Genomic DNA, 55,624 nt, shown 5'->3' on the forward strand with positions numbered 1-55,624 from the left:
AAAGCCAATCAGGGCGCCGTGTCCAAAGCAACACGTTTCAAATTGTCTGTGGCCGCATTTAACCGCATTGCCCAATACGATGCCGCCATCAGCAACTACTTGTCCGCCATTGACTTCACCGAAACCGAAGCGGCAGGCAAGCCAGTCCTGAGCCAGTTCCCAGGCCAGATGAACAGCAATTTTGTCAAAGTACAAGACCTGCGTTATGGTGAAAACAGCCATCAGCAAGCCGCCTTCTACCGTGACCTCTACCCTGCCCCAGGCAGCCTGGCCACCGCGCAACAATTGCAGGGCAAAGAACTGAGCTACAACAACATCGCCGATGCAGATGCGGCCTGGGAAGCAGTAAAATCTTTCACCGGCCCGGCCTGCGTAATTGTCAAACACGCCAACCCTTGCGGTGTAGCCCTGGGCGTGAACGCACTGGAAGCCTACAGCAAAGCCTTCAAAACCGATCCGACCTCGGCTTTTGGTGGCATCATTGCCTTCAACTGCACGCTTGATGGCGCAGCTGCCGAAGCCGTTTCCAAACAATTTGTCGAAGTGCTGATTGCCCCCGATTTTACGCCAGAAGCCCTAGCCATTTTTACCGCCAAAGCCAATGTCCGCGTGTTGAAAATTGCCTTGCCCCAAGGTGGCAATACGGCTTGGGAACAAGGCCGCAATGCCGTCGACTCCAAACGTGTGGGTTCAGGCATTTTGCTGCAATCTGCCGACAACCATGAGATGCACATGGCAGACCTGAAAGTGGTCACCAAACTGCAACCAACGCCACAACAAATGCAAGACCTGCTGTTTGCCTGGAACGTGGCTAAATACGTCAAGTCCAATGCCATCGTATTCTGTGGCAATGGCATGACCTTAGGCGTGGGTGCAGGCCAGATGAGCCGTGTCGACAGTACCAAAATCGCCGCCATCAAGGCGCAAAATGCCGGCTTGAGCCTGCAAGGCTCAGTGGTCGCTTCTGACGCATTTTTCCCGTTCCGGGACGGCGTAGACGTACTGGCCGATGCAGGCGCGAGTTGCGTGATCCATCCCGGTGGTAGCATGCGCGATGAGGAAGTGATTGCCGCGGCTGATGAACGCGGCCTGGCCATGGTCGTGACCGGCATTCGCCACTTTAGACATTAATTCTATTTGCCACAGAGAACACAAAAAACATCTTCAAAGCATTCCGCTATTGATTGCTACTCTGTGTCTTCTGAGTTCTCTGTGGCTCAAACTTAATCAGGTAATAAAAGATGAAAATTTTAGTGATTGGTTCTGGCGGTCGTGAGCACGCACTGGCCTGGAAAGCCGCACAAAACAAAGCAGTGAGCCGCGTTTATGTTGCTCCCGGTAATGCAGGCACCGCGACAAATCCTGACATGATCAATGTGCCGATAACCAAAATCGATGAGTTGGTGAAATTTGCCGAAGATGAGCAGATTGCCCTGACCATTGTTGGCCCGGAAGCCCCGTTATCGCAAGGCGTGGTCGATGCATTCCGCGCCGCTGACCTGAAGATTTTTGGCCCGACTAAAGCAGCGGCACAATTGGAAAGTTCCAAGGATTTTGCCAAAGCATTTATGGTCCGCCACAACATCCCTACCGCCAAATACCAGACCTTCAGCGAGGTCGCACCAGCGCATGCCTACATTGATGCCAATGGCGCACCCATCGTTATCAAGGCGGACGGCCTGGCGGCCGGCAAAGGCGTGGTGGTTGCCATGACACTGGAAGAAGCGCATGCCGCCGTCGATGCAATGCTGGCTGACAATAAGCTTGGCGATGCCGGTGCACGCGTAGTCATTGAAGAATTTTTGACTGGCGAAGAAGCCAGCTTCATGGTCATGGTCGATGGCAAAAACATCTTGCCACTCGCCACCAGCCAGGACCACAAACGCCTGCTTGATGCCGACCAAGGCCCCAACACCGGCGGCATGGGCGCTTACTCGCCTGCGCCAGTGGTGACGCCAGAGATCCACGCCAAAGCCATGCGCGAGATTATTGTGCCTACCGTTGAAGGCATGGCCAAAGATGGCATCCCGTATACCGGCTTTCTATACGCCGGGTTGATGATTACCCCGGCAGGCGATGTGAAAACACTGGAGTTCAACTGCCGCATGGGTGATCCCGAAACGCAGCCCATCATGATGCGCCTGAAATCAGATCTGGTCGAACTGGCTGAACACGCAGTCAATGGCACGCTGGACCAGGCACAAGCAGAATGGGACAGACGTTTTGCCTTGGGTGTGGTGATGGCAAGCGCCAATTACCCGGAGACCCCCAGATTAGGCGATGAAATTCATGGCTTGCCAAAAGACGTACAGGATGGTCATGTGTTCCACGCTGGCACCACCCTCAAGGACGGCAAGGTAGTCACCAGTGGCGGTCGCGTCTTGTGTGTGACGGCCTTGGGCGAAACGGTCAAGTTTGCGCAACAGCAAGCTTATAAAGTACTGGAACAAATCCAGTTCGACGGTGCTCAGTACCGTAAAGATATCGGTTATCGCGCCATCAAAAACTAAGCTGTCATGACAAACCAGATCCAACCCCAGGCCGTCTTTGATTACCTGCAAGGCTTGCAGGCCCGTATTGTCGAAGCCATTGAACTCGTCGATGGCAAAACCTTTTTGCAGGATAGCTGGCAGCGCCCTGAAGGTGGGGGCGGAAACTCTTGCCTGCTCGAAGGCGGCAACGTGTTTGAGCGGGCTGGGGTTGGCTTTTCACATGTGCTCGGCAACAAGCTGCCGCCTGCGGCCAGCATCGCGCACCCCGAAGCAGCGGGCCGCCCCTGGGAGGCCATGGGCGTCTCCCTGGTGTTTCACCCGCACAACCCCTATGTGCCGACCGTACACATGAATGTGCGTTTTTTTGTCGCCCGGGCGCAACAGGCGGGTGAAGAGGATATCTGGTGGTTTGGCGGCGGCATGGATCTGACGCCTTACTATGGCTTTGAAGACGATTGCATCCACTTTCACCGCGTTAATAAAGAAGCGCTGGCTGCCTTTGGTGCCGATTACTACCCAAAATTCAAAAAAGACTGTGATGCTTACTTTTTCCTCAAGCATCGCAAGGAGCCGCGCGGAATCGGCGGTGTCTTTTTTGATGACTTTAGTGAATTGGGCTTTGAAAAAAGCTTTGCCTTGCAACGTGCAGTGGGTGATGCCTTTATCAACGCCTACTTGCCTATTGTGCAACGGCGTAAAGAGACGCCTTATGGCGAACGCGAACGCGATTTCCAGGCTTATCGCAGAGGCCGTTATGTCGAGTTCAACCTGATTTTTGATCGCGGCACGATCTTTGGGTTACAGTCCAATGGCCGTACAGAGTCCATCTTGCTCTCTATGCCACCCATCGTTAAATGGCGCTATGACTGGAAACCTGAAGCCCGTAGCGCAGAGGCCAAACTGTATACTGACTTTTTGATTGAAAAGGACTGGGTTTAATATGCAAGTTTCAGTAGAAGCCAGACAACACGCGCAAGCCCTGCTGGATTTTATTGATCAAAGCCCCAGCCCTTGGCACGCGGTAGACACGGTCGCAAGCCGACTCAAGGCGCATGGCTTTAAAAACCTGCGTGAAAACGAACCTTGGCAATTCAAGGCAGGGGGTAAATATTTCGTAGTGCGTGATGGCGGCTCCATCATTGCCTTTGTACTTGGTCAACAAGCCCTTGCCGACAGCGGTCTGCGCATTGTCGGCGCGCATACCGACTCACCCGGCCTGCGCCTGAAACCGCATGCAGCTTACAGCACAGAAGGTCTGGCGCAACTAGGGGTAGAAGTCTATGGCGGCCCCATTCTGGCGACTTTTACCGACCGCGACTTGAGTCTGGCCGGTCGTGTGGTGCTCCGCACCCCTGAGGGCCTGCAAACGCGCCTGGTCAAATTGGAGCAGCCGATGGCGCGCCTGCCCAATCTGGCCATACACATGAACCGCGAAGTGAATGAAAAAGGCCTGGTACTCAACAAGCAAACCGGTCTGCCCCTGATTTTTGGTCACGCAGCCAACAGCTCCGAAGCCAAACAATTGCTGATTGATACACTCGCCGGCAAACTGGCCGTGCCCGCAGACGTCATTGCTGGCTGGGACCTCACGTTTTATGACACCCAGCGCGGCAGTTTCTGGGGCATGGAACAAGAATTCATTGCCAACAGCCAACTGGACAACCTGGCTTCGTGCCATGCCGCGTTGGAAGCCCTGTTAGGCACCGAAACGCCGCAGGCGACCTCTATTTGTGCACTGTTTGACCACGAAGAGGTGGGCTCTGAAAGCGCCACGGGGGCGGGTGGCAGCTTTTTTCTGGATGTGATTGAGCGGATTTGTCATAGCACTCATCTCACGCCAGAAGACAAACTGCGCAGCTTTGCCAACAGTTTTTTTATCAGTGCCGATATGGCACATGCCTTTCACCCCAATCATGCCGGCAGCTATGAACCGTGTCACCATGTGCAAGTCAACCGGGGCCCGGTCATTAAAACCAATGCCAACCAGCGCTACAGCACCAATGCCGTCACGGCTGCGCGCTTTATCCACTTGTGTGAACAAGCGGAGGTCCCCTATCAACAATATGCGCACCGCACCGATTTAGGCTGCGGCAGCACCATAGGGCCCATCATGGCAGCGCAATTAGGCATCGCCACCGTCGATGTCGGTAACCCGATGTGGGCCATGCACAGCCTGCGCGAAAGTGCGGGTGTGCTCGATCATGGCTACATGATTGCCACACTCAGCCGGCATTACGCGAGCTAATCCATCAGCAGCATTGACGCTGGTACAACGATTGCTTTACCCTAGGCAGACATGGGGAGAAACAATCAATGCTAGAACAATTATTGCGCAAAAAACCTATCCAACCACATGCGCATACCGGCCTGAAAAAATGTTTAACCGCCTTTGACCTGGCCTTGCTAGGCATCGGTGGCGCCATCGGTACCGGCATTTTTGTCCTGACCGGTATCGCGGCCGCGACCCAATCTGGCCCTGCCGTCGTCCTTTCATTTATTATTGCGGCCATCGCTGCAGGATTTGCGGCGTTATCTTATGCCGAACTCTCGTCTTCAGTTGGCGGCTCTGGCAGCGCCTATGGTTACAGCTATGTCGCGTTTGGCGAGTTTGCTGCATGGATGATGGGATGGATGCTATTACTGGAGTATGGCGTTGGCGCTGCAGCGGTTGCCAATGGCTGGGCAGGTTACTTTGTAAACACCTTGAGCAACCTCGGGCTACACTTGCCAGCGCACCTGACCAAGGCACCGGTGTTAGGCGGCACCATCAACCTGCCAGCCTTTGCCATTATCTGGGTACTGACCCTGCTACTCATGGTCGGCGTCAAGGAAAGTGCGCGAGCCAATAACCTGATGGTGATTATCAAACTGTCCACGATTGCGATTTTTCTCGCCTTGTCCGTGGGTCATATTCACACCGAAAACTGGCTGCCATTTATGCCGTTTGGCTGGTTTGAAACGCTGGACAATGGCAAAAATATTGGCGTACTGGCTGGCGCCTCGCTGGTCTTTTTTGCCTATTTTGGCTTTGATGCTGTGTCAACCGCGGCCGAAGAATGCAAACTGCCACAACGCGACTTACCGATTGGGCTGATCGCTTCACTATCATTTTGTACCATTATTTATATCATCGTCTCTGGCACGCTGACCGGTGTGATTCCTTATCACGAGCTGAATACCTCGTCACCCGTGGCTTATGCATTGACCAAACTGGGTTATACCTGGTCATCCACACTGGTGGCGACTGGCGTGCTGGCTGGCTTGATTACTGTGCTGCTGGTGCTGCTCTACGGCCTGACACGTATTTTATTTGCCATGAGCCGCGACGGCCTGATTTCCCCGGTATTTTCAGCAGTGAATCCTGACCGCCAAACACCCAGTAAAATTATCTTGCTTTGCGGAACGGTGGTTTCCATCGTGGCCGGTTTTATCCCGCTCGGCGAATTGGCAGAAACGGTCAATATCGGGACGCTAGCCAGTTTCATTATGGTCTGCATTGGCGTGATCCGCTTGCGTCAGACCCATCCAGACTTACCGCGGCCGTTCAAAAATCCTTTTAATCCGCTGATCCCACTCGGAGGTGTCATCACCTGCGGTGCGCTGATGTCGTTTTTACCCGCCTCAACCTGGCATCGCTTTGGCTTGTGGGCGGTGGTGGGCGTGGTGTTCTATTTTGTTTACTCACTCAGACACAGCCGCTTGCGCTAATCATTTAGCCCGCGCGAGCAGCAATAAAAAAGCCGACGTTTGAGTCGGCTTTTTTGATTCACAGCAACGCTGGAATTACAGAGACAATACCCATTCAACAATGGTTTTGATGTCTTCGTCTTTCACTTGTGGGCTGTTTGCTGGCATTGGAATATTGCCCCAAACACCGCTACCACCCGCTTTAACTTTAGCGATCAATTTAGCTTCAGCACCTTTGTCGCCTTTGTATTTAGCAGCAACATCTTTGTAAGCTGGGCCCAATACTTTAGCATCCACACTGTGGCAAGCCAAACAGCCGCTTTTTTGTGCCAATGCTTTAGCAGCGGCAGCGTCAACAGCGTGAGCAGAACCAGCCATCAACATGGTCGCTGCTGCGATTGCGGATAATAAAACTTTCATGCGATCTCCTTGAATATCCTCTAAATAAATAGAACCCCGAAATGCAATTTTCGTGCATGTGGCATCTTACCTGACCAGCCAAAATCTACAATAGTAAAACCGCTAAAATACGAGGCCGTATTGATAATTTGAACCAGTTTGGCGTTTTGCCAACACCCTAAAAACGCACGTGAAACAAGATGGTTGACACGTGTCACAACAAGGTTACAGGGTCTCGATCGAATACTCGGCGCTCAGGACATGTTTGCGGCCAGGATTAATCACCACCATATTATCCAGCGCGTTGGTTGTTTCCACACAAATGGTCTTGCGCCACTCTTCGCCCACGCCCATATCGCCCATGGTCGCAGCCTTATCGGCACCAGGATTCCAGACAACCGTGGTATCACTGCCGGATTTGGACACATGGATGATGCGATTATAGCCGCTGTCATGGATAGAACAATCAGAGCTGTGATCGACATAAACACGGTCATATTCGTGGCCGTCAAAGCTCAATGGGTTGTGCTCGACGTTGCGCTCGTATTTGAGTAGCTTATCCAGATAAACCAAATCTTGCATGCCGGTAATTTTGATATTGGATAAATCACTGACATTAAAATAGGTGTGAAAGGCTTCACTAATCACAAATGGATGCTCAGCCAGATTGGTGGTCGCCAGATCAATCCGCAAGCGGCGGCCAATAGTAATGGTCAGCGTCAGCTCATAAGGATAGGACAACTGACGTTGTGCTTCTGGCGTTTGCTGCATTTCGAGAATGATGCGGGTGGCACCGGTTGGCGTCGCGTCAATATCCATGACTCGCCAGGGAATCACGCGCGCAAAGCCATGCGGACACAAAGTGCTGTCGGTAGGGTGCGCGCCAAACCACGGCCAGCAAATGGGGACGCCACCACGGATAGAACGCCCTTTGACATAACGCGCATTGCTGGACAACCATAAAACCGGGTGTGAAAGGAACTTGGGTTGCCAGTGCATGACATGTGCGCCCTGCAAGGCAATCTTGCCGGTCGCCAGCGGATTATCAATTTCGAGATATTGCAGACCGTTTTCGTCTTGCCATTGATTGACATGCGCATGCAACTTCATGCGCTTGGTCATTTCCATGCTTTTGGCGAGGATGCTACATTCGTCGTTCATTATCTTCCCCTTTCGATCTGGGTCACATCACGCACGGCGCCTTTGGCGGCACTGGTGCTCATGGCGGCATAAGCGCGCAAGGCAGGCGATACCAGACGCTCACGGTTCAGCGGTTTCCATGCCTGGGCGCCTTTGGCCTCCATATTGGCTCGGCGGTGCGCCATTTCTTCATCAGTCACCGCCAGGTGTATGGTGCGATTCGGAATATCAATTTCTATGGTGTCGCCTTCCTGCACTAGGCCGATCGCACCGCCTTCAGCAGCTTCTGGCGAGGCATGCCCAATACTCAGGCCGGATGTACCACCTGAGAAACGGCCATCAGTCAGCAAGGCACAAGCTTTACCCAACCCTTTGGACTTGAGGTAGGAGGTCGGATAAAGCATTTCTTGCATGCCCGGCCCGCCACGCGGCCCTTCATAGCGAATCACCACGACATCCCCGGCCACAATCTTGTCGTTGAGAATGGCTTCCACGGCAGAGTCCTGGCTTTCAAATACACGGGCACGCCCGGTGAATTTAAGAATACTGTCATCCACGCCTGCTGTTTTCACAATACAGCCGTCTTGCGCAATATTGCCATAGAGCACGGCCAGCCCCCCATCCAGCGAGTAAGCATGCGCCTTGTCGCGAATACAACCGTTTTCACGGTCATTATCCAGCTCTGGCCACAGCATGCTCTGGCTAAACGCGATGGTGGTTGAAATGCCACCAGGCGCAGCACGATAAAACTTTTTCACGTCCTCATCCTGCGTGGTCATAATGTCCCACTTGGCCAGTGCTTCGTCCATGGTTGCACTATGAACGGTTGGCACGGCCGTATGGATGACACCGGCACGGTTCAGTTCGGCCAGAATGCCCATCACACCGCCAGCACGATGCACATCTTCCATGTGATATTTGCTGGTTGCTGGCGCCACTTTGGAAACGCACGGCACCTGACGTGAGATGCGGTCGATGTCTTTCATGGTGAAATCGACACCGGCTTCATGTGCAGCCGCCAGCAAATGCAAGACGGTATTGGTAGAGCCGCCCATGGCCACATCCAGACTCATGGCGTTCTCAAACGCTTGCATGGTCGCGATATTGCGTGGCAACACACTGTAATCATCCTGCTCGTAGTGGCGTTTTGCCAGCTCAACAATCAGTCGCCCCGCTTGCAAGAACAACTGCTTGCGCGCAGCATGGGTGGCGAGCGTAGAACCATTGCCTGGCAAACTCAAGCCCAGGGCCTCAGTCAGACAGTTCATCGAGTTGGCGGTAAACATGCCCGAACAGGAGCCGCAGGTTGGGCACGCAGAACGTTCTACTTCTGCCACCTCTTCATCACTGACATGACTATCCGCGGCTTCCACCATGGCATCAACCAAATCCAGCTTGCGTACCTGGCCTTGCCAATTCACTTTACCGGCTTCCATCGGCCCACCAGAGACAAATACGACCGGGATATTCAAGCGTAATGCCGCCATCAACATGCCCGGCGTGATCTTGTCACAGTTGGAGATACACACCAGCGCATCCGCACAGTGCGCATTCACCATATACTCAACACTGTCAGCAATCAAATCACGGCTAGGCAGGCTGTAGAGCATGCCTCCATGCCCCATGGCGATACCGTCATCGACAGCAATCGTGTTAAATTCCTTGGCTACACCACCCGCTTTTTCAATTTCACGGGCAACCAGTTGGCCCATATCTTTTAAATGCACGTGACCAGGGACGAACTGCGTAAACGAGTTAGCCACCGCGATAATCGGCTTGGAAAAATCTTCATCTTTCATACCAGTGGCACGCCACAAGGCGCGGGCACCAGCCATGTTACGACCTTGGGTAGTCGTGTGAGAACGGTATTTAGGCATGGGAAACACTAGGATTGACGTTAAAATCCTATTTTAACTGAATCCGTAGCCGCATGTGCGGCTGAAACAGCTTTGTTACATTCGCGGCACGCAATAAAAAATGCTAAGGGCGGTATTGCTTGTGTTGATAGGACGAGCAATGCCGGCTCACCGCCGGGCTGCGTAGCGCCTGATGCTTGGTATGCTGGCCACGCGTGCGTTTACGCCAGGCAATAAATGCAGCCGAACTTAATTGCTGCCGCATGAGGATAATCACGTCTGCCTGCCTGAGCCCAAACTGGCTGGCAATCGCCTCAAACGGCGTACGATCCTCCCACGCCATCTCAATAATGCGCGAAATATCCCCTGGATCCATTTCAGTCAGCAACACCGTTTGACGCCTGTCCATTTCTGATCCTGCCATTGTTTGAAAAATGCTGCCCGCCCTAGCGGAGGCGGCGCATCAGGCAAATGCGCATGATGCTCGGCATAATGTGCCAGATAGCGTTCATAGGCATCATCGCCAGAAAGCTGTCTGACGCGCTGCCATATTTGCTTGAGCAATCGCATGATGTTCCTCCTCTAGCCCAGTTTAGTCGCCACGTACGCCGTTTCATGACTTGCACTCACGGGCAAACCGGCCAGGCTACGTCTACTCATCCTGACCATATCCACTACCACCACCCACAGCATGGTCACAAAAAACAAGGTGAGCCAGGCATCTAACTGCTGGTTAAAAATCAGTTGCGGCGCAACAGCCGCCTTTTCTGGCGGCAATACCCCTGTAGACAGCTTCTGCGCCAAATCATTCGCAGCCGCAAAAAAACCGACCCGGATATCCTGACTAAAAATCTTCTCGTAAGCCGCACTGGTGGTCACCACCAGCAACCAGACCAAGGGCAACGCAGTGATCCAGGCTTTGTTCGCGCGGCCAGACTTGATCAAGATCCCGGTGGCAACCGACAGGGCAATCGCGGCCAGCATCTGGTTGGCTATCCCAAACAGCGGCCATAAAATATTGACCCCGCCATTCGGGTCAATCACCCCGATATAGAGGAAATAACCCCAGCCAGAGACGATCAACGCGCTGGTTAACACCACTGACGGCGTATAGGAGGTTTCCCCTAATTTGGGATGCAAGTTACCCAACACATCTTGCAGCATAAAGCGACCCACGCGTGTGCCTGCATCGAGCGTGGTGAGAATGAAGATCGCCTCAAACATGATGGCGAAGTGATACCACAAGGCCAGCAAATGCTCCCCGAATACCGTGCCCAGAATACTGGCCATGCCCACCGCCAGGCTAGGTGCGCCCCCGGTGCGGGCAAACAAGGTCGTTTCCCCCATCGCACTTGCCAGATGCTGCATCTGTTCCACCGTGACTGGATAGCCCCAACTGCTGATGGTATTCACAGCATCCAGCGCCTCTTTACCGACCACGCCTGCCGGGCTGTTAATCGCAAAATAGACGCCAGGCTCCAACACCGTTGCCGCGATCATGGCCATGATGGCAACAAAACTCTCGAGCAACATGGCGCCATAACCGATCATGCGGATATCGCCCTCACTGGAAATCAGCTTGGGCGTGGTACCGCTGGCAATCAAGGCATGAAAGCCAGAAATCGCGCCGCAGGCAATCGTAATAAACACAAACGGAAACAACTTGCCGCCAAAAATCGGTCCCGTACCATCAATAAACGGTGTGATCGCGGGCATGTGTATCTCGGGCCGTAACCATAAAATCGCCACAGCCAGCATCATGACCGTGCCCAGCTTCATATAAGTCGATAAATAATCGCGGGGGGCCAGCAACAACCACACCGGCAACACAGCCGCGGCAAAGCCATAGGCAATCACGCTAAACGCCAATGGCAAGCCTTCATGGTCAAACAGCGCCGCCAGGGTCGGATGATGATCAACCCAGCCACCCAACACCACTGAACCAAGCAGCAAAGCGACGCCCAACAACGACGCCTCAAGCACACGGCCCGGACGCAGATAACGCATATAGACACCGACGACCATGGCAATAGGAATGGTCGCGGCAACCGTCGACGTGCCCCAGGGGCTGTGTTTCATGGCGTTGACCACGACCAGACCCAGCACTGCGATCAAAATAATCATGATGACCAACGTTGCAATCATGGCGGCGGTTCCACCAATAGCGCCGATTTCATCTCGCGCCATTTGCCCCAGACTGCGGCCATCGCGGCGGGTAGATAAAAACAGCGTGACCATATCCTGCACTGCGCCGCCCAGCACAGCCCCGATCAGTATCCATAAGGTGCCTGGCAAAAATCCGAATTGTGCAGCCAGGGTAGGCCCAACCAAAGGACCTGGCCCGGCAATGGCCGCAAAGTGATGACCGAAGACCACCCAGCGATGCGTGGGCACATAATCGCGGCCATTATTCAACCGCTCGGCCGGCGTGGCCCGGGTGGCATCAATACTCAGCACTTTGACCGCAATCCAGGCCGCATAAAAACGATAGGCAATCAGGTAAACACACACTGCCGCCGTGATCAGCCACAGTGCATTCAATGTTTCTCCACGCCACCAGGCAATTTGTGCAAAAGCGGTAGCCCCCAAGAGCGCCAGCAATCCCCAAAACACCTGCCCCAACAACCCTTTTAACATGCCATTTCTTCCCTTTTTTAATCTCTGCACTGTAACAAAAAGCGCTCATCTGCGCAAAACTCTACACAGGCCCACTCCTCCTAGCGAACTGGTGCAACTGCACTGCGGTGGTGCAGACTAGTTAGAACAGCGCCGCCATGAAAAAAGAAAGGTCCCGCCTGTTTCCTGATTAGAATCATATTGTTATCAAAGCTTATCCAGCTGGCATACAGTTTGCTAAAACTCTAGCAGTAATAATCAGATTAAACGATCAATGAGACCACCCAATTCTGTTATGGCTTCTGGCATGCCTCCCGTTCCACGCGACATTCTGAGTCTTGAAGACCAGAAGTTGGTGGATAGCGCGCGTGACATTCTCATGCATCAGCGCGATCTCAGCGAAGACCAGGCTTATTCACTCCTGGCTGAAATGGCTTTTAAGCGTAAAACCGGCATCGCCGATATTTCGCTACAGTTAGTTAACATCACCAAACGACTCACCACCTAAAGCCACCATCCTTGCGCCTGAATCGTCCTTGACGGTTTCGGGTGATCCATCAGCCGCGTCAACATCTGCAGTCTTTCACATTTATTCCGGGCAACTGCTTGCACTAAAAAAGAGTTTCGGTATAATGCGCGCTTCGTTGCAAGGCACGGGTGCTTAGCTCAGTTGGTAGAGCGTCGCCCTTACAAGGCGAATGTCAGCGGTTCGACCCCGTTAGCACCCACCACTCCCAGCCTTCAGCAGATCAGCTTCAAATCATCCCCTGTTCGCTAAAAGAAAACGTCTCTTGCTTGGCGACGATAATGTGATCCAGCACTTTCACATCCACCAGCATCAACGCTTCTTTCAAACTGTGGGTTAATTGCTCATCGGCTCGACTCGGACTGGCGACCCCACCGGGATGATTATGGCTCAGGATCACCGCGGCCGCATTGAGCGCCAGCGCGCGTTTAACCACCTCACGCGGATAAACATTGGTTTGCATCAAACTGCCTTCGAATAAGGTTTCATAGGCGATCAGCCGATTTTGCGCATCTAAAAACAAAATACCAAACACTTCGCGCTGCAAGGCCGACAGTTGTAACTGCAAATAATCCTTCACCTGGCGTGGCGAGCGAAAACTGTCATTTTGCTGCAAGGTTTCGCCCAAGGCCCGCTTGCTCATTTCCAGCACCGCCTGCAACTGGCAATATTTACTCACCCCCATGCCAGACACCCGTGACATCTGTTTAAGATCTGCTGAAAACACGCCATTCAGGCTATGAAAATGTTGCAACAACTCTCTCGCCAAATCCACAGCGGTTTTACCAGCCACCCCAACACGCAAGAAAATGGCCAATAATTCTGCGTCCGATAATGAAACTGCGCCGGTACGCAGCAATTTTTCGCGTGGCCGCTCCTGCTCCGGCCAATCTGTAATTGCCATGTTGCCCCCCTCCTTTATCGCCTAATGCAGCCAACCGATCTCACGTGCTGTCGGTCGGCCAATCACCACTTCATCCAAACTTTTTGCCATGCGCGAGGTTTGCGCAGATTGAGGGATTTGGCCCGCCATCAGCTCGGCCATGGATTGCGGATACAGCGGCTGTGCATAGGGCTCTGCGTATCCTTGCGGAAACTGGGGCTGATGGGTGTTGAGGTCGTATTTATCTGTGGCACTCAGGGTATGCAGCAGCTCATGCGCCACAATGACAGCATTCACAGAATGCTGGCTATTTTCGGCAAACAAATTGACACGGCCGATGCGGCCTTTGTGCAAGGCGGTGGAGTGCCGTAAATGGCGCTGCCGGGCCGGATCGTGATAGAGCAAATACAACTTGATGTCTAGCGGAACACCAACCTCCGGCTGATGCCGCCAGCCAAACCAGCGGAATTGCAGACTCCACAAAATAATCTCATGCAACGGCGCACTCACTGCGGGTGGCGCAGGCGGCACCTGATGAATTTCCGGGCCCAGATAAAACGTGATCGGCCGCCTCAAGGGCAATTGATACTTGGCAGCCTCCCGCGAGAAAAAGGCCGCCAACTGTTCAAAATCCTCAGCCCGCAAACTGGCAATATACGCGGCTGAAGTCGCAGAGCCATCGGCATTGACCGGATATAAAGCCACCTTGAGCGGATGCCGCCATTGCAGGACTTCGTACTCTTGCCAAAGCTGCAATAAAGCCGCACTCACCACTACTACCCAAAAGAAAATTCGGACTGTCTTTATCATTCCTGCCACCCAAAGGATGGATAGATGTTAACATGTTTAAAGACAGCCGGCGGCGCTCAAAAATGCTTCGATGCGCGCTTTTGCAGTTAAAATACTTGCCATGAATGCGATCTACGCAAAACCTTTAAATATTCTGCTAGGCATCACTGGCGGCATCGCTGCTTACAAAACAGCAGAATTGGTGCGCTTGCTGGTTAAACAAGGCCACCGTGTACAAGTGGTGATGACTGAAGCAGCCACCCACTTTATCACCCCAACCACCTTGCAAGCCTTGTCCGGGCAACCCGTTTTTATCGATAGCTGGGATCAGCGTGTCGCCAATGGCATGCCGCACATTGAGCTCAGCCGTCAGGCAGATGCCATCCTGGTTGCACCAGCCAGTGCCGATTTTATGGCCAAACTGGCGCATGGCTTTGCCAACGACCTGCTCTCCACCTTATGCCTTGCACGTGAGTGCCCACTTCTGGTTGCACCCGCCATGAACAGACAAATGTGGGAGAATGCGGCGACCCAGCGCAACATGCAACACCTCATGCAAGATGGCGTCACCGTCCTGGGGCCGGACAGCGGTGAGCAGGCATGCGGCGAAGTCGGGCAAGGCAGAATGCTGGAGCCGGATCACCTGCTGGAGGCCCTCACCCGTTTTTTCACACCCAAGTTATTGGCTGGAAAAAACATCCTGATAACCGCAGGTGCGACCATGGAAATGCTGGATCCGGTGCGTGGCATCACCAATCTGAGCAGTGGCAAAATGGGCTTTGCTCTGGCGCAAGCCGCCACCCGCATGGGCGCAACGGTCACGCTAGTCTATGGTCACCATCAAGTCACGCCTCCCGAAGTCAGCCAAGCCTGCTTCGCGGGCAGCGCCGGTGAGATGTATCAAACCGTGATGCAGCATATAGCCAACCAAGATGTATTTATTGCCGTCGCCGCCGTGGCCGACTACCGGCCACAACAAATATCAGAACAGAAACTCAAAAAGAGTGAGTCTACACTCACCTTAGCGCTGATCAAAAACAAAGACATTCTGGCAGATGTCGCGTCCTTGCCTAATCCGCCTTACTGTGTCGGTTTTGCAGCAGAGTCAGAACAAATACTCGAACACGCCCGACAAAAACGGCTGGAGAAGCGGATTCCCATGATTGTGGCGAATCATGCCAATTCCGCCTTGGGCAGTGACCGTAACACAGTGACCATCATAGATGATCAAGCTGAAACGCCCCTGCAAGCCAATGAAAAAATTAATATCGCGTTCGAGATTCTCTGCCATCTGCATGCGAGACTTGATCCACATTAAATATCTTCAGGTCTCCTCAGTATTTTCATGAAAATACTGAGGAGCGAAAGCTTACGCACAGCTTACAATCGCGCGATTCGATTTTAAGTAGAAAGTTTGAACATGCGCGTATTCCGCCTCACGCCTTTATCGATGGCCATCGCCACCGCCTTCACCGCCCCAACCAGCGGATTGGCAGATGAAGAAAAAGCCGTCACCCTGTCTCCGATTGTGGTCACAGCCACCCGACAAGCACAAAACAGCTTTGACCTCCCGGTCGCGATTGACGTCGTAGAGCAAAAAAACATCAAAGATGGCCAACTGCAAATCAACCTCTCGGAAAGTCTGATTCGCGTACCTGGCATTACCGCGCAAAACCGCACGCAGCAGGCACAAGATCCACAAATTTCCAGCAGGGGTTTTGGTGCACGTTCATCGTTTGGGGTGCGTGGCATTCGTATTTATGTCGACGGCATTCCGCTGACCATGCCAGATGGCCAAGGCCAACCCGGCGTAGTTGACCTGTCAGCAATTAAAAGTATAGAAGTCATGCGCGGGCCATTCTCTTCGCTTTACGGCAACTCGTCCGGTGGCGTAATTCAAATGTTCACCCAAGATGCCCCTGCAACGCCAACACTAGGTGCAACCGCAATGTTTGGCAGCTATGACACCAAACGCAACATCTTGGAAGCCTCCGGCCAGCTTGAAGGGATGGAATACATGCTGAATGTTTCCAACTTTGAGTCTGATGGTTACCGTGACCATAGTAGAAGCAACAAGCAGATGGCCACTGCCAAATTCAAACTCAACCTCACAGAAGATACCAAAGTCACCACTTTAGTTAACTGGTTTGATCAAGATGCCCAAGATCCTGGTGGATTGACGAAAGCTGATGTTGCAACTGATCGAAAAGGGGTCGTTCCAGCTACTCTGAACGCGAACACAAGAGTATCTCGCAGCCACACGCAAGTTGGTTTTAATTTTGAACATACAATCAACCCAAACAATACAATCAACTTGATTACTTATGTTGGCACGCGCGAAAACAACCAGATTTTGGCAACAAATGCGACAGGCTCGAATGCTAGATCAAGTCAAATTTCCAGAGAGTTCTATGGTTCAGACTTACGCTGGGACAATAGAGGTGGGGTAGCAGGAAAACAATACAATATCAGCCTTGGACTGAATTATGGAAAATCGACTGATGCGCGCAAAGACACCAATATTCAGGGAACAGGCTTAGGCCCTAATAGAATCGAAGATAATATTGTCGATAACTTCGACCAATACATTCAAGGAAAACTTGCGTTAACCGATAATTTTGACGTGCATGCTGGTGTTCGTCATACAAAAGTCACTCTAAAAGTAAATGACCAGTTAACTCCACCTGATAATAGCGGCTCAGTTGACTACCAAAAGACTAACCCTGTTTTGGGAGCCACCTGGAAAGTTACACCAGCGCTCAATCTTTATGCAAATTTTGGCAAAGGATTTGAGACACCCACTTTTATTGAAGCTGCTTACAATAGTACGGCCGCCTCTGCGACACCAAATTTAACGCTCAAACCGAGTCAAAGTAACAATTATGAAGTAGGTGCCAAAGCATATATTACTGACTCCTCCTTACTTACACTAACTGCATTCAGGATTAACACCCAAGATGAACTCGTTGTTTCTGCAAACAGTAATGGGCGATCAGTTTACGCGAATGCGAACAATACTAAACGTTACGGTACCGAGATATCCCTTGATACCCGTTATGAAAACAATATAACCACTTACTTTTCATACTCATTTCTCAATGCGAAATATAGCTCGTCCTATGTTGGAAATAACGGACTGATTGAATCGGGTAATTACATCCCTGGTACATATCGAAATCAACTTTACGGCGAGGTGGCTTGGAAATATCAGCCTTTGGGATTTTATACAGCGTTAGAGGGAAGATATAACAGCAAAGTTTATGTTGATGATATTAACTCGCAAAGCGCACCTTCTTATACAATTTTTAACCTGCGCGCAGGCCTCGAACAAAATCTCAGTCATTGGAATTTTAAAGAATATATTAGATTAGAAAATATGTTTGATCGCGAGTACATAGGTGCTGTTCGCGTCAATGATACCAATGCACGTTTTTATGAGCCTGCTGCAGGTCGCAATTACCTCGTTGGAATAAATGCACAATACAAGTTCTAAAGAAGAATCTCATCTTAAAAGCCAGCATCCGCTGGCTTTTTTATTGAATAGCCTTGCCGCGATTAGTGATTTTCGACGCCATTTCGTGTTTAATAGCGCAATCAGTTTCTGGAGCCAGTCGCATGTCAATTACCGTAGACCTTAAAATCCTTGATCCTCGTTTGCATCATATGATGCCAAGTTACGCGACACCTGGGTCTGCAGGGCTGGATTTAAGAGCGTGTATTGAACATACGCAAACGATACAAGCGGGTGAAACCATCATGATCCCGACTGGTATGGCGATTCATATCGACAACACTTATTACGCCGCCATGATTCTGCCGCGCTCTGGCTTGGGCCATAAACATGGCATCGTATTGGGCAACCTGGTAGGCCTGATTGACTCTGACTACCAGGGGCAGCTGCTGGTCTCGTGCTGGAACCGCAGTAAAGAACCGTTTATTTTGAACCCGATGGAACGTATCGCGCAGATGGTGATTGTGCCGGTAGTGCAGGCAGATTTTCATATCGTGGATGAATTTACCAGCAGTGAACGCGGTGAAGGCGGCTTTGGCAGCACAGGCAAGCACTAATTATTTGAAAAGTTGCAATAATTGCTTGATTTGATCATAGATTTCAATCTATAATCTCGCTCTTTCTGAAAAGATAAAAGTATTTGGAGACAACCATGGCACGTGTATGTCAGGTAACCGGTAAAAAACCAATGGTGGGCAACAACGTTTCCCACGCACAAAACAAAACAAGACGTCGTTTCTTGCCTAACTTGCAAAACCGTAAGTTTTGGGTTGAGAGCGAAAACCGCTGGGTAAGCCTGCGCATTACTAACGCCGCTTTGCGTACCATCGACAAAAATGGTATCGATGCAGTATTGGCTGATTTGCGCGCTGCTGGCGAAAAAATCTAACTCGCAGCACTAGTGAGCAAAGGACAATATCATGCGTGAAAAAATCAAATTGGAATCCAGTGCTGGTACAGGTCATTTCTATACCACTACTAAAAACAAACGTACTATGCCAGAGAAAATGGAGATCAAAAAATTTGATCCAGTTGCTCGCAAGCATGTGATGTACAAAGAGACTAAATTGAAATAATTTCAGTTTCAAATGTTTAATAAAAAAGCCTGCATATGCAGGCTTTTTTATTGGCCGTGATTCATCGTTTATTCATCGCCATTAACAGCGTTTGAAGAGGAAATAATACGGACCTCCTGCTGTGGGTATGGAATACGAATATTATTCGCTTTAAAGCGCCGCCAAATCTCATAATAAATGTCACTTTGCAATTTGGCTGTACCTTCCTCGGGATTTGGAACCCAAACCGCTAATACTAAATCAATGCCGTTCTGACCAAATGACTTGATTGTCACATCTACCGCCGTATCATCCTGTATGGTGCGCTCATGTGTTCTGCCGATTTCTTTTAGTAATTGTATCGCCAGATCAAGATCGCTTTCATAGGAGATCTGAATAGGAATAGGCACCTTGGCTGTATGTACTGCAGAGGTATGATTGATTACCACATCCGTAATCATCTTCTCGTTAGGAATGATGATTTCTGTCGAATCGGGCTTCTGCAGGATCATGTAGCGAGAGCGCAACTCTTGCACAACACCATGATGCTCCCCAATGGTAATCAGGTCACCCATGTGCAGAGACTTATCCATCAAAATGATAAAGCCGCTCACGTAGTTACTGGCGATCTTTTGTAAGCCAAACCCCAACCCAACACCGAGCGCGCCCCCAAAGACGGACAACATGGTGACATCTATGCCCACCGCCGCCATGGACATCAGCAAGGCAATCACAATCGCCACCATGCGCACCAGCTTGACCATAATCACGCGCCAGTTGCCATTGATATTGGTAGCAGCCATCAAGCGCATCTCAATAATGCGGCTCAGCCACAATGCCACCAGCATGGTAATGACGATGGTCAGACTGCCTTGAAGCAGCAACAACAGGTTCAGCTTTTGCCTGCCGACAGTGAATTTCACGTCTTCGAGAATCTGCAATGCCGGATCGAGAAAACCGCTGATATGCAAAGCAACAATGACCCAGACACACCAGGCGATCACGCGCTCAAACGAATGCAGCCAGGCGCCAGGTGAAAAGACATAACGCAATACATAAACAAAACTGCGAATCACCACCATCGCCAGCAGCATGCGCACTGACAGCTTGATCAGCCCCACATGCATCCAATGCTCCAGGCTGAGCCGGGTAATCAGTAACATTAAAAATGCGACCAGAGGAAAAAACAGCCGCTCAATTCCGCCCAGCAGTATTTTGTACACGATGTTTACGCGCCCTGCCGCAATTTGCTTGCGTAAGTGCAGATTTAACAGCCCGCTGACAGCAAGCACGGCACCAATGATAAATAATTGCCATAACGCCGACACCGAGCTCAGGTCGTGCGCAATTTCTTTCCAGAGAATATCAATATCGCTATCCATGTATTACCGCTTATAACAAGAAGATGGTGGCCAGGCCGAGAAAAATCATAAAGCCGCCGCTGTCGGTGATTGCCGTAATGAGGACGCTGGATCCCACGGCGGGGTCACGATCCAGTTTATTCATCACCAAAGGAATGGTGACGCCAATAATGGCCGCCAACAACAAATTAAGTGTCATCGCCGACATCATGACCAGCCCCAAGGCCGCGCTATGATAGAGCCAAAAAGCGATCAGGCCGAGCACACTGCCCCAGATTAAGCCATTCAGCAAAGCCACGCCCATCTCTTTTTGCAACAGAGACTTCATGTGATAGCCAGAAATTTGCCCCAAAGCCAGACCGCGTACAATCATGGTGGTGGTTTGGTTACCGGAATTGCCGCCTATGCCGGCAACAATCGGCATCAGTGCAGCCAACGCTACAATTCGCTCAATACTACCCTCAAACAAGCCAATGACTCGGGAAGCAACCAGCGCCGTCACCAAGTTAATTGCCAACCACGCCCAACGGTTTTGCACCGACTTCCAGATAGAAGCAAAGAAGTCTTCTTCTTCGCGCAAACCAGCCAAAGACAGCATATCCGCCTCGGCCTCTTCACGAATGATATCCATCACCGTATCCACGGTAATCCTGCCGACCAACTTGCGATTATTATCTACCACCGGGGCAGTCACCAGGTCATAACGTTCAAACGCCATCGCCGCCTGGTCCGCCATATCCTCAGGGTGAAATACCACAGCATCGGTAGACATGATATCGCCGACTTTGGTCTCCGGATCATTCAGAATAATACGCTTGAGTGGCAACACCCCTTGCAGGATGTCATCGCGATTAATGACAAACAACTTGTCGGTATGGTCGGGAAACTTAGGTAACCTGCGGAGATAGCGCAAGACCACTTCCAGCGTGATATCGTCCCGAATGGTCACAATATCAAAATCCATAATCGAACCGACCGTATCATCGGGATAAGACAGCGCAGACTGCAAACGCTCACGATGCTGTGTATCCAGGCTATACAGCAAGTCCTGCAATACATCTTTAGGTAAATCAGGCGCAAGATCAGCCAACTCATCGGTATCAAGCTGCTCGGCGGCGGCGAGCAACTCTTCGCTATCCATGTCAGCAATCAGTGTCTGGCGCACCGCATCCGATACTTCAAGCAAAATCTCGCCATCACGTTCTGCTTTTACCAGATCCCAAACCATTAAACGATCGTCTAATGGCAGCGACTCCAGAATATAGGCAACGTCGGCCGGATGTAGCTGATCCAGTTTGTGCTGCAGCACATTCAAATTCTGCTTGTGTACCAGCGTCTCAACCAGATCATGATTCGGCATATCCTGCCTATGCACGACATGCTCAACCAGCTTGTGTTTACCCAATAAATGGATCACTTGCTGCAAAGTCTCACTGAGGCTCTCTTTGCCTTCAATTACTTTTTCATCATGTTCGTGAATTTCTGTCATGCAGGATCCAATGTTGAGCAGCCGTTATTTTTTGCAGGTATTATTGTACAAAGCGTTGATGACACTACCTAGACTTTTATGCAAAAGCCATTGATATTATTTGGCACCGTTGGGTGCCATCTCTGTGAGGATGCAGAGCGTATTTTGCAGGCCTTAAAACTGCCTTACCAATACGTAGACATTATTGAAGATGAAAAATTGCTAGAACGCTATCAAATCAGCATTCCAGTATTGTTAGAAAACACGTCAGATCAGGAGAATATACTGGCTTGGCCTTTTAATAGCGAACAAGTCAGTCAATGGCTGTTATCGCATCGTACCAAATAAAAAAGCCAGCGATTGCTGGCTTTTTTATTGATGCGTCAGAACTTACTCTGCAGCTGGTGCTTCTGCAACTTCTGGACGGTCTACCAACTCAACAAACGCCATAGGCGCATTGTCACCGTTGCGGAAACCACATTTCAGAATACGCAGATAACCACCATTGCGTGCATTGTAACGTGGACCCAGTTCACCGAACAGTTTACCAACGATGTCACGATCACGCAGACGGCTGAACGCCAAACGACGATTTGCCAGTGTAGGTGTTTTACCTAAAGTGATCAGAGGCTCAGCGTACTTACGCAGCTCTTTTGCTTTTGGCAAAGTTGTTTTGATCACTTCGTGACGCAGCAAAGAGGTCACCATGTTGCGGAACATGGCAGCACGGTGGCTGCTGGTTCTGTTCAATTTACGATTGCTATTACCGTGACGCATAGTAATTTCCTTAAGTATTTATCTTATTAGAAATTAAGCTTTTTCCAAGCCAACAGGTGGCCAGTTTTCCAGCTTCATTCCCAGTGTTAAGCCTTTGGAGGCCAACACATCTTTAATTTCATTCAATGATTTTCTACCCAGGTTAGGCGCCTTCAGCAATTCGTTTTCAGTACGCTGAATCAGATCACCAATGTAGAAAATGTTTTCTGCTTTGAGGCAGTTGGCAGAACGTACTGTCAATTCCAGATCATCTACTGGACGCAACAGGATAGGATCTACCTGTGGAGCTGCTTTCACTTCAACGTCAGCAGAAGCACCTTCCAGGTTCGCAAATACTGACAACTGACCAATCAGGATACGTGCAGCATCACGAATCGCCTGCTCAGGCTCGATGATACCGTTGGTTTCCACATCCATAATCAGCTTGTCGAGGTCAGTACGCTGCTCAACACGGGCACTTTCAACATGATAGCTGACTTTGTTGATCGGGCTGAAAGATGCATCCACCATCATGAAGCCCAACACACGGTCTTCATCGTTGGCTTTTTGACGCGCTGGAACAGGTTGATAACCACGCCCCATTTCAACTTTCACTTCCAGGTTCAACTTACCGCCTTTAGTGATGTTAGCAAGGATATGATTTGGGTTCACAATCTCAGCATCATGACCCACTTCAAAATCACCCGCTGTCACAATCCCTTCACCGCTTTTGCTCAAAACCAGAATGGTTTCAGTTTTGTTGTGCAGTTTTAAAGCAACACCTTTGAGGTTAAGCAAGATATCAACAACATCTTCTTGCACACCTTCGATAGTGGAGTACTCATGTACGACACCATCGATTTTTACTTCAGTAATGGCAAAACCCGGAATGGAAGAGAGCAAGACTCTTCTTAACGCATTACCCAAGGTATAGCCAAAGCCACGTTCCATTGGCTCCAAAGTCACACGTGCGCGGAGTGGCGTTATCACTTCAACGTCAACAACACGTGGCTTCAAATAATCTGTAGGGTTATTTTGCATACAATTCCTTGAAGTAATTGGGTATTAAAAAATAAACCTTAGCCTAGACTAAGCGATTACTTAGAATACAATTCAACGATCAATGATTCATTGATGGTAGCAGGCAACTCATCACGCTGAGGTTTAGCCTTAAACTTACCAGACAATGCTTTGACGTCGACTTCCAACCACTCAGGGAAACCACGCTGCTCAGCTGCTTCAACAGCTGCTTTAATACGCAATTGTGTTTTTGCTTTATCAGCCACAGAAATCACATCACCAGCCTTCACTTGATAGGAAGGAACGTTTACGCGCTTGCCGTTAACCAAAATAGCGTTATGACGGACCACTTGACGTGCTTCTGAGCGAGAACCAGCCAAACCCATGCGGTATGCAACGTTGTCCAAACGGGACTCCAGCAACTGCAACAGGCTCTCACCAGTAATGCCTTTTTGACGGTCAGCTTCCGCGTAGTAAGTACGGAATTGACCTTCCAATACGCCGTAGATACGACGTACTTTTTGTTTCTCACGCAGTTGGACACCATAGTCTGACAAACGTGAGTTACGGCGTTGACCATGCTGACCTGGTGCGAAGTTGCGCTTTTCGATCGCGCATTTGTCTGTAAAGCATTTTTCTGCTTTCAGAAACAGCTTTTCACCTTCACGACGGCATTGACGGCATTTAGGGTCTAAATTTCTAGCCAAAATAGTTCTCCAGTAATCGATTCGCTAATCTGTGACAGCGAAATGAATTAAATTCTGCGTTTTTTCGGTGGACGGCAACCGTTATGAGGTACCGGGGTCACATCCGTAATGCTAGTGATTTTGAAACCAGCAGCATTCAACGCACGCACAGCAGATTCACGACCTGGACCTGGCCCTTTAATACGCACTTCCAGATTCTTCACACCAGACTCCTGAGCGGCTTTACCAGCCACCTCAGAAGCTACCTGAGCAGCAAATGGAGTACTCTTACGTGAACCTTTAAAACCTTGACCACCGGAAGTAGCCCATGACAATGCATTGCCTTGACGATCGGTAATCGTGATAATCGTGTTGTTAAAAGAAGCGTGCACGTGGGCAATACCCTCGGCAATATTCTTTTTAACTTTTTTTCTAACGCGTACATTAGCTTTTGCCATGTTGTACTGTCCTTAATATTTACTTTTGTTCAATAAAGATTATTTAGCTTGTTTGATCGCTTTAACCGGACCTTTGCGTGTACGCGCATTGGTTTTGGTACGCTGACCGCGCACTGGCAAACCACGACGATGGCGAATACCGCGGTAGCAACCCAAGTCCATCAAACGTTTGATATTCATGGTCACTTCACGACGCAAATCACCTTCTACAGTGTATTTAGCCACTTCGTCACGCAGCTTCTCTACTTCTGCATCGCTCAAGTCTTTAACCTTTACAGTAGTTAAAACACCAGCTGCAGCACAGATCTTCTGCGCAGTATCGCGACCAATACCATAAATAGAGGTCAACGCAATTTCTGCATGTTTGTGGTTTGGGATATTTACCCCGGCAATACGAGCCATACTTAAACTCCAATAATCAATCGTTTTTCACGATCAAACTTGTGCGTAGAAAAGAAAAGCCGCATATTATATCAGCTTCACCATGCTCTCACAAGCAATTGTTTACCATTAACCTTGACGTTGTTTATGACGTGGGTCAGTACAAATAATGCGAACAACACCGCGACGTCTTACGACTTTACAGTTACGGCATAATGTTTTAACTGATGCGCGAACTCTCATCTTACTTTCCTTTAATTAATTCACTTACTTTGCGCGGAATGTAATTCGCGCACGGGTTAAATCATAAGGGGTCATCTCAACCGTGACTTTGTCACCTGGCAGAATACGGATGTAATGCATACGCATTTTGCCTGAAATGTAACCAAGTACTGTATGACCATTTTCCAGTTTCACTTTAAAAGTTGCATTCGGGAGATTTTCAACAATCTCCCCCTGCATCTCAATGCGATCCTCTTTTGCCATCTTCTACTTACCCGTCCCCTTAAAGTTTGCCTTTTTCAGCAAGCCTTCATACTGTTGCGACATCAGATGAGATTGCACCTGCGTCATAAAGTCCATCGTCACAACAACGATAATCAACAATGAAGTTCCACCAAAATAGAACGGGGTATTAAATTTCAACACTAAAAACTCTGGCAATAAACAAACCAGCGTAATGTACAGAGCACCAATCAATGTCAAACGACCCATGATGCGGTCAATATATTTTGCGGTTTGCTCACCTGGGCGAATACCTGGCACAAATGCGCCACTCTTCTTCAGGTTATCTGCAGTTTCCTTGGGATTGAACACCAATGCCGTGTAGAAAAAAGCAAAAAACAAAATCGCTGCAGCAAACAACAAGATATATAAGGGCTGACCAGGCGACAGTTTTGCACTGACGTCCTTGAGCCAATACATGTGCTCACTGCTACCAAACCAACCAGCTAAAGTAGCCGGGAATAAAATAATACTTGAAGCAAAAATCGGTGGAATCACACCAGACATATTTAGCTTCAAAGGCAAATGCGTCGATTGACCGCCGTAAATGCGGTTACCAACCTGACGCTTTGCGTAATTCACTGTGATTTTGCGTTGACCGCGCTCAACAAAAACCACCAGCGCTGTCACTAAAATCACCGCCACAAACAGGAACATCACTAATGGAATAGAGAATGCGCCTGTTTTAGCCAAATCCAAGGTACTACCAATTGCATGCGGCAAGCCCGCTACAATCCCGGCAAAAATAATGATAGAGATACCATTACCAATGCCACGCTCGGTAATCTGCTCACCCAACCACATCAGAAACATCGTCCCGGCCACCAGTGTGGTAACTGCAGTGATGCGGAAAGCAAAGCCAGGATCCAATACCAGACCAGCCTGACCTTCAAGCGCGATCGCAATACCCAGCGCCTGGAAAGTTGCTAACAATACCGTGCCGTAACGCGTGTACTTCGTGATCTGGCGTCTACCAGCTTCACCTTCTTTTTTCAGCTGCTCCAACTGTGGTGAAACCACCGTGAGCAACTGCATAATAATCGACGCAGAAATGTAGGGCATGATCCCCAAGGCAAATACGGTAAAACGCGACAGCGCCCCACCGGAGAACATGTTAAACATGCCCAAAATGCCATCCTTCTGCGTGTCAAACAACTGCTTCAACACCGTAGGATCAATGCCTGGCACTGGAATATGTGCACCGAGGCGGTAAACCACCAATGCACCCAACAAGAACCACAAACGGCTTTTTAATTCGCCAAGTTTGCCAACGGAACTTAAGATATTATCCTGTGCCAAGCTGATACTCTCTTTTGACTACGTTTATACTTCCAGCACTTTGCCGCCAGCTGCTTCAATGGCTGCCTTAGCACCTTTGGTCAACAACAACCCTTGCACTTGCACTTTGGCTGAAACTTCACCAGACAGGTAAACTTTCACTGCCTTCACAGCAGCTGGAACCAATTTCGCTGCTTTCAATGCCAAGATATCAACCACCTCAGCATCAACCAGAGCCAACTCGCTAGTACGAATACGTGCGGTGTCTGCATGAGTCAGGGAGTTAAAACCACGTTTAGGCAAGCGACGTTGCAAAGGCATTTGACCGCCTTCAAAACCTACTTTATGGAAACCGCCAGCACGGGATTTTTGACCTTTGTGACCACGGCCACCAGTTTTACCCAAGCCAGAACCAATCCCACGACCTAAACGACGAGGTGCTTTTTTTGCGCCTGCAGCAGGCTTAATCGTGTTTAATTGCATGATTATTCAACCTTCAAAAGATAACTCACAGCGTTGATCATGCCGCGAATTTCAGGAGTGTCCTGCACTTCTACAGTGTGGTGCATACGACGCAAACCCAAGCCACGAACAGTAGCTTTGTGTGCTTCAATACGACCAATCAAACTTCTTACCAGCGTCACTTTCAAAGTAGCGCTTTCTTTTTTTGCTTTAGCCATGATTAACCTCTGATTTCTTCTACGGTCTTACCACGTTTAGCGGCGATTTCAGCCGGTGTATTCATGGATGCCAGACCATTCAAGGTCGCGCGAACTAGGTTATAAGGATTGGTTGAACCAATACTCTTTGCAACCACGTTAGTCACACCCATTACTTCGAAGATCGCACGCATTGCGCCACCAGCAATAATACCGGTACCTTCAGAAGCTGGCTGAATCAGCACTTTAGCGGCACCGTGAACACCGGTCACTGCATGGTGCAATGTGCCATTGTTCAGGTTCACTTTAACCATACTGCGACGGGCTTCGTCCATGGCTTTTTGTACAGCCACAGGCACTTCACGTGCTTTACCTTTACCCATACCAACGGCGCCATCACCATCACCAACCACGGTCAGCGCAGCGAAGCTCATGATACGACCACCTTTAACCGTTTTACTTACACGGTTAACGGTAATCATCTTTTCGCGCAAACCGTCAGTTTGCTGCTGTTGTTCAATATCTTTAGCCATTCTTTATCTCACCCTTAGAATTTGAGACCAGATTCACGGGCAGCGTCAGCCAAAGCCTTGATACGACCGTGATACTTGTAGCCTGAACGATCAAATGCAACAGTGGTAATACCTGCTTTTGCTGCTTTTTCAGCAATACGCTTACCAATCAGGGTTGCAGCTTCGACGTTGCCGCCATTTTTCAGTTGTTGACGCACTTCAGCCTCAACGGTGGATGCACTCGCCAATACGCGATCGCCAGTTTCAGCGATGATCTGTGCGTAGATATTAGTATTGGTGCGATGTACACTCAAACGTGTCACTTTCAACTCGGCGATTTTGGCACGGGTTTTACGTGCACGGCGCAAGCGGTTATTTACGTTCTTCATTGAATTTACCTTTAATGTTGAATCACTGTTCAGCTTAGTTTTAAGCTACAAGTGCCTTACTTATTTTTTCTTGGTCTCTTTGATGACCACCACTTCGTCAGCATAACGAACACCTTTACCTTTATAAGGCTCTGGTGCACGGTAAGCACGAATTTGAGCAGCCACTTGACCAACCACTTGCTTGTTGGCGCCTGTCAACACTACTTCAGTAGGAGTAGGTGTTTGTACAGTCACGCCTTCAGGCATTTTATGGTTGATTGGGTGGGAATAGCCCAACTCCAGGTTCAAGGTAGAACCCTGAGCATTGGCTTTGTAACCCACACCGATCAGTGACAGCTTACGGGTAAACCCGGCAGAAACACCTTGCACCATATTGGCCAGCAATGCGCGGGTTGTACCTGACATCGCTCTTGCATGCTGTGTTTCACCATTCGTTTGAACCAACAACTGCTCACCTTCGCGAACCACTGAAATATCAGCAGACAACGCTTGAGTCAACTTACCCAAAGGGCCGCTCACCGCGACTTCTGAGGCTGAGATTACAACTTCTACTTTCGCAGGAATTGCAATCGGATTTTTAGCAACACGTGACATATTGATTCTCCTTAGGCCACGATGCACAGAACTTCGCCACCAATACCGGCAGCTTGTGCTTTACGATCGGTCATCACGCCTTTGGATGTTGAAACAATCGTCACACCCAAACCGTTCATTACTTTAGGCAGATTTTCGCTACCTTTATAAACACGCAAACCTGGCTTGGATACGCGCTCGATCTTCTCAATCACTGGACGACCTGCGTAATATTTCAGGCTAATGTTCAAAACTGGCTTACCGTCATTGTTTTGAACGTTGAAATCGTCGATATAACCTTCATCTTTCAACACATTTGCAATTGCACCCTTCAACTTGGAAGCAGGCATTGAAACGGTTGTTTTATTCGTACGTTGCGCGTTACGAATACGGGTCAACATATCGGCAATCGGATCACTCATACTCATGTTCTATTCCTCCGTTACCAGCTGGCCTTGGTGACACCTGGTACGTGACCAGCCATCATCAATTTACGCAACTCGTTACGTGCGATACCAAATTTACTAAACACACCACGTGGACGACCAGTCAAAGCACAACGATTACGTGTGCGAACAGGACTGGAATTACGTGGCAAACTTTGCAATTTCAAACGTGCAGCCATGCGATCTTCAACACTGGCAGACTGGTCATTCACAGTAGCAACCAATTCAGCTCGTTTAGCTGCAAATTTTTTAACGGTTTCGCGACGCTTTTGCTCGCGCTCTGTCATACATACTTTTGCCATGACTTAACCTCTGAAAGGGAAACTAAACGCAGCCAAAAGAGCTTTCGCTTCTTCGTCTGTTTTTGCTGTTGTGGTAATTGTGATATTCATCCCGCGCAGCGCATCGATCTTGTCGTACTCGATTTCCGGGAAAATGATCTGCTCTTTTACACCCATGTTGTAGTTACCACGGCCATCAAATGATTTGCCGGAAATACCACGGAAGTCACGGATACGTGGAATAGCCACAGTGATCAGGCGATCCAGAAACTCATACATGCGCTCACGACGCAGAGTTACTTTACAACCAACAGGATAGTCATCACGGATTTTAAATGCAGCCACAGACTTTTTAGCCTTGGTCACAATAGGTTTCTGACCGGCAATTTTCTGCATATCAGACACCGCATTTTCCATGACTTTCTTGTCAGCAACGGCTTCGCCCACACCCATGTTCAGGGTAATTTTTTCGATACGAGGCACCTGCATTGGAGAGGTATAACCAAATTGTTCTGTCAATTTGGCCACTACTGTATCGTTATAATACTGTTTTAAACGTGCCATATTTATTCCTATGCGTCGATAGACTCGCCGCTAGATTTGAATACACGAATCTTGCGACCATCTTCCAGTACCTTAAAACCAACACGATCAGCTTTTTGTGTTGCAGCGTTGTAAATCGCCACATTGGAGCCGTCAACCGGCATTTCCTTGCTGATGATGCCACCAGTGATACCACGCATGGGGTTAGGACGAGTGTGTTTTTTCACTACATTCAAACCTTCAACCACTACATGGCCGCTTGGCAAGACGCTCAAAACAGTACCTGTTTTGCCTGCATCTTTACCTGTATTCAAAATGACCTGGTCACCTTTGCGAATTTTGCTCATTTGATTGTCTCCAAGCCTTACAACACTTCAGGCGCCAGTGAAACAATCTTCATGAAGCGCTCACTACGCAATTCACGTGTCACAGGGCCAAAAATACGTGTACCAATCGGCTCCAGCTTGTTGTTCAACAACACTGCAGCATTGGCATCAAATTTAACTAACGAACCATCTGGACGGCGAACACCTTTAGCAGTGCGCACAACCACAGCGTTGTAGATTTCACCTTTCTTGACGCGACCACGCGGCGCAGCATCTTTCACGCTGACCTTGATGATGTCGCCAATGCTGGCGTAACGACGCTTGGAACCACCCAAGACTTTGATACACTGAACGGAACGCGCACCAGTGTTATCGGCCACTTCCAGCCGAGATTGCATTTGAATCATGAGAAATAATCTCCAACTTAATCCGTTATAACCACTACCAGCCGCCCGCTTTTTGAACTTGCGCCCAAAAAACACGTTAAGGCCAATAGACCACGGTCAGTATTGGGGTGCCAGCTACATGCCAACTAAGGCGGGCACCGAAAAGTCCAACATTATACAACCAAAAAAACGCTTATGACAAGCGTTTTTCCGGTTTTATATATTTGAAGCCTTATTTAGCTTCGATTTTGCTTACGATCCAAGTTTTGGTCTTGGAGTATGGGCGGGTTTCTGTGATCGTCACAACATCGCCTTCGTTACATGCATTGTTTTCATCATGTGCATGGAACTTGTTCGATTTCACAACCACTTTACCAATCAAAGGGTGTTTCACTTTACGCTCGACAAGCACAGTCACGGTTTTATCCATCTTGTTGCTTACGACGCGGCCAGTCAAACTGCGTACAACTTTCGCTTTTTCAGTCATCATGCCTGTTTCGCCTTCTCAGCCAGCACGGTCTTGACGCGAGCAACATCTTTGCGCACTTTAGCCAGCTGATCCACTTTGTTCAATTGTTGAGTCGCCAATTGCATACGCAATGAAAACTGCGCACGACGCAACTCTACCAACTCGTTATTGAGCTCATCTGCCGATTTTGCTCTGAATTCTGAAGCTTTCATTTAACTACTCCTTAACTGCCAATTTGACGGGTCATGAATGTAGTTTCAATTGGCAACTTAGCAGCAGCCAATTTGAAAGCTTCGCGAGCCAACTCTTCGCTCACGCCATCCATCTCGTACAACATTTTGCCTGGCTGAATTTGAGCGATGTAGTAATCAACACTACCTTTACCATTACCCATACGCACTTCAGCTGGTTTTTTAGAGATTGGTTGGTCAGGAAACACACGGATCCAAACGCGACCACCACGTTTAATGTGACGAGTCATCACACGACGGGCAGCTTCAATCTGGCGTGCGGTCAAACGACCACGACCAATCGCTTTTAAACCAAATTCACCAAAGCTTACCTTGTTACCAGTAGTCGCAATGCCTTTATTACGACCCTTTTGCATCTTGCGGTATTTCTGTCTAGCTGGTTGCAGCATCTTTAGCCCTCGGCTTTCTTACTTTTTTCTCTGGCTCAGCATCGGCAACCGCAGCATTAGCAGCAGCGTTGTCACCGAAAATCTCGCCTTTGAATACCCAAACTTTAATCCCGATAATACCGTAGGTGGTAGAAGCTTCTGCCACACCATAGTCGATATCAGCACGCAGTGTATGGAGAGGCACACGACCTTCGCGATACCACTCTGTACGTGCAATTTCGATACCGTTCAAACGACCGGAACTCATAATCTTGATGCCTTGTGCACCCAAACGCATTGCATTTTGCATGGCGCGTTTCATGGCACGACGGAACATCACACGCTTTTCCAATTGCTGAGCAATCGACTGTGCGATCAATGTAGCATCTAACTCTGGCTTACGCACTTCTTCAATGTTCAGGTGAACAGGCACGCCCATCAACCCTTGCAGAGTAGAACGTAAAGACTCGATGTCTTCACCTTTTTTACCAATCACAACACCTGGACGGGCACTGTGAATTGTAATTTTTGCGTTTTTAGCCGGACGCTCGATAATAATTTTGCTTACAGCAGCGCTTGCCAGTTTCTTGTTCAAGAACTCACGCACTTTGATGTCGCCTTGCAACATCGCAGGGAAGTTCTGGCTGTTAGAGTACCAACGTGAGGCCCAGTTTTTCTGAACGCTCAAACGGAACCCAATTGGATGAATTTTCTGTCCCATATTATTCCTTTGAGTCACCGACTGTCACATGAATATGACAGGTTGGCTTCGTAATACGACCAGCGCGACCTTTTGCACGTGCACGGATACGCTTCATCACCAAGCCTTTATCGACATAAATTGAAGTCACCTTCAACGTATCGATATCAGCACCATTGTTATGTTCAGCGTTAGCAATGGCTGACTCAACCACTTTTTTGATGATCTCAGCACCACGCTTGGGCGTGAATGCCAGGATATTCAGTGCTTGATCAACTTTTTTGCCACGCACAAGGTCAGCCACCAAACGCGCTTTTTGCGGAGAAAGGTGTACGCCTTTTAAAACTGCAGTCACTTGCATTATCAGCCCCTTACTTCTTCGCTTTTTTATCAGCCGCGTGACCCTTGAATGTGCGTGTCAACGCAAATTCACCGAGCTTGTGACCAACCATGTTTTCAGAAATCAACACAGGCACATGCTGTCTGCCGTTGTGCACTGCGATGGTTAAACCAATGAAATTTGGCAAAACTGTCGAGCGACGCGACCAAGTTTTGATTGGTTTGCGATCGCGACCCGCAACAGCGGTTTCGACTTTCTTCGCCAAATGTGCATCCACAAATGGACCTTTTTTAATAGAACGTGCCATAGCGATTACCTTACATTTCTCGGACGACGACTTACGCGCATGTTATCGGTACGCTTGTTCTTACGAGTACGATAACCCTTAGTTTTCTGACCCCATGGTGACACAGGGTTCATACCGGCAGCAGTACGGCCTTCACCACCACCGTGCGGGTGATCAACCGGGTTCATCACCACACCACGTACGGTTGGACGGATACCGCGCCAGCGCATCGCACCAGCTTTACCGATAGAACGCAATGAATGCTCTTCGTTACCCACTTCACCCAGGGTTGCCTTGCAATCCACGTGCACACGGCGAACTTCACCAGAGCGCAAACGTAACTGAGCATAAGAACCTTCACGTGCCAACAGCTGGACAGAAGTACCGGCTGAACGGGCGATTTGGGCACCTTTACCTGGCTGAATCTCGATGCAGTGAATGGTGCTACCAACTGGAATATTGCGCAGTGGCAAAGCATTACCAGCACGGATAGGCGCTTCAGAGCCGCTCAACAGTTGCGCACCGGCAGCGATGCCACGTGGCGCAATGATGTAACGACGCTCACCATCCGCGTAGCACAACAAAGCAATGTTTGCTGTACGGTTTGGATCGTATTCGATACGCTCAACAGTTGCAGGAATACCATCTTTGTTGCGACGGAAGTCGACAATACGGTAATGCTGCTTATGACCACCACCTTGATGACGAGTGGTAATACGGCCGTTATTGTTACGACCTGCGTTCTTGCTTTGACTTTCCAACAGCGGCGCGTAAGGCTTGCCTTTATGCAAATCTGGTGTAATGACTTTCAATACACCGCGACGACCGGGGGAAGTTGGTTTGACTTTAACTAATGCCATGTCTTCTCTCCTTATTCGCCAGCTGCGAAGTTAATTTCTTGACCTGGCTTCAAGCTCACATAAGCTTTTTTCCAGTCACTACGTTTACCCATGCGACGACCAGCGCGCTTCACTTTACCTGCGACATTAATCACAGACACAGAAGCGACTTCGACCTTGAACACCAATTCAACAGCAGCCTTAATTTCTGGCTTGGTCGCATCAGTACGCACTTTAAAAGCAATTTGCTGATGCTTGTCAGCAATGAATGTTGCTTTTTCAGTAATTTGTGGAGCCAAAATCACTTGCAACAAACGATCTTGTGTTTTTGTAGCTGCGGTAATCATGCCAAGATCTCCTCAAGTTTCTTCACAGCACCGGCTGTGACCAAAACGTTAGGGAAACGCACCAGACTTACTGGGTCAGCATATTGCGCTTCAACCACCAATACGTTTGGCAGGTTACGGGAAGACAAGTACAAATTCTCATCAAAACCATCAGTCAACAGCAAAACACCGCCATCGATGCCCAGAGCATTGATTTTCTGTACAAATTGTTTCGTTTTTGGCGTATCAACAGTGAAACTGTCTACCACCTTCAAACGGTCCTGACGCACCAGTTCAGACAAAATCGTCTGCATACCAGCACGGTAAGCCTTACGGTTCACCTTATGGCTATAGTTTTCGTTAGGGCTATTTGGGAATGCACGACCGCCTCCGCGCCAAATCGGGCTGGATGCCATACCGGCACGGGCGTTACCAGTACCTTTTTGTGCATACGGCTTGTGTGTCGTGTGGGCAACAGTAGCACGTGTTTTTTGAGCACGGGTTGCAGTACGAGCGTTTGCCATGTAGGCAACAACCACTTCATGCACCAATGACTCATTAAATTCACGACCGAACGTCACATCAGAGGCATCTACGCCTTTTTTAGCAACCTTGCCGTTTTGATCGATAAGTTTCAATTCCATTATTTAGCCCCTTTCGCTTTGATGGCTGGACGTACAACGACATTGCCACCTTTGGAGCCAGGCACGGAACCTTTAATCAACAACAGGTTACGCTCCACATCTACACGGACGATTTCCAGGTTTTGGGTTGTGACTTTAGCATCACCCAAATGACCAGGCATGCGCTTACCAGGGAATACTCGACCTGGATCCTGCGCCATACCGATAGAACCCGGTACATTGTGCGAACGTGAGTTACCGTGAGATGCACGGTTAGAGGAGAAGTTGTGACGCTTGATCGCACCGGCAAAACCTTTACCGATGGAAGTACCCGTCACATCAACCAACTGACCAACGGAGAAAATGTCTACAGTGACATTGCCACCCACTTGGAAGTTAGCCAATACATCTTCAGCCACATTGAATTCTTTAATACCAGCACCGGCAGCAACGCCAGCCTTGGCATAATGGCCAGTCAACGCTTTGTTGATACGGCTAGCACGACGCTCACCATAAGCAACCTGAAGGCCAGTATAACCATCAGTTGCGACTGTCTTTACTTGTGTCACGCGGTTAGGAATCACTTCCAGCACTGTTACAGGAACGCTTGCGCCTTCTTCTGTAAAAATGCGGGTCATGCCCACCTTGCGACCAATAAGCCCTAAGCTCATGATCAGTTCCTTATAATAGTTAAAGTGAACGATTACAATTGACCGTCCACCGAAGAGCGCGGATTATACCGAACTATTCTTGATTTGACAATAACCTTTTCTTTCGAAAAGGTTATTTCTAATGACAACTTTAAAAATTAAAGCTTGATTTCTACATCTACGCCAGCTGGCAAATCCAATTTCATCAATGCATCTACAGTCTTGTCTGTAGGATCAACGATATCCATCAAACGCTGATGGGTACGGATTTCAAACTGGTCACGGGAGGTTTTGTTCACGTGTGGTGAACGCAGAATGTCAAAGCGTTCGATACGTGTTGGCAATGGCACTGGACCTTTTACAACTGCACCAGTACGTTTCGCAGTATCCACAATTTCCAAAGCAGATTGGTCGATCAAACGATAGTCAAATGCTTTCAGACGGATACGAATTTTTTGAGCTGCCATGTTTTTTCCTTAAAAAGAGCAAAAAGCGGCAGGATACTCCTGCCGCTCATAAAAAGAATTACTCGATGATTTTGGCAACGACGCCAGCACCAACGGTACGACCACCTTCACGAATCGCGAAGCGCAGACCATCTTCCATCGCGATAGGCGCGATCAATGTCACAGTGATAGAGACGTTATCACCTGGCATCACCATTTCGGTACCTGCTGGCAATTCAACTGCACCAGTCACGTCAGTGGTACGGAAGTAGAACTGTGGACGGTAGCCGTTGAAGAATGGTGTATGACGACCACCTTCATCTTTACCCAACACGTAGATCTCAGCGGTGAACTTGGTGTGTGGTTTGATAGAACCGGATTTAGCCAGCACTTGACCACGCTCAACTTCTTCACGCTTGGTACCGCGCAGCAGTACGCCTACGTTGTCACCTGCTTGACCTTGGTCCAGCAGTTTACGGAACATTTCAACACCAGTACAGGTGGTTTTCAAGGTTGGCTTCAGGCCAACGATTTCGATTTCGTCACCGACTTTAACGATACCACGCTCAACACGGCCTGTTACTACAGTACCACGACCAGAGATAGAGAATACGTCTTCTACTGGCATCAGGAAGGTACCGTCGATGGCACGCTCTGGGGTTGGGATGTAGCTGTCCAATGCGTCAGCCAATGCGAAGATCGCTGGTTCGCCGATTTCTGATTGGTCGCCTTCAAGGGCCAATTTAGCAGAACCTTTGATGATTGGGGTGTCATCACCTGGGAAGTCATACTTGCTCAGCAAGTCACGCACTTCCATTTCAACCAGTTCCAACAACTCAGCGTCGTCAACCATGTCAGCTTTGTTCAGGAACACAACGATGTATGGTACGCCAACCTGACGGGCCAACAGGATGTGCTCACGTGTTTGTGGCATAGGGCCGTCAGCAGCGGAACATACCAGGATCGCGCCGTCCATCTGGGCAGCACCGGTAATCATGTTTTTAACGTAGTCGGCGTGGCCTGGGCAGTCAACGTGTGCGTAGTGACGGCTTGCAGTCTCGTACTCAACGTGTGCTGTGTTGATGGTAATACCACGTGCTTTTTCTTCTGGTGCCGCGTCAATTTGGTCGTAAGCTTTTGCTTCGCCACCAAATTTCTTGGTCAACACTGTGGTGATCGCCGCTGTCAATGTTGTCTTACCGTGGTCAACGTGACCAATCGTACCAACGTTCACGTGTGGCTTGGTACGTTCAAATTTGCCTTTTGCCATGATGTTTTTCCTTTAATTCAATACTTTAAAAATCAATTATTTTTTGTTGATGATTGCATCAGCAACGTTTTTCGGCGCATCTGCGTAGTGTTTGAATTCCATGCTGTAGGTTGCACGACCTTGTGACAAGGAACGCACGACAGTGGAGTAACCAAACATCTCTGACAGCGGCACTTCAGCTTTAATCGCTTTACCGCCACCAGGCATATCATCCATGCCCTGAATGATGCCACGACGAGATGACAAGTCACCCATCACATCACCCATGTACTCTTCAGGCGTTTCAACTTCAACCGCCATCATTGGCTCCAGCAAGACTGGATCTGCTTTACGCATACCATCTTTGAAACCGATAGAAGCAGCCATCTTGAACGCGTTTTCGTTCGAGTCAACGTCATGGTAGGAACCATCAAACAGGGTCACTTTTACGTCGACCACTGGGAAGCCTGCCAGAACACCTGCTGGAATCGTTTCACGCAACCCTTTATCTACTGCAGGGATAAATTCACGTGGCACAGTACCGCCTTTAATGGCATCCACGAACTCGTAACCTTTACCAGCCTCATTTGGCTCCATTTTGAGCCATACGTGACCGTACTGACCTTTACCACCGGACTGTTTAACGAATTTACCTTCAACCTCAACCGCTTTACGGATCGCTTCACGGTAAGCCACTTGTGGCGCACCTACGTTGGCTTCAACGTTGAATTCACGCTTCATACGGTCAACCAGAATCTCCAGGTGCAATTCACCCATACCGGAAATAATGGTTTGGCCAGACTCTTCGTCGGAACGCACGCGGAAAGAAGGGTCTTCTTGTGCCAAACGACCCAATGCCAAGCCCATTTTTTCCTGATCGCTCTTGGTTTTTGGCTCAACAGCCACGTGAATCACTGGCTCAGGGAATACCATGCGTTCAAGGATGATAGGCTTGTCTGGAGAGCACAGAGATTCACCTGTGGTCACTTCTTTCAAACCGATACAGGCTGCAATGTCGCCTGCCAACACTTCATCCACTTCTTCACGGTTATTCGCATGCATCTGAACGATACGACCGATACGCTCTTTTTTACCCTTCACAGAGTTGAGTACGGTATCACCCTTGTTCAACACACCAGAGTAAACACGGATAAAAGTCAACTGACCGACAAACGGGTCTGTCATCAATTTAAATGCCAGCGCAGAGAACCCCTCTTTGTCATCGGCTTTACGGCTGGCTGGTTTGCCATCATCATCTTCACCGGTCACATCAGGAATATCTACTGGAGATGGCAGGAACTGAATCACCGCATCCAGCATACGTTGCACGCCTTTGTTTTTAAAGGCAGAACCGCACAGCATCGGCTGAATTTCACCCGCAATGGTACGCGTACGCAGACCAAACACGATGTCCTTCTCTTCCAGATCACCGTTTTCCAGGTATTTGTTCATCAGATCTTCGCTGGCTTCAGCCGCAGATTCAACCATCTGCTCGCGCCATTTTTTAGCAGTCTCAACCAGATCAGCCGGAATCTCACCGTAAGTAAATTTCATGCCTTGAGAAGCCTCATCCCAGATAATGGCTTTCATTTTCATGAGATCAACGACGCCAGTGAAAGTATCTTCACGGCCAATTGGGATCACCACAGGCACTGGGCTTGCGCGCAGACGCGTTTTCATCTGCTCAACCACTTTGAAGAAGTCGGCACCAGAACGGTCCATTTTGTTCACAAAGGCCAAGCGAGGCACTTTGTATTTGTTGGCCTGACGCCAAACAGTTTCAGATTGTGGTTGCACACCACCTACCGCACAGTACACCATGCAGGCGCCATCCAGCACACGCATGGAACGCTCAACTTCAATCGTGAAGTCTACGTGCCCAGGGGTATCAATAATGTTGAATCGATGCTCAGGCAAAGACAGGTCCATGCCTTTCCAGAAACAGGTGGTCGCAGCGGAAGTAATGGTAATCCCACGCTCCTGCTCTTGTTCCATCCAGTCCATGGTCGCTGCACCATCGTGCACCTCACCAATTTTATGGTTCACACCAGTGTAGAACAGAATACGTTCTGTCGTGGTTGTTTTACCTGCGTCAATGTGCGCAGAAATACCAATATTACGGTAGCGTTCAATAGGGGTTTTACGTGCCACGATGCTTTACCTTTGCTATCAATTCAACTAATTATTAAAGAACGAGGTCGTTTAATTAAAAACGGAAGTGTGAGAAAGCCTTGTTGGCTTCTGCCATACGATGAACTTCTTCACGCTTCTTCATTGCGGCGCCGCGGCCTTCTGAGGCTTCAAGCAACTCAGCAGCCAGACGCAAGCCCATGGACTTTTCGCCACGCTTGCGCGCTGCATCACGCAACCAACGCATTGCCAAGGCGCTACGACGGCTAGGACGCACTTCAACAGGCACCTGATAGTTAGCACCACCGACACGACGGCTTTTCACTTCAACGATAGGGCGCAGATTGTTCAACGCTGTGGTGAATAATTCCAGCGGATCTTTGCCACTCTTGCTGGCTACTTGATCAAATGCACCGTAAACAATACGCTCAGCAACAGATTTCTTACCACCTGTCATCAGTACGTTTACGAATTTGGATACTTCCTGGCTACCAAATTTTGGATCCGGCAAGATATTACGTTTGGGAACTTCTCTACGTCTAGGCATAACTATTCTCTTTCAATTAAATTTTGCTAGCTACAACACTGCAAGGCATTTCAGCCGCTATTAAAAATTGGACCAATGTCCGAAACCAACTTAACAAATTAAGCTTTAGCTTCTTTAGGACGTTTAGCACCGTATTTGGAACGTGACTGTTTACGATCTTTCACACCAGCCGTATCCAAGCTACCGCGCACCATGTGGTAACGCACACCTGGCAAGTCTTTTACACGACCACCGCGAATCAGTACCACAGAGTGCTCTTGCAGGTTATGGCCTTCACCGCCGATGTAGCTAATGACTTCGTAACCGTTAGTCAGGCGCACTTTGGCAACCTTACGCAACGCGGAGTTTGGCTTTTTAGGAGTAGTGGTGTACACACGGGTACATACACCACGCTTTTGTGGGCAGGATTCCAGGGCTGGAACCTTGCTCTTGGTTACCACTTTAACGCGTGGTTTACGTACTAACTGATTAATGGTTGGCATTGCCTTAACCTCTTCACCTTAAAAAATCCACCAACTGAGCAGGAAACTCAGGACTGGCGGCATATCAACAATAACACCTTATTGAGACAATAAGGCTATTCTGAGAAACCCAGCATTTTAATAAACGAGTCAAGGGGTGTCAAGCATTATTCATACTTGGACACCCCTTGTTTATTGCCCGGCCTGACGACCGGAAAAGCCTAAAATTACTCGGTCGCGTTGTCGTCCGTTGCGGTTTCTTCAACCACTTCTTCTGGTGCAAACATCGCTTCAGCGGCCAACATCGCCTCTGAAGGCTCAGCAACATTTGGCGTCAACGACGCGATTGCTGCACGCTTGCGAGACTCGTGATACGCCAAACCGGTACCGGCTGGAATCAGACGGCCGACAATCACGTTTTCTTTCAAGCCACGCAGATCGTCGCGTTTGCCCAAGATCGCAGCCTCGGTCAACACTCTTGTCGTTTCCTGGAAGGATGCGGCAGAGATGAAGGAGTCCGTAGACAGCGATGCCTTGGTAATCCCCAGCAATACGTACTCGAAAGTTGCGGGACGTTTGTTTTCGGCAATGACGCGTTCGTTTTCAGTCAACAAGTCTGCACGTTCTACCTGCTCACCCGGGATGAAGCTGGTATCTCCGGCATCTTGCACTTTCACACGGCGCAACATCTGACGCACAATCACTTCAATGTGCTTGTCGTTAATCTTCACGCCCTGCAAACGATAAACGTCTTGTACTTCGTCAATGATGTAACGTGCCAGTGCCTCACGACCTTGCAGACGCAAGATGTCTTGCGGATCTGCCGGGCCGTCGACAATCGTTTCACCCTTGGTGACCACTTGACCATCGTGCGCGGTCACGTGCTTGTCCTTGGCAATCAGGAACTCGCTGGTAATACCGTCCAGGTCAGTAATGACCAGACGCTGCTTACCCTTGGTGTCCTTACCAAATGACACAGTACCGGTCACTTCTGCCAGCATGCCGGCATCTTTGGGTGAACGCGCTTCGAACAGTTCAGCCACACGTGGCAGACCCCCGGTAATATCCCGTGTTTTGGAGGATTCTTGCGGGATACGTGCCAGCACTTCACCCACACCCACTTCCTGACCATCTTTCACGGTAATGATACAACCCAGCTGGAAGGTGACGTTTACCGGCGTTTCAGTACCGGCAATTTTCACTTCCACACCATTTGCATCCAGCAATTTCACCTGTGGACGCAAGCCTTTAGTCGAGCCCGCTCTTTGTTTAGGATCAATCACCACCAGTGAGGACAAGCCAGTGACTTCATCCACCTGCTTAGCAACCGTGACGCCTTCTTCAACGTTCTCGAACTTCACGCGCCCCGCATACTCGGTAATAATCGGACGAGTATGTGGATCCCAAGTCGCCAAGGCCTGACCCGCTTTAACCGTCTTACCATCATTGATGGTCAGCGTCGCACCGTAAGGCACTTTATGACGCTCACGCTCACGGCCATTGTCGTCAGAAATCACAACCTCACCGTTACGGGAAATCACGATCTGCTCACCACGTGAGTTGGTCACGTAACGCATGGTAGAAGTGAAGCCAGCCGTACCGTTAGACTTGCTCTCTACTTGTGACACAGAAGCTGCACGGGATACCGCACCACCAATGTGGAATGTACGCATGGTCAACTGTGTACCAGGCTCACCGATGGACTGTGCCGCAATCACGCCGACAGACTCGCCGATACTGATCAGCTTGCCACGACCCAGGTCACGACCGTAGCACTTGGCGCAGATACCGTAACGCGTGTCGCAAGTCAGGGCAGTACGCACTTTGACTTCATCAATGCCCAAGGCATCAATTTTCTCGACTTCGTCTTCACCCAGTAAAGTACCGGCTGCGAATACCACTTCCTGTGTTTCAGGATGCAAGATATCCAGAGCAGAGGTACGGCCTAGGATACGGTCATGCAAGGGCTCAACTACTTCACCGCCTTTAACCAGCGCCTTGGTGACCAAGCCTTCGGTGGTGCCACAATCCGTCTCGGTCACAACCAAGTCTTGTGTCACGTCTACCAGACGGCGTGTCAGGTAACCGGAGTTCGCTGTTTTCAGCGCCGTATCGGCCAGACCCTTACGCGCACCGTGGGTTGAAATAAAGTATTGCAACACGTTCAAGCCATCACGGAAGTTCGCCTTGATCGGCGTTTCAATAATGGAACCATCTGGTTTCGCCATCAGGCCACGCATACCAGCCAGCTGACGTACCTGCGCTGCAGAACCCCGCGCACCGGAGTCGGCCATCATGTAAATCGCGTTAAAGGATTCCTGACGGACAGCTTTACCGTCTTTGGTGACCACGTTGCCGTCAGCGTCCTTGACATCTTCTTCGCGCAACTGCTTCATCATGGCCTCAGCCACTTTGTCACCGGCACGACCCCAGATGTCGACCACCTTGTTGTAACGCTCACCCTGTGTCACCAGACCGGACACATACTGGTCTTCGATCTCTTTCACTTCAGCATCGGCAGCCGCAATCAATTGCTCTTTCTCTGGTGGCACCAACATGTCATTGATGCTGATAGAGATACCGGCTTTGGTCGCGTATGAGTAACCGGTGTACATCAGTTTATCCGCGAAGATCACGGTTTCACGGATGCCCACCTTACGGAAGCTGGCGTTGATCAGGCGTGAAATTTCTTTTTTCTTCAGTGCCTTGTCAATGTAGCTGTATGGCATGCCTGGTGGCAGAATTTCAGACAGCAAAGCACGGCCAACGGTGGTGTTATACCGATTGAATTTCTCGGTTTTGTGACCGGTCACATCCATCTCGAACTCACGGATACGCACCGTAATCTTGGCGTGCAAATCGATCAGCCCCTGGTCGTACACACGTTGTACTTCCTTGATGTCACTGAAGATCATACCTTCGCCACGTGCAGCCACTTTTTCGCGAGTCATGTAGTACAGACCCAACACAATATCCTGCGAAGGCACAATGATAGGCTCGCCGTTGGCTGGAGACAGTACGTTGTTGGAAGCCAACATCAAGGTGCGGGCTTCCATCTGTGCTTCCAGACTCAATGGAACGTGTACCGCCATCTGGTCACCGTCAAAGTCGGCGTTAAAGGCTGAACACACCAATGGGTGCAACTGGATCGCTTTACCTTCGATCAATACTGGCTCAAATGCCTGGATACCCAAACGGTGCAAGGTAGGCGCACGGTTCAACAACACCGGATGCTCGCGGATCACGTCCTCGAGGATATCCCAGACTTCTGGTCCTTCCTCTTCCACTTTCTTCTTGGCCGCTTTAATGGTGGTTGCCAGACCTAACACTTCCAGCTTGTGGAAAATGAAAGGCTTGAACAATTCCAGCGCCATTTTCTTAGGCAAACCGCACTGATGCAGTTTCAACTGCGGACCAACCACAATCACGGAACGGCCGGAGTAGTCCACACGTTTACCCAACAGGTTTTGACGGAAACGACCGCCTTTACCTTTGATCATGTCAGCCAGTGATTTGAGCGGACGCTTGTTGGCGCCGGTCATGACTTTACCGCGACGACCGTTATCCAGCAGAGAGTCAACAGCCTCTTGCAACATACGTTTTTCGTTACGGACGATGATTTCAGGCGCTTTCAACTCTAACAAACGCTTCAAGCGGTTGTTACGGTTGATCACACGGCGATACAGGTCGTTCAAATCTGAGGTCGCAAAGCGGCCGCCATCCAATGGGACCAATGGACGCAGCTCTGGTGGCAACACTGGCAAGATTTCCAGGATCATCCACTCTGGCTTGATGCCGGATTTCTGGAACGCTTCCAGCACTTTCAGACGCTTGGCGATCTTCTTGATCTTGGCTTCAGAGCTGGTCGCGGACAGTTCGCTACGCAATGTTTCAATCTCGCGCTCAATGTCCATGGTGCGCAACAATTCACGCACGGCTTCAGCACCCATCACGGCGTTGAATTCGTCACCGTATTCTTCCACCTTGGCCAGATAGTCATCTTCAGTCAGCAACTGACCACGGGTCAGCGGCGTCATGCCTGGGTCAATCACGATGAATGCTTCAAAGTACAGCACACGTTCGATGTCGCGCAAAGCGATATCCAGCACCATACCCAAACGGCTAGGCAAGGATTTCAGGAACCAGATGTGGGCCACGGGTGAAGCCAGCTCGATGTGACCCATGCGTTCACGACGCACTTTGCTCAGTGTGACTTCAACGCCACATTTTTCACAAATCACACCGCGGTGTTTCAAACGCTTGTATTTACCGCACAAGCACTCGTAATCTTTGATCGGGCCAAAGATTTTGGAGCAGAACAAACCGTCCCGCTCAGGTTTGAAGGTACGGTAGTTGATGGTTTCTGGCTTTTTCACTTCGCCATAGGACCATGAACGGATTTTTTCAGGTGAAGCCAGCGCGATCTTGATCGCGTCGAACTCTTCTTCTTGCGTAACCTGTTTAAATAAATCTAATAACGCTTTCATAGAGACTCTCCTAATGGCGGGGCTTAGTTACGGTCCAAATCAATATCAATGGCCAGTGAACGGATTTCTTTCACCAGCACGTTGAATGATTCAGGCATACCCGCATCAATTTTGTGCTCACCTTTGACGATGTTTTCGTACACTTTGGTACGGCCATTCACGTCATCTGATTTCACGGTCAACATCTCTTGCAAGGTGTATGACGCACCATAGGCTTCCAGTGCCCACACTTCCATCTCACCGAAGCGCTGGCCACCGAACTGGGCTTTACCACCCAGCGGCTGCTGTGTCACCAGGCTGTAAGGACCGGTAGAACGTGCGTGCATCTTGTCATCGACCAAGTGGTGCAGTTTCAGCACGTGCATGTAACCGACAGTCACTGGACGCTCGAACGCATCACCGGTACGGCCATCAAACAGTTTGACCTGTGTTTTGCCAGCGTGGAACTGCAGTTTCTTGGTGTGCTCGTCATCATCAGGGAAAGCCAGATCCAGCATGGCTTTAATGTCAGACTCAGCGGCACCGTCAAACACTGGTGTCGCGAACGGCACGCCGTGTTTCAGGTTCTGCGCAAGGTCAATCACTTCCACATCTGTCAGACCAGCAATGTCTTCTTTCTTGCCAGTGCTGCTGTTATAGATCTTGTCCAGGAAGCCTCGGATTTCAGCCACTTTGGCTTCTGCTTGCAGCATATCGCCAATGCGTTTGCCCAAACCTTTGGCAGCCCAACCCAGGTGGGTTTCCAGAATCTGACCGATGTTCATCCGTGAAGGCACGCCCAGCGGGTTCAACACGATATCCAGCGGTGTACCATCAGCCATGTATGGCATGTCTTCGACCGGGCAGATTTTTGAAATCACACCCTTGTTACCGTGACGACCGGCCATCTTGTCACCAGGCTGAATACGGCGTTTCACAGCCAGATAGACTTTGACCATTTTTTGTACACCTGGTGGCAGTTCGTCACCTTGTGTCAGTTTACGCTTCTTCTCTTCGAATTTGTTATCGAATTCGATGCGGGCCTGGCTCAAGCTGTCTTTCAACTGCTCAAGTTGACGGGCAGCCTCTTCATCGCTCAAACGGATGTCAAACCAGTCATAACGACCCACGCTCTCCAGATATTCCTGAGTCAGGGTGTCGCCTTTTTTCAGTTTGTTCGGACCACCTGTGGCCACTTTACCCGCCAACAGACGGCTGATACGGCCAAAAGTATCGTCTTCAACAATACGCATCTGGTCGCCCAGATCTTTCTTGTAGTGAGACAACTGGTCATCAATAATTTGTTGCGCACGGGCATCACGGTCGATACCTTCGCGTGTGAACACTTGCACATCGATCACAGTACCGGTCATGCCAGAAGGCACGCGCAGTGAAGTGTCTTTCACGTCAGACGCTTTTTCACCGAAAATCGCACGCAGCAATTTTTCTTCTGGCGTTAAAGTGGTTTCACCTTTAGGGGTCACTTTACCTACCAGCACGTCACCCGCTTCCACCTCGGCACCAATATAGATAATCCCGGAGTCATCCAGACGGCCCAGCATGCGCTCGGACAGATTGGAAATATCGCGGGTAATCTCTTCAGGTCCCAGTTTGGTATCACGTGCCACCACTGACAGCTCTTCAATGTGGATGGAGGTGTAACGGTCATCAGCCACTACGCGCTCGGAGATCAGAATCGAGTCTTCGTAGTTGTAACCGTTCCAAGGCATAAAGCCAACCAGCATGTTCTGACCCAGCGCCAACTCACCCATATCCGTAGAAGCACCATCCGCCACCACGTCGCCGCGGCTAATGATATCGCCTACTTTAACCAGCGGACGCTGGTTAATATTGGTGTTCTGGTTAGAACGGGTGTACTTGGTCAGGTTGTAGATATCCACACCCACTTCGCCGGCTTGCGCTTCAGCATCGTGGACACGAATCACAATACGGCCTGAGTCGACGTAATCGACCACGCCACCACGACGGGCAGTCACGACAGTCCCGGAGTCCACCGCGACTGTACGCTCAATGCCTGTACCGACTACGGCTTTTTCAGCACGCAGGCAAGGCACCGCTTGACGTTGCATGTTGGCACCCATCAAGGCACGGTTCGCGTCATCGTGTTCCAGGAAAGGAATCAATGAAGCCGCAACAGACACGATCTGGCCTGGTGCCACGTCCATATACTGTACGCGCTCAGGTTGCGTCATGGTAAATTCGTTGTGGAAACGCGCAGAGACCAATTCCTCCTTGAAGCCACCGTCTGTAGACAGTTCGGTGTTAGCCTGTGCGATCACATACTGGCTTTCTTCAATGGCTGACAGGAAATCAATCTTGCCCGACACCTTGTTGCCTTCAACCAGACGATAAGGGGTTTCCAGGAAACCATATTCGTTAGTACGGGCGTACAGCGCCAGTGAGTTGATCAAACCAATGTTTGGACCTTCAGGCGTTTCAATTGGACACACACGGCCATAGTGGGTAGTGTGTACGTCACGCACTTCGAAACCAGCACGTTCACGGGTCAAGCCACCTGGGCCCAAAGCGGAGATACGGCGTTTGTGCGTAATCTCGGACAATGGGTTAGTCTGGTCCATAAACTGCGACAACTGGCTAGAACCGAAAAACTCACGAATCGCACTGGAGACTGGCTTGGCGTTGATCAAGTCATGCGGCATCAGGTTCTCGGACTCAGCCTGTGACAGACGCTCTTTGACGGCACGCTCAACACGGACCAGACCGGCACGGAACTGGTTCTCGGCCAATTCACCCACGGAACGGATACGACGGTTACCCAAGTGGTCAATATCGTCAATCTCGCCACGGCCATTGCGCAGCTCAATCAGCACGCCAATGACAGCGAGGATATCTTCGTTGGATAGCACATTGCTACCTGTATCGCCTTGAGGGCCGACTTTTTCGTAGAAACGACGCATCCAGGTTGCTGAACGGTCTTCCAGCTTGCTTGGATAAGCACGGCGGTTGAATTTCATACGACCCACTACGGACAGGTCATAGCGATCTTCAGAGAAGAACAAACCATTAAACAAGGCCTCTACAGCCTCTTCGGTTGGCGGCTCGCCTGGGCGCATCATGCGGTAAATCGCTACACGTGCACTGTACTGGTCAGGAATCTCATCACTGCGCAATGTTTGCGAAATGAAATTACCATGATCCAAGTCGTTGGTATAAATGGTGTCGATTTCTGAAATCTTTGCCGCGACCAACTTTTCAAGCAATGATGGTGTCACTTCATCATTGGCGTTAGCAATCAGCTCACCGGTTTCAGTATCAATAATGTTTTTGGCAACTGCGCGACCCATCATAAAGTCGGTCGGTACCGCCATGGTGGTTACGCCCGCTTTTTCGATGTCACGGATATGTTTAACGGTGATACGTTTGTCTTTGGCAACCAGCACATTACCGTCTTTGTCAGTAATGTCGAATTTGGCAACTTCACCACGCAGGCGGTCTGCCACCAACTCAAACTCCACGCCTTTCGGGCCGATGTGGAAAGTGTCGGTGTCGTGGAAGGTTTCCAGAATTTGCTCTGGGGTGTAGCCCAATGCCTTCAGCAGGATGGTCACTGGCATCTTGCGGCGACGATCCACACGGAAGTACAGGTAATCTTTAGGGTCAAACTCAAAGTCTAACCAGGAACCACGGTAAGGAATAATCCGTGCAGAGAACAACAACTTACCGGAGCTGTGGGTTTTACCACGATCGTGCTCAAAGAATACGCCAGGGCTGCGGTGCAATTGGGACACAATGACACGCTCGGTACCATTAATCACGAAAGAGCCATTTTCGGTCATGAGAGGCAATTCACCCATGTAGACTTCTTGTTCTTTGACTTCTTTGACAGTTGGTTTGGACGCTTCACGGTCCATAATGGTCAGACGCACCTTGACACGCAGTGGCACGGCGTAAGTCAGTCCACGTTGCTGACATTCTTTCACGTCAAATGGCTCTGCGCCTAATTGGTAGCTCACATAGTCCAGACGGGCATTCTCTGAATGACTCACAATCGGGAAAATGGAACGGAAAGTCGACTCTAGACCTTCGTTTTTACGTTGGTCCGCTGGTACATTTTCCTGCAGGAATGATTTATAGGACTCCAGCTGCATGGCCAGCAGATAAGGTACCTCTTGAACGCTGTCACGCTTGGCAAAGCTTTTGCGAAGGCGTTTCTTTTCGGTAAAGGAATAGCTCATAGCGTCTCCTGAAATTTTTGAGGGTAGAAGACAAAACACTTTTCATCCACTGCAATGTTTTGACATCTAACTTCGCATTTAAAATCAGCCACTTAAATTAGCCGGTTAGCTTATCTATATGTGGCCACAACACACCTTTTACAACACTTCCTCTGACAATTACAGTTTATTTACAATCTGCAACGCCAGAAATGGCGAAGGCCGACGGTCTCCCGTCAGCCCAGCCAGATTCACAATTGTGAATTATTTCATCTCAGCAGTCGCGCCCGCTTCGATCAATTTCTTCACAGCTGCTTCAGCGTCAGCTTTGCTTACGCCTTCTTTAACTGCTTTTGGTGCACCGTCAACCAGGTCTTTAGCTTCTTTCAAGCCCAGGCCAGTCAGTTCACGAACTGCTTTAATCACGCTCACTTTGTTGTCGCCAGCGCCGTTCAAGATCACGTTGAACTCAGTTTGCTCAGCAGCAGCTGGAGCAGCACCACCCGCAGCAGCGCCGCCAGCAGCCACTGCAACCGCAGCAGCAGAAACACCAAACTTCTCTTCGATTTCTTTGATGAATGCAGTCAGTTCCAATACGGTCATGCCACCGATTGCATCTAAGATGTCAGCATTAGAAATTGCCATGATATAAATTTCCTAAAATAATTTGATTAAAAATTAAGCCGCTTGCTTTTCTTTTTCGTCGCGTACTGCTGCAACGGCACGAGCAAACTTGGTTGGGATTTCGTTGAGCATGCCAGCCAGTTTGGACAGCAACTCATCACGGCTCAATGTAGACGCCAACGCTTGCACGCCAGCCACATCAAGACGCTCATTAGGCATTGCACCCGCTTTCAGTACGAACAATTCGTTTTCTTTAGCGAAATTGTTCATGACTTTGGCAGCTGCGACTGGATCGGCAGAAATACCGTAAACCAGCGGCCCAACCATGTCGTCAGCCAATGCTGCAAAAGGTGACCCTTCTACTGCACGACGAACCAAGGTGTTTTTCAACACACGCAGATACACACCTGCATTACGTGCATCAGCACGCAGTTTCGTCATATTGGCAACGCCAATACCACGATACTCAGCAAGTACGATTGCTTGTGCGTTTGCTACTTGCGCAGCAACCTCGGCAACGACTTCTTTTTTCTCTGTAAGATTAAGACTCAAGGTCTGTTCTCCTTCCGTTAATGAAAGCCCGGAAAAAACCCGGGCCACTCACGGCGTCCTTGTGCAGGGCATGGAAATATCCTGTGCTGGGGATCGCCATCTGCGTTGGCTTCAAACTGCTGCAAACAGAGGATCACTCGCCCATTTGCATTCAATTTTCAATTAAGTAATACACCAACGGTCTTTGATGCTCTTGAGTGCTTATTGAAACGACATAAACACTCAAGCCCAAAGTACTTGCCCGATCCATCTGAGGACCGGGACTTGATTCAATAATGCTTAAGCGGCTACCGAAGCTTGGTCAACGCGTACGCCAGGACCCATGGTGCTGGAAATTGACAATTTCTTCAGGTAAACACCCTTAGAGCTGGCTGGCTTGGCTTTGTTCAACGCTTCAACCAGTGCAGACAGGTTGCCTTGCAATTGCTCAACCGTGAATGAAGCACGGCCAATAGTGCAGTGTACGATACCGCCTTTGTCCGTACGGTACTGTACTTGACCGGCTTTAGCGTTTTTAACCGCAGTGGCAGCGTCTGGAGTCACGGTGCCCACTTTTGGGTTTGGCATCAAACCACGTGGACCCAATACTTGACCCAAAGCACCCACGATACGCATCGCATCTGGAGTTGCAATCGCCACATCGAAGTCCAGCATGCCGCCTTTCACTTGCTCAGCCAGATCTTCAAAACCAACGATGTCAGCACCTGCCGCTTTAGCTGCTTCAGCTTGTGCACCTTGAGCAAATACCGCTACGCGTACTGATTTACCAGTACCGTTAGGCAATACAATTGCACCACGCACCAGCTGGTCAGATTTACGTGGGTCAATACCAAGGTTAATCACCGCATCTACAGACTCGTTAAATTTGGCAGTGGCGCCTTCTTTAACCAGGTTCAGGGCATCAGCCACTGGATACAGTTTGTTGCGGTCAATTTTTGCACGCAACGCATCAATTCTTTTCGCCATGTTATACACCCTCCACTTCGATACCCATGCTGCGTGCGCTACCAGCGATGGTACGTACTGCAGCATCCAGGTCAGCAGCCGTCAGGTCAGGCTGTTTTGTTTTAGCAATTTCTTCAGCTTGTGCACGAGTAATCTTGCCAACTTTGTCTGTGTGAGGACGTGCAGACCCTTTTTCCAGCTTGGCTGCTTTTTTGATCAGCACAGTCGCTGGAGGCGTTTTCATCACGAATGTGAAGCTCTTGTCTGCAAACGCAGTGATAACCACTGGGATTGGCAGACCTGGCTCAACACCTTGAGTGGCGGCGTTAAACGCTTTACAGAATTCCATGATGTTCAAACCACGTTGACCCAGTGCTGGACCAACTGGTGGGCTTGGGTTGGCTTTACCTGCAGGGATCTGCAGCTTGATGTAGCCAATGACTTTCTTTGCCATTTTTGACTCCTTAAATGGGTAATAGCGCCTCTAAAGGCTCCCCGTTAAAAAATATCGACGCCCATCAGGCGGTCGACACATTGCACAACTAGACTTCTTTTTCTACTTGTGCGAAATCCAGTTCAACTGGTGTCGCCCGGCCAAAAATGACCACAGAAACACGCAGTTTGTTTTTGTCGTAATTTACTTCTTCAACACTGCCAGAAAAGTCCTTGAACGGGCCATCGACCACGCGCACGCTCTCGCCTTTTTCGAAGGTCATCTTTTGTGTTGGGTTAGACTTGCTGTCATCCATACGACGCAGAATAATCTCAACTTCTTTGTCTTTGATCGGTGTTGGACGCTGTGCTGTCCCACCAATAAATGAAGTCACACGTGGCGTGCTTCTCACCAAATGCCAGCTTTCATCGGTCATTTCCATTTGTACCAGCACATAGCCAGGGTACAAACGGCGCTCAGAAATAGTCTTTTGACCATTCTTGAGTTCAACCACTTCTTCTACCGGGACCAGGATGTCGCCAAATTGGTCTTGTAAATTAGATCTTGCGACGCGCTCTTCCAAACCGGCCTTGACGGATTTCTCCATGCCAGAGAAGGCCTGTACTGCATACCAACGCATAGCCATTAAGCACCCCTACCCATAATCCATTGCACCATATAGGCGAAGCTGATATCTACCAGCGCCAGAAAAGCAGCCATGATCACAACCAACACGACCACAGCCAGTGTTGTTTGCATGGTCTCCTGACGTGTTGGCCACACCACACGCTTAGCTTCCGCAATAGACTCATTGAAAAAAACCAGCGCCTGCTTACCCTGAGGTGCAGTCCATGCGACTGCGACAGACGCAACAATACCTGCCAAAACGGCAAGTATCCTGACAACCATTGCTTTATCTTCAAAAAGATAAAAACCGGCGATCCCTAAAGCTAGTAACAACAGGGATAAAGCCAGTTTGATTTTATCGATCATATACTTAACTTTATGATTAACACCACAGACTATTCCGGGTGTTTGGCAGGCCAAGAGGGTCTCGAACCCCCAACCCTCGGTTTTGGAGACCGATACTCTACCAATTGAGCTATTGGCCTGTACTCTTTAAAGTGAAAGCTGCACGGGTTGTAGTGCAGCTTTCATTCACATCAACAATTACTCGATGATTTTGGCAACAACGCCAGCACCAACGGTACGACCACCTTCACGGATCGCGAAACGCAGACCGTCTTCCATCGCGATAGGTGCGATCAATGCAACAGTGATAGACACGTTATCACCTGGCATCACCATTTCGGTACCTGCTGGCAACTCAACTGCACCTGTCACGTCTGTTGTACGGAAGTAGAACTGTGGACGGTAGCCGTTGAAGAATGGTGTATGACGGCCACCTTCATCTTTACCCAACACGTAGATCTCAGCTGTGAACTTGGTGTGTGGCTTGATAGAACCGGATTTAGCCAGCACTTGACCACGCTCAACTTCTTCACGCTTGGTACCACGCAGCAGTACGCCTACGTTGTCACCTGCTTGACCTTGGTCCAGCAGTTTACGGAACATTTCAACACCAGTACAGGTGGTTTTCAAGGTTGGCTTCAGACCAACGATTTCGATTTCGTCGCCGACTTTAACGATACCACGCTCAACACGGCCTGTAACCACAGTACCACGGCCAGAGATAGAGAATACGTCTTCTACTGGCATCAGGAAGGTACCGTCGATGGCACGCTCTGGGGTTGGGATGTAGCTGTCCAGTGCGTCAGCCAATGCGAAAATCGCTGGTTCGCCGATTTCTGATTGGTCGCCTTCCAGCGCCAATTTTGCAGAACCTTTGATGATTGGGGTGTCGTCACCTGGGAAGTCATACTTGCTCAACAAGTCACGCACTTCCATCTCAACCAATTCCAGCAGTTCAGCATCGTCAACCATGTCTGCTTTGTTCAGGAACACAACGATGTATGGCACACCAACCTGACGGGCCAACAGGATGTGCTCACGGGTTTGTGGCATCGGGCCGTCAGCAGCGGAACATACCAGGATCGCGCCGTCCATCTGCGCAGCACCGGTAATCATGTTTTTAACGTAGTCGGCGTGGCCCGGGCAGTCAACGTGTGCGTAGTGACGAGTGGCTGTTTCGTACTCAACGTGCGCAGTGTTAATGGTAATACCACGGGCTTTTTCTTCTGGTGCCGCGTCAATTTGGTCGTAAGCTTTTGCTTCGCCGCCAAATTTCTTTGTCAACACGGTTGTGATCGCCGCTGTCAATGTTGTCTTACCGTGGTCAACGTGACCAATCGTACCAACGTTCACGTGTGGCTTGGTACGTTCAAATTTGCCTTTTGCCATGATGTTTTTCCTTTATTAGTACTAAATAAAGCCAATAATATTGTTTTCACAAATTATGCGACGCGGATGACAGCACCCTTGCACGCGACTACTTACCAAGCCCCATATGCTTACAGAGCGAATCTGGTGCCCATGGCGGGAATCGGACCCGCGACCTCTCCCTTACCAAGGGAGTGCTCTACCACTGAGCCACATGGGCGTTATGCCTTTTGTTATTGTTGGAGCGGGCGACGAGGTTCGAACTCGCGACATCTTGCTTGGAAGGCAAGTGCTCTACCAACTGAGCTACACCCGCACTATGCAGAACACCCAAGGAAGGTTCTCACCAACCCGCTTTACAGCAACACCTACAGGCAATCATTTTTTGGTGGAGGGGGCTGGATTCGAACCAGCGTACTCAGAGAGAACGGATTTACAGTCCGTCGCCTTTAACCACTCGGCCACCCCTCCAAAAAATCGACCGCGATTATCGCGGTTTATGTCATCAACGTCAATGTCTACTGACATAAATTTGGTGCCGGGTATCGGAATCGAACTGATGACCTTCGCATTACAAGTGCGCTGCTCTACCAACTGAGCTAACCCGGCATTTCAGGAAGGCGCAACTATATCACTTTTTTTGGGATGTGATCTAGTGCTTTTATGAATTTTTTTATTTTTTGTTGAAAAAATTGCATTCAAAATGAAGCATCGGCTAAACACCGAGCACAGCAGCCTTACTTCACTACTTTAAGGTGTGACTTTTTCGCTTGCGCATCCACCGCAGACGCTACCGGGGACACCATTTTTTCAGGCGCTGGCGGCACACCATCCACAACTTCAAAAAACATACCTTGCCCATTCTCCCTGGCAAATACGCCTCCGATCCGGTTTATCGGGACATAAATATGTTGCGCAACGCCATTAAAGCGTGCAGAGAATACAACCGCATCATTATCAATATGCAAATCTTTAACAGCGGTGTAGTTCACATTCAGCACAATCTCGCCATTTTTGACATAAGCCATCGGCACACGCGTCTGCGCATCCACTTTGACCAGCAAATGCGGCGTCAGATTATTATCCAGACACCATTCATGTATGGCGCGAATCAAATAAGCCGTGGTCGGAATCAATGTACTCATGTTGGACTTCCTTAAAAAAACAGCGCGAATATGGATTCGCGCTGTTTATGCATGACTGATGTTATTTACGCATCGCCTTTTCAGAGGGCGTCATAGCCTCTGCATACATTGGGCGCGAGAACAAACGCTCGGCATACTTGAGCAATGGCGAAGCCTGGTTTGGCAACTCAATGCCATAATGCCCTAAACGCCATAACAATGGCGTGATCGCCACATCCAGCATGGAGTACTCGTCGCCCATCAGGTAGTTTTGCTTG

At 49.6% G+C, this 55,624-nt stretch carries 66 protein-coding genes and 6 tRNA genes (2 of these 72 cut by a window edge); 13 read left to right on the forward strand and 59 right to left on the reverse strand.

All coding sequences use genetic code 11. The annotated features are described in order from the left end of the window. The 5 genes from purH to ACT53D_RS08660 form a co-directional block, all read left to right on the forward strand. A protein-coding gene (purH, locus tag ACT53D_RS08640) for a bifunctional phosphoribosylaminoimidazolecarboxamide formyltransferase/IMP cyclohydrolase (RefSeq protein ID WP_275356346.1) crosses the window boundary here: on the forward strand, positions 1-1,131 show its 3' portion. Its footprint begins 474 nt before the window's first position; only the last 1,131 of its 1,605 coding nucleotides appear in the window; the start codon falls outside the window, past its left edge; the stop codon is at positions 1,129-1,131. A 110-nt stretch (positions 1,132-1,241) separates the two neighbouring features. Beyond that, entirely contained in the window at positions 1,242-2,510 is a 1,269-nt protein-coding gene (gene purD / locus ACT53D_RS08645) for a phosphoribosylamine--glycine ligase (protein ID WP_476155724.1), read from the forward strand. A 6-nt stretch (positions 2,511-2,516) separates the two neighbouring features. Further along, positions 2,517-3,431, forward strand: a complete 915-nt coding sequence (gene hemF, locus ACT53D_RS08650) for an oxygen-dependent coproporphyrinogen oxidase (RefSeq protein WP_476155726.1) — start codon at positions 2,517-2,519, stop codon at positions 3,429-3,431. A gap of 1 nt (position 3,432) precedes the next feature. Continuing rightward, positions 3,433-4,737: a M18 family aminopeptidase gene (locus ACT53D_RS08655; protein WP_476155728.1), complete on the forward strand. Its 1,305-nt coding sequence runs from the start codon at positions 3,433-3,435 to the stop codon at positions 4,735-4,737. A 68-nt stretch (positions 4,738-4,805) separates the two neighbouring features. Beyond that, positions 4,806-6,200, forward strand: a complete 1,395-nt coding sequence (locus ACT53D_RS08660) for an amino acid permease (protein WP_275356348.1) — start codon at positions 4,806-4,808, stop codon at positions 6,198-6,200. 75 nt (positions 6,201-6,275) lie between these two features. On the opposite strand, the gene ACT53D_RS08665 is transcribed toward ACT53D_RS08660, so the two are convergent. The 6 genes from ACT53D_RS08665 to ACT53D_RS08690 form a co-directional block, all read right to left on the reverse strand. After that, complete coding sequence (locus ACT53D_RS08665; protein ID WP_194748704.1) at positions 6,276-6,599, reverse strand: c-type cytochrome; 324 nt, start codon at positions 6,597-6,599, stop codon at positions 6,276-6,278. 204 nt (positions 6,600-6,803) lie between these two features. Beyond that, the gene (locus ACT53D_RS08670) at positions 6,804-7,739 is read right to left on the reverse strand and encodes a D-hexose-6-phosphate mutarotase (protein ID WP_194748705.1); all 936 of its coding nucleotides are present in this window, start codon (positions 7,737-7,739) and stop codon (positions 6,804-6,806) included. Then, entirely contained in the window at positions 7,739-9,595 is a 1,857-nt protein-coding gene (gene ilvD / locus ACT53D_RS08675; protein ID WP_476155730.1) for a dihydroxy-acid dehydratase, read from the reverse strand. The genes ACT53D_RS08670 and ilvD overlap by 1 nt, the downstream gene beginning before the upstream one ends. Positions 9,596-9,698: 103 nt before the next feature. Next, positions 9,699-9,983 (reverse strand): TIGR03643 family protein, encoded by a 285-nt coding sequence (locus ACT53D_RS08680; protein WP_476155732.1) that lies wholly within the window; start codon positions 9,981-9,983, stop codon positions 9,699-9,701. Next, positions 9,956-10,144: a YbdD/YjiX family protein gene (locus ACT53D_RS08685; protein ID WP_275356349.1), complete on the reverse strand. Its 189-nt coding sequence runs from the start codon at positions 10,142-10,144 to the stop codon at positions 9,956-9,958. The genes ACT53D_RS08680 and ACT53D_RS08685 overlap by 28 nt, the downstream gene beginning before the upstream one ends. Positions 10,145-10,156: 12 nt before the next feature. Continuing rightward, complete coding sequence (locus ACT53D_RS08690; RefSeq protein ID WP_476155734.1) at positions 10,157-12,211, reverse strand: carbon starvation CstA family protein; 2,055 nt, start codon at positions 12,209-12,211, stop codon at positions 10,157-10,159. A gap of 286 nt (positions 12,212-12,497) precedes the next feature. On the opposite strand from ACT53D_RS08690, the gene ACT53D_RS08695 reads away from it, so the two are divergent. Together ACT53D_RS08695 and ACT53D_RS08700 are read left to right on the forward strand one after the other, a co-directional pair. Further along, the gene (locus ACT53D_RS08695; RefSeq protein WP_228518840.1) at positions 12,498-12,698 is read left to right on the forward strand and encodes an ANTAR domain-containing protein; all 201 of its coding nucleotides are present in this window, start codon (positions 12,498-12,500) and stop codon (positions 12,696-12,698) included. A 147-nt stretch (positions 12,699-12,845) separates the two neighbouring features. Further along, positions 12,846-12,921 (forward strand) — tRNA-Val (locus ACT53D_RS08700). 24 nt (positions 12,922-12,945) lie between these two features. Here ACT53D_RS08700 and radC read toward each other — a convergent pair. Both radC and ACT53D_RS08710 read right to left on the reverse strand, forming a co-directional pair. Beyond that, positions 12,946-13,620 (reverse strand): RadC family protein, encoded by a 675-nt coding sequence (gene radC / locus ACT53D_RS08705; RefSeq protein WP_338655367.1) that lies wholly within the window; start codon positions 13,618-13,620, stop codon positions 12,946-12,948. 21 nt (positions 13,621-13,641) lie between these two features. Next, positions 13,642-14,409 carry a hypothetical protein gene (locus tag ACT53D_RS08710; protein ID WP_275356353.1) on the reverse strand — a complete coding sequence of 256 codons (768 nt, stop codon included), beginning with the start codon at positions 14,407-14,409 and terminating at the stop codon, positions 13,642-13,644. 100 nt (positions 14,410-14,509) lie between these two features. Here ACT53D_RS08710 and coaBC point away from each other — a divergent pair, with 100 nt between their 5' ends. The 5 genes from coaBC to rpmG all read left to right on the forward strand — a co-directional run bounded on the left by coaBC (position 14,510) and on the right by rpmG (position 18,975). Continuing rightward, complete coding sequence (gene coaBC, locus ACT53D_RS08715) at positions 14,510-15,706, forward strand: bifunctional phosphopantothenoylcysteine decarboxylase/phosphopantothenate--cysteine ligase CoaBC (protein ID WP_476155737.1); 1,197 nt, start codon at positions 14,510-14,512, stop codon at positions 15,704-15,706. Positions 15,707-15,808: 102 nt separating this feature from the next. Then, positions 15,809-17,881: a TonB-dependent receptor family protein gene (locus tag ACT53D_RS08720; protein WP_476155739.1), complete on the forward strand. Its 2,073-nt coding sequence runs from the start codon at positions 15,809-15,811 to the stop codon at positions 17,879-17,881. A 122-nt stretch (positions 17,882-18,003) separates the two neighbouring features. Beyond that, positions 18,004-18,456, forward strand: coding sequence for a dUTP diphosphatase (gene dut, locus ACT53D_RS08725; RefSeq protein WP_194748713.1), 453 nt, complete (start codon positions 18,004-18,006; stop codon positions 18,454-18,456). A 95-nt stretch (positions 18,457-18,551) separates the two neighbouring features. After that, on the forward strand, positions 18,552-18,788 hold the full coding sequence (gene rpmB / locus ACT53D_RS08730) for a 50S ribosomal protein L28 (protein ID WP_018986249.1): 237 nt from the start codon (positions 18,552-18,554) through the stop codon (positions 18,786-18,788). A 31-nt stretch (positions 18,789-18,819) separates the two neighbouring features. Next, positions 18,820-18,975 carry a 50S ribosomal protein L33 gene (gene rpmG, locus ACT53D_RS08735; protein WP_013441158.1) on the forward strand — a complete coding sequence of 52 codons (156 nt, stop codon included), beginning with the start codon at positions 18,820-18,822 and terminating at the stop codon, positions 18,973-18,975. Positions 18,976-19,043: 68 nt separating this feature from the next. On the opposite strand, the gene ACT53D_RS08740 is transcribed toward rpmG, so the two are convergent. After that, on the reverse strand, positions 19,044-20,336 hold the full coding sequence (locus ACT53D_RS08740; RefSeq protein WP_338655391.1) for a mechanosensitive ion channel family protein: 1,293 nt from the start codon (positions 20,334-20,336) through the stop codon (positions 19,044-19,046). Positions 20,337-20,346: 10 nt separating this feature from the next. Further along, the gene (gene mgtE / locus ACT53D_RS08745) at positions 20,347-21,804 is read right to left on the reverse strand and encodes a magnesium transporter (RefSeq protein WP_194748715.1); all 1,458 of its coding nucleotides are present in this window, start codon (positions 21,802-21,804) and stop codon (positions 20,347-20,349) included. A 78-nt stretch (positions 21,805-21,882) separates the two neighbouring features. Here mgtE and ACT53D_RS08750 point away from each other — a divergent pair, with 78 nt between their 5' ends. Continuing rightward, positions 21,883-22,131, forward strand: coding sequence for a glutaredoxin family protein (locus ACT53D_RS08750; RefSeq protein WP_338655395.1), 249 nt, complete (start codon positions 21,883-21,885; stop codon positions 22,129-22,131). A gap of 42 nt (positions 22,132-22,173) precedes the next feature. Here the strand turns inward: ACT53D_RS08750 and rplQ are convergent, their stop codons facing one another. The 49 genes from rplQ to ACT53D_RS08995 form a co-directional block, all read right to left on the reverse strand. Then, a complete protein-coding gene (gene rplQ, locus ACT53D_RS08755; protein WP_194748717.1) occupies positions 22,174-22,560 on the reverse strand; it encodes a 50S ribosomal protein L17 in 387 nt (128 codons plus the stop codon). 33 nt (positions 22,561-22,593) lie between these two features. Then, positions 22,594-23,580: a DNA-directed RNA polymerase subunit alpha gene (locus tag ACT53D_RS08760; RefSeq protein ID WP_194748718.1), complete on the reverse strand. Its 987-nt coding sequence runs from the start codon at positions 23,578-23,580 to the stop codon at positions 22,594-22,596. Between the two features lie 56 nt (positions 23,581-23,636). Further along, positions 23,637-24,266: a 30S ribosomal protein S4 gene (gene rpsD, locus ACT53D_RS08765; RefSeq protein WP_194748719.1), complete on the reverse strand. Its 630-nt coding sequence runs from the start codon at positions 24,264-24,266 to the stop codon at positions 23,637-23,639. A gap of 47 nt (positions 24,267-24,313) precedes the next feature. Then, the gene (gene rpsK / locus ACT53D_RS08770; RefSeq protein WP_018986256.1) at positions 24,314-24,703 is read right to left on the reverse strand and encodes a 30S ribosomal protein S11; all 390 of its coding nucleotides are present in this window, start codon (positions 24,701-24,703) and stop codon (positions 24,314-24,316) included. A 39-nt stretch (positions 24,704-24,742) separates the two neighbouring features. Continuing rightward, positions 24,743-25,105: a 30S ribosomal protein S13 gene (gene rpsM, locus ACT53D_RS08775; RefSeq protein WP_194748720.1), complete on the reverse strand. Its 363-nt coding sequence runs from the start codon at positions 25,103-25,105 to the stop codon at positions 24,743-24,745. Between the two features lie 108 nt (positions 25,106-25,213). Beyond that, positions 25,214-25,327 carry a 50S ribosomal protein L36 gene (rpmJ, locus tag ACT53D_RS08780; protein ID WP_081620790.1) on the reverse strand — a complete coding sequence of 38 codons (114 nt, stop codon included), beginning with the start codon at positions 25,325-25,327 and terminating at the stop codon, positions 25,214-25,216. A gap of 24 nt (positions 25,328-25,351) precedes the next feature. Beyond that, positions 25,352-25,570, reverse strand: a complete 219-nt coding sequence (infA, locus tag ACT53D_RS08785) for a translation initiation factor IF-1 (protein ID WP_194748721.1) — start codon at positions 25,568-25,570, stop codon at positions 25,352-25,354. A 3-nt stretch (positions 25,571-25,573) separates the two neighbouring features. Further along, on the reverse strand, positions 25,574-26,887 hold the full coding sequence (gene secY, locus ACT53D_RS08790) for a preprotein translocase subunit SecY (RefSeq protein ID WP_018986259.1): 1,314 nt from the start codon (positions 26,885-26,887) through the stop codon (positions 25,574-25,576). A gap of 24 nt (positions 26,888-26,911) precedes the next feature. Beyond that, positions 26,912-27,349: a 50S ribosomal protein L15 gene (rplO, locus tag ACT53D_RS08795; RefSeq protein ID WP_275356358.1), complete on the reverse strand. Its 438-nt coding sequence runs from the start codon at positions 27,347-27,349 to the stop codon at positions 26,912-26,914. Between the two features lie 2 nt (positions 27,350-27,351). After that, complete coding sequence (gene rpmD, locus ACT53D_RS08800) at positions 27,352-27,546, reverse strand: 50S ribosomal protein L30 (protein ID WP_019881237.1); 195 nt, start codon at positions 27,544-27,546, stop codon at positions 27,352-27,354. A gap of 2 nt (positions 27,547-27,548) precedes the next feature. Beyond that, entirely contained in the window at positions 27,549-28,058 is a 510-nt protein-coding gene (gene rpsE, locus ACT53D_RS08805) for a 30S ribosomal protein S5 (protein WP_018986262.1), read from the reverse strand. Positions 28,059-28,072: 14 nt separating this feature from the next. Continuing rightward, complete coding sequence (rplR, locus tag ACT53D_RS08810) at positions 28,073-28,426, reverse strand: 50S ribosomal protein L18 (RefSeq protein ID WP_018986263.1); 354 nt, start codon at positions 28,424-28,426, stop codon at positions 28,073-28,075. 60 nt (positions 28,427-28,486) lie between these two features. After that, complete coding sequence (gene rplF, locus ACT53D_RS08815; protein WP_194748724.1) at positions 28,487-29,020, reverse strand: 50S ribosomal protein L6; 534 nt, start codon at positions 29,018-29,020, stop codon at positions 28,487-28,489. An 11-nt stretch (positions 29,021-29,031) separates the two neighbouring features. Then, the gene (gene rpsH, locus ACT53D_RS08820; RefSeq protein WP_194748725.1) at positions 29,032-29,427 is read right to left on the reverse strand and encodes a 30S ribosomal protein S8; all 396 of its coding nucleotides are present in this window, start codon (positions 29,425-29,427) and stop codon (positions 29,032-29,034) included. Positions 29,428-29,441: 14 nt separating this feature from the next. Continuing rightward, the gene (gene rpsN, locus ACT53D_RS08825) at positions 29,442-29,747 is read right to left on the reverse strand and encodes a 30S ribosomal protein S14 (RefSeq protein WP_194748726.1); all 306 of its coding nucleotides are present in this window, start codon (positions 29,745-29,747) and stop codon (positions 29,442-29,444) included. 3 nt (positions 29,748-29,750) lie between these two features. Next, positions 29,751-30,290: a 50S ribosomal protein L5 gene (gene rplE / locus ACT53D_RS08830; protein WP_194748727.1), complete on the reverse strand. Its 540-nt coding sequence runs from the start codon at positions 30,288-30,290 to the stop codon at positions 29,751-29,753. Between the two features lie 8 nt (positions 30,291-30,298). After that, complete coding sequence (gene rplX, locus ACT53D_RS08835) at positions 30,299-30,616, reverse strand: 50S ribosomal protein L24 (protein ID WP_194748728.1); 318 nt, start codon at positions 30,614-30,616, stop codon at positions 30,299-30,301. A gap of 17 nt (positions 30,617-30,633) precedes the next feature. Further along, positions 30,634-31,002, reverse strand: coding sequence for a 50S ribosomal protein L14 (gene rplN, locus ACT53D_RS08840; protein ID WP_018986269.1), 369 nt, complete (start codon positions 31,000-31,002; stop codon positions 30,634-30,636). A 211-nt stretch (positions 31,003-31,213) separates the two neighbouring features. Further along, positions 31,214-31,471: a 30S ribosomal protein S17 gene (gene rpsQ, locus ACT53D_RS08845; protein WP_275356359.1), complete on the reverse strand. Its 258-nt coding sequence runs from the start codon at positions 31,469-31,471 to the stop codon at positions 31,214-31,216. Next, complete coding sequence (gene rpmC / locus ACT53D_RS08850; RefSeq protein WP_194748729.1) at positions 31,468-31,662, reverse strand: 50S ribosomal protein L29; 195 nt, start codon at positions 31,660-31,662, stop codon at positions 31,468-31,470. The genes rpsQ and rpmC overlap by 4 nt, the downstream gene beginning before the upstream one ends. An 11-nt stretch (positions 31,663-31,673) precedes the next feature. Next, positions 31,674-32,090 (reverse strand): 50S ribosomal protein L16, encoded by a 417-nt coding sequence (gene rplP / locus ACT53D_RS08855; protein ID WP_055827127.1) that lies wholly within the window; start codon positions 32,088-32,090, stop codon positions 31,674-31,676. Continuing rightward, complete coding sequence (gene rpsC, locus ACT53D_RS08860; RefSeq protein WP_194748730.1) at positions 32,074-32,790, reverse strand: 30S ribosomal protein S3; 717 nt, start codon at positions 32,788-32,790, stop codon at positions 32,074-32,076. The genes rplP and rpsC overlap by 17 nt, the downstream gene beginning before the upstream one ends. Position 32,791: 1 nt before the next feature. Then, complete coding sequence (gene rplV / locus ACT53D_RS08865; protein ID WP_194748731.1) at positions 32,792-33,130, reverse strand: 50S ribosomal protein L22; 339 nt, start codon at positions 33,128-33,130, stop codon at positions 32,792-32,794. Positions 33,131-33,140: 10 nt separating this feature from the next. Continuing rightward, positions 33,141-33,416, reverse strand: a complete 276-nt coding sequence (gene rpsS / locus ACT53D_RS08870; protein WP_018986275.1) for a 30S ribosomal protein S19 — start codon at positions 33,414-33,416, stop codon at positions 33,141-33,143. A 5-nt stretch (positions 33,417-33,421) separates the two neighbouring features. Continuing rightward, on the reverse strand, positions 33,422-34,255 hold the full coding sequence (rplB, locus tag ACT53D_RS08875; protein ID WP_194748732.1) for a 50S ribosomal protein L2: 834 nt from the start codon (positions 34,253-34,255) through the stop codon (positions 33,422-33,424). Between the two features lie 11 nt (positions 34,256-34,266). Continuing rightward, the gene (rplW, locus tag ACT53D_RS08880) at positions 34,267-34,581 is read right to left on the reverse strand and encodes a 50S ribosomal protein L23 (RefSeq protein WP_018986277.1); all 315 of its coding nucleotides are present in this window, start codon (positions 34,579-34,581) and stop codon (positions 34,267-34,269) included. Further along, positions 34,578-35,204, reverse strand: coding sequence for a 50S ribosomal protein L4 (gene rplD, locus ACT53D_RS08885; protein WP_194748733.1), 627 nt, complete (start codon positions 35,202-35,204; stop codon positions 34,578-34,580). The genes rplW and rplD overlap by 4 nt, the downstream gene beginning before the upstream one ends. Next, positions 35,204-35,854 (reverse strand): 50S ribosomal protein L3, encoded by a 651-nt coding sequence (gene rplC, locus ACT53D_RS08890; RefSeq protein WP_049637763.1) that lies wholly within the window; start codon positions 35,852-35,854, stop codon positions 35,204-35,206. The genes rplD and rplC overlap by 1 nt, the downstream gene beginning before the upstream one ends. A gap of 137 nt (positions 35,855-35,991) precedes the next feature. Beyond that, positions 35,992-36,300, reverse strand: a complete 309-nt coding sequence (gene rpsJ, locus ACT53D_RS08895) for a 30S ribosomal protein S10 (protein ID WP_018986280.1) — start codon at positions 36,298-36,300, stop codon at positions 35,992-35,994. A gap of 58 nt (positions 36,301-36,358) precedes the next feature. Continuing rightward, positions 36,359-37,549 (reverse strand): elongation factor Tu, encoded by a 1,191-nt coding sequence (gene tuf / locus ACT53D_RS08900; RefSeq protein WP_194748734.1) that lies wholly within the window; start codon positions 37,547-37,549, stop codon positions 36,359-36,361. Positions 37,550-37,585: 36 nt separating this feature from the next. Beyond that, positions 37,586-39,679, reverse strand: coding sequence for an elongation factor G (gene fusA / locus ACT53D_RS08905; RefSeq protein WP_194748735.1), 2,094 nt, complete (start codon positions 39,677-39,679; stop codon positions 37,586-37,588). 55 nt (positions 39,680-39,734) lie between these two features. Further along, positions 39,735-40,205 carry a 30S ribosomal protein S7 gene (gene rpsG / locus ACT53D_RS08910; protein ID WP_194748736.1) on the reverse strand — a complete coding sequence of 157 codons (471 nt, stop codon included), beginning with the start codon at positions 40,203-40,205 and terminating at the stop codon, positions 39,735-39,737. Between the two features lie 98 nt (positions 40,206-40,303). Beyond that, entirely contained in the window at positions 40,304-40,687 is a 384-nt protein-coding gene (rpsL, locus tag ACT53D_RS08915; RefSeq protein ID WP_194748737.1) for a 30S ribosomal protein S12, read from the reverse strand. A gap of 206 nt (positions 40,688-40,893) precedes the next feature. Then, on the reverse strand, positions 40,894-45,153 hold the full coding sequence (rpoC, locus tag ACT53D_RS08920) for a DNA-directed RNA polymerase subunit beta' (protein ID WP_194748738.1): 4,260 nt from the start codon (positions 45,151-45,153) through the stop codon (positions 40,894-40,896). 23 nt (positions 45,154-45,176) lie between these two features. Beyond that, positions 45,177-49,349 carry a DNA-directed RNA polymerase subunit beta gene (gene rpoB / locus ACT53D_RS08925; RefSeq protein WP_379077977.1) on the reverse strand — a complete coding sequence of 1,391 codons (4,173 nt, stop codon included), beginning with the start codon at positions 49,347-49,349 and terminating at the stop codon, positions 45,177-45,179. Positions 49,350-49,592: 243 nt separating this feature from the next. Beyond that, positions 49,593-49,973, reverse strand: coding sequence for a 50S ribosomal protein L7/L12 (gene rplL / locus ACT53D_RS08930; protein ID WP_049637759.1), 381 nt, complete (start codon positions 49,971-49,973; stop codon positions 49,593-49,595). A 33-nt stretch (positions 49,974-50,006) separates the two neighbouring features. After that, positions 50,007-50,504, reverse strand: coding sequence for a 50S ribosomal protein L10 (gene rplJ / locus ACT53D_RS08935; protein ID WP_476155743.1), 498 nt, complete (start codon positions 50,502-50,504; stop codon positions 50,007-50,009). Between the two features lie 279 nt (positions 50,505-50,783). Beyond that, the gene (gene rplA, locus ACT53D_RS08940; protein WP_476155745.1) at positions 50,784-51,470 is read right to left on the reverse strand and encodes a 50S ribosomal protein L1; all 687 of its coding nucleotides are present in this window, start codon (positions 51,468-51,470) and stop codon (positions 50,784-50,786) included. 1 nt (position 51,471) lies between these two features. Further along, a complete protein-coding gene (rplK, locus tag ACT53D_RS08945; protein WP_018987686.1) occupies positions 51,472-51,903 on the reverse strand; it encodes a 50S ribosomal protein L11 in 432 nt (143 codons plus the stop codon). A gap of 88 nt (positions 51,904-51,991) precedes the next feature. Continuing rightward, positions 51,992-52,528 (reverse strand): transcription termination/antitermination protein NusG, encoded by a 537-nt coding sequence (nusG, locus tag ACT53D_RS08950; protein WP_476155746.1) that lies wholly within the window; start codon positions 52,526-52,528, stop codon positions 51,992-51,994. Further along, positions 52,528-52,875 (reverse strand): preprotein translocase subunit SecE, encoded by a 348-nt coding sequence (secE, locus tag ACT53D_RS08955; protein WP_476155747.1) that lies wholly within the window; start codon positions 52,873-52,875, stop codon positions 52,528-52,530. The genes nusG and secE overlap by 1 nt, the downstream gene beginning before the upstream one ends. A 43-nt stretch (positions 52,876-52,918) precedes the next feature. Continuing rightward, positions 52,919-52,994, reverse strand: a tRNA-Trp gene (locus ACT53D_RS08960). A gap of 58 nt (positions 52,995-53,052) precedes the next feature. Then, positions 53,053-54,243 (reverse strand): elongation factor Tu, encoded by a 1,191-nt coding sequence (gene tuf, locus ACT53D_RS08965; RefSeq protein WP_476155748.1) that lies wholly within the window; start codon positions 54,241-54,243, stop codon positions 53,053-53,055. A gap of 124 nt (positions 54,244-54,367) precedes the next feature. Further along, positions 54,368-54,442 (reverse strand) — tRNA-Thr (locus ACT53D_RS08970). Positions 54,443-54,462: 20 nt separating this feature from the next. Next, positions 54,463-54,538, reverse strand: a tRNA-Gly gene (locus ACT53D_RS08975). Between the two features lie 70 nt (positions 54,539-54,608). Then, a tRNA-Tyr gene (locus tag ACT53D_RS08980) sits at positions 54,609-54,693 on the reverse strand. Between the two features lie 62 nt (positions 54,694-54,755). Beyond that, positions 54,756-54,831 (reverse strand) — tRNA-Thr (locus tag ACT53D_RS08985). Positions 54,832-54,959: 128 nt separating this feature from the next. Continuing rightward, positions 54,960-55,367 (reverse strand): ClpXP protease specificity-enhancing factor, encoded by a 408-nt coding sequence (locus ACT53D_RS08990; RefSeq protein WP_194748745.1) that lies wholly within the window; start codon positions 55,365-55,367, stop codon positions 54,960-54,962. Positions 55,368-55,428: 61 nt separating this feature from the next. Beyond that, positions 55,429-55,624: the final stretch of a glutathione S-transferase N-terminal domain-containing protein gene (locus ACT53D_RS08995; RefSeq protein ID WP_194748746.1), read on the reverse strand. The gene runs 404 nt beyond the window's last position; only the last 196 of its 600 coding nucleotides appear in the window; its start codon lies off the right edge, out of view; the stop codon is at positions 55,429-55,431.

Source organism: Methylophilus sp. DMC16, from assembly GCF_056314045.1.

What these genes read in the sequence shown, in the direction of transcription:
- ACT53D_RS08750 (WP_338655395.1), top strand. Translation starts at nt 21,883, where the DNA reads ATGCAAAAGCCATTGATATTATTTGGCACCGTTGGGTGCCATCTCTGT.
- ACT53D_RS08680 (WP_476155732.1), bottom strand. Translation starts at nt 9,983, where the DNA reads ATGGACAGGCGTCAAACGGTGTTGCTGACTGAAATGGATCCAGGGGAT.
- rpsQ (WP_275356359.1), bottom strand. Translation starts at nt 31,471, where the DNA reads ATGATGACTGAAAAAGCGAAAGTTGTACGCAGTTTGACTGGCCGCGTC.
- rpsC (WP_194748730.1), bottom strand. Translation starts at nt 32,790, where the DNA reads ATGGGACAGAAAATTCATCCAATTGGGTTCCGTTTGAGCGTTCAGAAA.
- rpsG (WP_194748736.1), bottom strand. Translation starts at nt 40,205, where the DNA reads ATGCCTAGACGTAGAGAAGTTCCCAAACGTAATATCTTGCCGGATCCA.
- purD (WP_476155724.1), top strand. Translation starts at nt 1,242, where the DNA reads ATGAAAATTTTAGTGATTGGTTCTGGCGGTCGTGAGCACGCACTGGCC.
- tuf (WP_476155748.1), bottom strand. Translation starts at nt 54,243, where the DNA reads ATGGCAAAAGGCAAATTTGAACGTACCAAGCCACACGTGAACGTTGGT.
- rpoC (WP_194748738.1), bottom strand. Translation starts at nt 45,153, where the DNA reads ATGAAAGCGTTATTAGATTTATTTAAACAGGTTACGCAAGAAGAAGAG.
- mgtE (WP_194748715.1), bottom strand. Translation starts at nt 21,804, where the DNA reads ATGACAGAAATTCACGAACATGATGAAAAAGTAATTGAAGGCAAAGAG.
- ACT53D_RS08695 (WP_228518840.1), top strand. Translation starts at nt 12,498, where the DNA reads ATGCCTCCCGTTCCACGCGACATTCTGAGTCTTGAAGACCAGAAGTTG.
- ACT53D_RS08660 (WP_275356348.1), top strand. Translation starts at nt 4,806, where the DNA reads ATGCTAGAACAATTATTGCGCAAAAAACCTATCCAACCACATGCGCAT.
- infA (WP_194748721.1), bottom strand. Translation starts at nt 25,570, where the DNA reads ATGGCAAAAGAGGATCGCATTGAGATGCAGGGGGAGATTGTTGAAAAT.
- rpmJ (WP_081620790.1), bottom strand. Translation starts at nt 25,327, where the DNA reads ATGAGAGTTCGCGCATCAGTTAAAACATTATGCCGTAACTGTAAAGTC.
- rpsM (WP_194748720.1), bottom strand. Translation starts at nt 25,105, where the DNA reads ATGGCTCGTATTGCCGGGGTAAATATCCCAAACCACAAACATGCAGAA.
- rpoB (WP_379077977.1), bottom strand. Translation starts at nt 49,349, where the DNA reads ATGAGCTATTCCTTTACCGAAAAGAAACGCCTTCGCAAAAGCTTTGCC.
- rplN (WP_018986269.1), bottom strand. Translation starts at nt 31,002, where the DNA reads ATGATTCAAATGCAATCTCGGCTGGAAGTGGCCGATAACACTGGTGCG.
- secE (WP_476155747.1), bottom strand. Translation starts at nt 52,875, where the DNA reads ATGATCGATAAAATCAAACTGGCTTTATCCCTGTTGTTACTAGCTTTA.
- rpsH (WP_194748725.1), bottom strand. Translation starts at nt 29,427, where the DNA reads ATGAGTATGAGTGATCCGATTGCCGATATGTTGACCCGTATTCGTAAC.
- rplR (WP_018986263.1), bottom strand. Translation starts at nt 28,426, where the DNA reads ATGAAGAACGTAAATAACCGCTTGCGCCGTGCACGTAAAACCCGTGCC.
- ACT53D_RS08760 (WP_194748718.1), bottom strand. Translation starts at nt 23,580, where the DNA reads ATGCAAAATAACCCTACAGATTATTTGAAGCCACGTGTTGTTGACGTT.
- ACT53D_RS08720 (WP_476155739.1), top strand. Translation starts at nt 15,809, where the DNA reads ATGCGCGTATTCCGCCTCACGCCTTTATCGATGGCCATCGCCACCGCC.
- tuf (WP_194748734.1), bottom strand. Translation starts at nt 37,549, where the DNA reads ATGGCAAAAGGCAAATTTGAACGTACCAAGCCACACGTGAACGTTGGT.
- ACT53D_RS08655 (WP_476155728.1), top strand. Translation starts at nt 3,433, where the DNA reads ATGCAAGTTTCAGTAGAAGCCAGACAACACGCGCAAGCCCTGCTGGAT.
- rplE (WP_194748727.1), bottom strand. Translation starts at nt 30,290, where the DNA reads ATGGCACGTTTAAAACAGTATTATAACGATACAGTAGTGGCCAAATTG.
- rplF (WP_194748724.1), bottom strand. Translation starts at nt 29,020, where the DNA reads ATGTCACGTGTTGCTAAAAATCCGATTGCAATTCCTGCGAAAGTAGAA.
- rplA (WP_476155745.1), bottom strand. Translation starts at nt 51,470, where the DNA reads ATGGCGAAAAGAATTGATGCGTTGCGTGCAAAAATTGACCGCAACAAA.
- rplV (WP_194748731.1), bottom strand. Translation starts at nt 33,130, where the DNA reads ATGCAAGTGACTGCAGTTTTAAAAGGCGTACACCTTTCTCCGCAAAAA.
- rplB (WP_194748732.1), bottom strand. Translation starts at nt 34,255, where the DNA reads ATGGCATTAGTTAAAGTCAAACCAACTTCCCCCGGTCGTCGCGGTGTA.
- rplK (WP_018987686.1), bottom strand. Translation starts at nt 51,903, where the DNA reads ATGGCAAAGAAAGTCATTGGCTACATCAAGCTGCAGATCCCTGCAGGT.
- rplW (WP_018986277.1), bottom strand. Translation starts at nt 34,581, where the DNA reads ATGATTACCGCAGCTACAAAAACACAAGATCGTTTGTTGCAAGTGATT.
- rpsJ (WP_018986280.1), bottom strand. Translation starts at nt 36,300, where the DNA reads ATGGCAGCTCAAAAAATTCGTATCCGTCTGAAAGCATTTGACTATCGT.
- rplL (WP_049637759.1), bottom strand. Translation starts at nt 49,973, where the DNA reads ATGGCAATTTCTAATGCTGACATCTTAGATGCAATCGGTGGCATGACC.
- rpsN (WP_194748726.1), bottom strand. Translation starts at nt 29,747, where the DNA reads ATGGCAAAAGTATGTATGACAGAGCGCGAGCAAAAGCGTCGCGAAACC.
- dut (WP_194748713.1), top strand. Translation starts at nt 18,004, where the DNA reads ATGTCAATTACCGTAGACCTTAAAATCCTTGATCCTCGTTTGCATCAT.
- rpmC (WP_194748729.1), bottom strand. Translation starts at nt 31,662, where the DNA reads ATGAAAGCTTCAGAATTCAGAGCAAAATCGGCAGATGAGCTCAATAAC.
- ilvD (WP_476155730.1), bottom strand. Translation starts at nt 9,595, where the DNA reads ATGCCTAAATACCGTTCTCACACGACTACCCAAGGTCGTAACATGGCT.
- ACT53D_RS08670 (WP_194748705.1), bottom strand. Translation starts at nt 7,739, where the DNA reads ATGAACGACGAATGTAGCATCCTCGCCAAAAGCATGGAAATGACCAAG.
- ACT53D_RS08690 (WP_476155734.1), bottom strand. Translation starts at nt 12,211, where the DNA reads ATGTTAAAAGGGTTGTTGGGGCAGGTGTTTTGGGGATTGCTGGCGCTC.
- ACT53D_RS08710 (WP_275356353.1), bottom strand. Translation starts at nt 14,409, where the DNA reads ATGATAAAGACAGTCCGAATTTTCTTTTGGGTAGTAGTGGTGAGTGCG.
- rplX (WP_194748728.1), bottom strand. Translation starts at nt 30,616, where the DNA reads ATGAGCAAAATTCGCAAAGGTGACCAGGTCATTTTGAATACAGGTAAA.
- rplQ (WP_194748717.1), bottom strand. Translation starts at nt 22,560, where the DNA reads ATGCGTCACGGTAATAGCAATCGTAAATTGAACAGAACCAGCAGCCAC.
- rpsE (WP_018986262.1), bottom strand. Translation starts at nt 28,058, where the DNA reads ATGGCTAAAGATATTGAACAACAGCAGCAAACTGACGGTTTGCGCGAA.
- rpmB (WP_018986249.1), top strand. Translation starts at nt 18,552, where the DNA reads ATGGCACGTGTATGTCAGGTAACCGGTAAAAAACCAATGGTGGGCAAC.
- rplD (WP_194748733.1), bottom strand. Translation starts at nt 35,204, where the DNA reads ATGGAATTGAAACTTATCGATCAAAACGGCAAGGTTGCTAAAAAAGGC.
- rpsS (WP_018986275.1), bottom strand. Translation starts at nt 33,416, where the DNA reads ATGGCACGTTCTATTAAAAAAGGTCCATTTGTGGATGCACATTTGGCG.
- hemF (WP_476155726.1), top strand. Translation starts at nt 2,517, where the DNA reads ATGACAAACCAGATCCAACCCCAGGCCGTCTTTGATTACCTGCAAGGC.
- coaBC (WP_476155737.1), top strand. Translation starts at nt 14,510, where the DNA reads ATGAATGCGATCTACGCAAAACCTTTAAATATTCTGCTAGGCATCACT.
- ACT53D_RS08665 (WP_194748704.1), bottom strand. Translation starts at nt 6,599, where the DNA reads ATGAAAGTTTTATTATCCGCAATCGCAGCAGCGACCATGTTGATGGCT.
- ACT53D_RS08740 (WP_338655391.1), bottom strand. Translation starts at nt 20,336, where the DNA reads ATGGATAGCGATATTGATATTCTCTGGAAAGAAATTGCGCACGACCTG.
- rplC (WP_049637763.1), bottom strand. Translation starts at nt 35,854, where the DNA reads ATGAGCTTAGGGCTTATTGGTCGCAAGGTGGGCATGACCCGCATTTTT.
- rpsL (WP_194748737.1), bottom strand. Translation starts at nt 40,687, where the DNA reads ATGCCAACCATTAATCAGTTAGTACGTAAACCACGCGTTAAAGTGGTA.
- rpmD (WP_019881237.1), bottom strand. Translation starts at nt 27,546, where the DNA reads ATGGCTAAAGCAAAAAAAGAAAGCGCTACTTTGAAAGTGACGCTGGTA.
- rplO (WP_275356358.1), bottom strand. Translation starts at nt 27,349, where the DNA reads ATGCAATTAAACACGATTAAGCCTGCTGCAGGCGCAAAAAAAGCACCT.
- rpmG (WP_013441158.1), top strand. Translation starts at nt 18,820, where the DNA reads ATGCGTGAAAAAATCAAATTGGAATCCAGTGCTGGTACAGGTCATTTC.
- rpsK (WP_018986256.1), bottom strand. Translation starts at nt 24,703, where the DNA reads ATGGCAAAAGCTAATGTACGCGTTAGAAAAAAAGTTAAAAAGAATATT.
- nusG (WP_476155746.1), bottom strand. Translation starts at nt 52,528, where the DNA reads ATGGCTATGCGTTGGTATGCAGTACAGGCCTTCTCTGGCATGGAGAAA.
- rplP (WP_055827127.1), bottom strand. Translation starts at nt 32,090, where the DNA reads ATGCTGCAACCAGCTAGACAGAAATACCGCAAGATGCAAAAGGGTCGT.
- radC (WP_338655367.1), bottom strand. Translation starts at nt 13,620, where the DNA reads ATGGCAATTACAGATTGGCCGGAGCAGGAGCGGCCACGCGAAAAATTG.
- ACT53D_RS08685 (WP_275356349.1), bottom strand. Translation starts at nt 10,144, where the DNA reads ATGCGATTGCTCAAGCAAATATGGCAGCGCGTCAGACAGCTTTCTGGC.
- ACT53D_RS08990 (WP_194748745.1), bottom strand. Translation starts at nt 55,367, where the DNA reads ATGAGTACATTGATTCCGACCACGGCTTATTTGATTCGCGCCATACAT.